The organism is Pantoea sp. 18069 (assembly GCF_902706035.1).
Classification (GTDB): domain Bacteria; phylum Pseudomonadota; class Gammaproteobacteria; order Burkholderiales; family Burkholderiaceae_C; genus Comamonas.
Genome location: NZ_CACSJA010000031.1, coordinates 1 through 56359 on the forward strand (window position 1 = coordinate 1; position 56359 = coordinate 56359).

General features: G+C 64.7%; 49 protein-coding genes, 4 pseudogenes and 1 riboswitch (1 of these 54 cut by a window edge). Of the genes and pseudogenes, 24 read left to right on the plus strand and 29 right to left on the minus strand.

All coding sequences use genetic code 11. The features are described from left to right. Positions 1-174 precede the first annotated feature (174 nt). A complete protein-coding gene (locus GVL12_RS19875; RefSeq protein ID WP_159917298.1) occupies positions 175-1554 on the minus strand; it encodes a DUF2235 domain-containing protein in 1380 nt (459 codons plus the stop codon). Between the two features lie 319 nt (positions 1555-1873). Beyond that, positions 1874-2761, minus strand: a pseudogene (locus GVL12_RS19880) (transposase); the annotation flags it as partial. A gap of 443 nt (positions 2762-3204) precedes the next feature. On the opposite strand from GVL12_RS19880, the gene GVL12_RS27060 reads away from it, so the two are divergent. The 3 genes and pseudogenes from GVL12_RS27060 to GVL12_RS19895 all read left to right on the plus strand — a co-directional run. Beyond that, positions 3205-3396 carry a type II toxin-antitoxin system RelE/ParE family toxin gene (locus tag GVL12_RS27060; RefSeq protein WP_200843940.1) on the plus strand — a complete coding sequence of 64 codons (192 nt, stop codon included), beginning with the start codon at positions 3205-3207 and terminating at the stop codon, positions 3394-3396. A gap of 108 nt (positions 3397-3504) precedes the next feature. After that, positions 3505-3825: an addiction module antidote protein gene (locus GVL12_RS19890; protein WP_159917300.1), complete on the plus strand. Its 321-nt coding sequence runs from the start codon at positions 3505-3507 to the stop codon at positions 3823-3825. A 190-nt stretch (positions 3826-4015) separates the two neighbouring features. Continuing rightward, positions 4016-4126, plus strand: a pseudogene (locus GVL12_RS19895) (IS5/IS1182 family transposase); the annotation flags it as partial. Between the two features lie 56 nt (positions 4127-4182). On the opposite strand, the gene GVL12_RS19900 reads toward GVL12_RS19895, so the two are convergent. Continuing rightward, a complete protein-coding gene (locus tag GVL12_RS19900) occupies positions 4183-4911 on the minus strand; it encodes a FadR/GntR family transcriptional regulator (protein ID WP_159917301.1) in 729 nt (242 codons plus the stop codon). A gap of 148 nt (positions 4912-5059) precedes the next feature. On the opposite strand from GVL12_RS19900, the gene GVL12_RS19905 reads away from it, so the two are divergent. The 11 genes from GVL12_RS19905 to GVL12_RS19955 all read left to right on the plus strand — a co-directional run bounded on the left by GVL12_RS19905 (position 5060) and on the right by GVL12_RS19955 (position 16742). Then, the gene (locus tag GVL12_RS19905; protein WP_235033921.1) at positions 5060-6223 is read left to right on the plus strand and encodes a mandelate racemase/muconate lactonizing enzyme family protein; all 1164 of its coding nucleotides are present in this window, start codon (positions 5060-5062) and stop codon (positions 6221-6223) included. A 29-nt stretch (positions 6224-6252) separates the two neighbouring features. Further along, on the plus strand, positions 6253-7212 hold the full coding sequence (locus GVL12_RS19910; RefSeq protein WP_159917303.1) for a 2-hydroxyacid dehydrogenase: 960 nt from the start codon (positions 6253-6255) through the stop codon (positions 7210-7212). Positions 7213-7262: 50 nt separating this feature from the next. Beyond that, on the plus strand, positions 7263-8282 hold the full coding sequence (locus GVL12_RS19915; protein WP_159917304.1) for a tripartite tricarboxylate transporter substrate binding protein: 1020 nt from the start codon (positions 7263-7265) through the stop codon (positions 8280-8282). Positions 8283-8341: 59 nt separating this feature from the next. Next, a riboswitch (TPP riboswitch) is annotated at positions 8342-8433 on the plus strand. A 71-nt stretch (positions 8434-8504) separates the two neighbouring features. Then, positions 8505-9587 (plus strand): long-chain fatty acid--CoA ligase, encoded by a 1083-nt coding sequence (locus GVL12_RS19920; RefSeq protein ID WP_159917305.1) that lies wholly within the window; start codon positions 8505-8507, stop codon positions 9585-9587. After that, positions 9584-11074, plus strand: coding sequence for an acyl-CoA reductase (locus tag GVL12_RS19925; RefSeq protein ID WP_159917306.1), 1491 nt, complete (start codon positions 9584-9586; stop codon positions 11072-11074). Before GVL12_RS19920 ends, GVL12_RS19925 begins: the two co-directional genes overlap by 4 nt. A 1-nt stretch (position 11075) precedes the next feature. Then, positions 11076-11822 (plus strand): ABC transporter ATP-binding protein, encoded by a 747-nt coding sequence (locus GVL12_RS19930; RefSeq protein WP_159917307.1) that lies wholly within the window; start codon positions 11076-11078, stop codon positions 11820-11822. Beyond that, entirely contained in the window at positions 11819-12625 is an 807-nt protein-coding gene (locus GVL12_RS19935; RefSeq protein ID WP_159917308.1) for an ABC transporter permease, read from the plus strand. The genes GVL12_RS19930 and GVL12_RS19935 overlap by 4 nt, the downstream gene beginning before the upstream one ends. A 5-nt stretch (positions 12626-12630) precedes the next feature. Next, entirely contained in the window at positions 12631-13650 is a 1020-nt protein-coding gene (locus tag GVL12_RS19940; RefSeq protein ID WP_235033922.1) for an ABC transporter substrate-binding protein, read from the plus strand. Positions 13651-13823: 173 nt separating this feature from the next. Continuing rightward, complete coding sequence (locus GVL12_RS19945) at positions 13824-14609, plus strand: SDR family oxidoreductase (protein ID WP_159917310.1); 786 nt, start codon at positions 13824-13826, stop codon at positions 14607-14609. 142 nt (positions 14610-14751) lie between these two features. Beyond that, a complete protein-coding gene (locus GVL12_RS19950; protein ID WP_159917311.1) occupies positions 14752-14931 on the plus strand; it encodes a CsbD family protein in 180 nt (59 codons plus the stop codon). A gap of 743 nt (positions 14932-15674) precedes the next feature. Continuing rightward, positions 15675-16742, plus strand: a complete 1068-nt coding sequence (locus GVL12_RS19955) for a YcjF family protein (RefSeq protein ID WP_159917312.1) — start codon at positions 15675-15677, stop codon at positions 16740-16742. A gap of 109 nt (positions 16743-16851) precedes the next feature. On the opposite strand, the gene GVL12_RS19960 is transcribed toward GVL12_RS19955, so the two are convergent. The 4 genes from GVL12_RS19960 to GVL12_RS19975 form a co-directional block, all read right to left on the minus strand. Next, a complete protein-coding gene (locus tag GVL12_RS19960) occupies positions 16852-17004 on the minus strand; it encodes a DUF3309 family protein (RefSeq protein ID WP_200843948.1) in 153 nt (50 codons plus the stop codon). 417 nt (positions 17005-17421) lie between these two features. Continuing rightward, positions 17422-18411, minus strand: a complete 990-nt coding sequence (locus GVL12_RS19965; RefSeq protein ID WP_159917314.1) for a tripartite tricarboxylate transporter substrate binding protein — start codon at positions 18409-18411, stop codon at positions 17422-17424. Positions 18412-18468: 57 nt separating this feature from the next. After that, positions 18469-19218, minus strand: coding sequence for a 3-oxoacyl-ACP reductase (locus GVL12_RS19970; RefSeq protein WP_235033926.1), 750 nt, complete (start codon positions 19216-19218; stop codon positions 18469-18471). A gap of 14 nt (positions 19219-19232) precedes the next feature. Continuing rightward, the gene (locus GVL12_RS19975) at positions 19233-20963 is read right to left on the minus strand and encodes an acetolactate synthase catalytic subunit (protein ID WP_159917316.1); all 1731 of its coding nucleotides are present in this window, start codon (positions 20961-20963) and stop codon (positions 19233-19235) included. 115 nt (positions 20964-21078) lie between these two features. On the opposite strand from GVL12_RS19975, the gene GVL12_RS19980 reads away from it, so the two are divergent. Continuing rightward, complete coding sequence (locus tag GVL12_RS19980; protein WP_159917317.1) at positions 21079-21828, plus strand: GntR family transcriptional regulator; 750 nt, start codon at positions 21079-21081, stop codon at positions 21826-21828. A gap of 156 nt (positions 21829-21984) precedes the next feature. After that, a complete protein-coding gene (locus GVL12_RS19985; RefSeq protein ID WP_159917318.1) occupies positions 21985-22293 on the plus strand; it encodes a hypothetical protein in 309 nt (102 codons plus the stop codon). Between the two features lie 205 nt (positions 22294-22498). On the opposite strand, the gene GVL12_RS19990 is transcribed toward GVL12_RS19985, so the two are convergent. Further along, positions 22499-23035, minus strand: a complete 537-nt coding sequence (locus GVL12_RS19990) for a hypothetical protein (protein ID WP_159917319.1) — start codon at positions 23033-23035, stop codon at positions 22499-22501. An 85-nt stretch (positions 23036-23120) separates the two neighbouring features. On the opposite strand from GVL12_RS19990, the gene GVL12_RS19995 reads away from it, so the two are divergent. The 4 genes from GVL12_RS19995 to GVL12_RS20010 all read left to right on the plus strand — a co-directional run bounded on the left by GVL12_RS19995 (position 23121) and on the right by GVL12_RS20010 (position 25896). Further along, positions 23121-23600, plus strand: coding sequence for a DUF411 domain-containing protein (locus GVL12_RS19995; protein WP_159917320.1), 480 nt, complete (start codon positions 23121-23123; stop codon positions 23598-23600). Between the two features lie 140 nt (positions 23601-23740). Next, positions 23741-24250 (plus strand): DUF1993 family protein, encoded by a 510-nt coding sequence (locus GVL12_RS20000; RefSeq protein ID WP_159917321.1) that lies wholly within the window; start codon positions 23741-23743, stop codon positions 24248-24250. A 118-nt stretch (positions 24251-24368) separates the two neighbouring features. Next, positions 24369-25592 (plus strand): GGDEF domain-containing protein, encoded by a 1224-nt coding sequence (locus GVL12_RS20005; protein WP_159917322.1) that lies wholly within the window; start codon positions 24369-24371, stop codon positions 25590-25592. Positions 25593-25692: 100 nt separating this feature from the next. Then, entirely contained in the window at positions 25693-25896 is a 204-nt protein-coding gene (locus GVL12_RS20010) for a hypothetical protein (RefSeq protein ID WP_159917323.1), read from the plus strand. A gap of 100 nt (positions 25897-25996) precedes the next feature. Here GVL12_RS20010 and GVL12_RS20015 read toward each other — a convergent pair whose 3' ends face one another. After that, positions 25997-26872 carry an alpha/beta fold hydrolase gene (locus GVL12_RS20015; protein ID WP_159917324.1) on the minus strand — a complete coding sequence of 292 codons (876 nt, stop codon included), beginning with the start codon at positions 26870-26872 and terminating at the stop codon, positions 25997-25999. 63 nt (positions 26873-26935) lie between these two features. On the opposite strand from GVL12_RS20015, the pseudogene GVL12_RS20020 reads away from it, so the two are divergent. Next, positions 26936-27085, plus strand: a pseudogene (locus tag GVL12_RS20020) (integrase core domain-containing protein); the annotation flags it as partial. 64 nt (positions 27086-27149) lie between these two features. On the opposite strand, the gene GVL12_RS20025 reads toward GVL12_RS20020, so the two are convergent. The 5 genes and pseudogenes from GVL12_RS20025 to putA form a co-directional block, all read right to left on the minus strand. Further along, positions 27150-28130, minus strand: a complete 981-nt coding sequence (locus GVL12_RS20025) for a helix-turn-helix transcriptional regulator (protein ID WP_159917325.1) — start codon at positions 28128-28130, stop codon at positions 27150-27152. A gap of 344 nt (positions 28131-28474) precedes the next feature. After that, a complete protein-coding gene (cobA, locus tag GVL12_RS20030) occupies positions 28475-29296 on the minus strand; it encodes a uroporphyrinogen-III C-methyltransferase (protein ID WP_200843942.1) in 822 nt (273 codons plus the stop codon). A gap of 10 nt (positions 29297-29306) precedes the next feature. Beyond that, complete coding sequence (locus GVL12_RS20035; protein ID WP_159917327.1) at positions 29307-32153, minus strand: nitrate reductase; 2847 nt, start codon at positions 32151-32153, stop codon at positions 29307-29309. 45 nt (positions 32154-32198) lie between these two features. After that, entirely contained in the window at positions 32199-33461 is a 1263-nt protein-coding gene (locus tag GVL12_RS20040; protein ID WP_200843943.1) for an NAD(P)/FAD-dependent oxidoreductase, read from the minus strand. A 293-nt stretch (positions 33462-33754) separates the two neighbouring features. Further along, a pseudogene (putA, locus tag GVL12_RS20045) lies at positions 33755-37441 on the minus strand (trifunctional transcriptional regulator/proline dehydrogenase/L-glutamate gamma-semialdehyde dehydrogenase); the annotation flags it as partial. Positions 37442-37606: 165 nt separating this feature from the next. Here putA and GVL12_RS20050 point away from each other — a divergent pair. After that, the gene (locus GVL12_RS20050; protein WP_159917329.1) at positions 37607-38095 is read left to right on the plus strand and encodes an Lrp/AsnC ligand binding domain-containing protein; all 489 of its coding nucleotides are present in this window, start codon (positions 37607-37609) and stop codon (positions 38093-38095) included. A 391-nt stretch (positions 38096-38486) separates the two neighbouring features. Here GVL12_RS20050 and GVL12_RS26935 read toward each other — a convergent pair whose 3' ends face one another. The 8 genes from GVL12_RS26935 to GVL12_RS20090 all read right to left on the minus strand — a co-directional run bounded on the left by GVL12_RS26935 (position 38487) and on the right by GVL12_RS20090 (position 47338). Next, on the minus strand, positions 38487-38867 hold the full coding sequence (locus GVL12_RS26935; protein ID WP_200843944.1) for a DUF202 domain-containing protein: 381 nt from the start codon (positions 38865-38867) through the stop codon (positions 38487-38489). Next, positions 38786-39202: a YidH family protein gene (locus tag GVL12_RS20060; RefSeq protein WP_235033924.1), complete on the minus strand. Its 417-nt coding sequence runs from the start codon at positions 39200-39202 to the stop codon at positions 38786-38788. The genes GVL12_RS26935 and GVL12_RS20060 overlap by 82 nt, the downstream gene beginning before the upstream one ends. Before the next feature lie 9 nt (positions 39203-39211). After that, entirely contained in the window at positions 39212-40807 is a 1596-nt protein-coding gene (locus tag GVL12_RS20065; RefSeq protein WP_159917332.1) for a GMC family oxidoreductase, read from the minus strand. Positions 40808-40993: 186 nt separating this feature from the next. After that, a complete protein-coding gene (locus GVL12_RS20070; protein WP_159917333.1) occupies positions 40994-41806 on the minus strand; it encodes a shikimate dehydrogenase in 813 nt (270 codons plus the stop codon). Positions 41807-41810: 4 nt separating this feature from the next. Further along, positions 41811-43256, minus strand: a complete 1446-nt coding sequence (locus tag GVL12_RS20075) for an aldehyde dehydrogenase family protein (protein ID WP_159917334.1) — start codon at positions 43254-43256, stop codon at positions 41811-41813. Positions 43257-43282: 26 nt separating this feature from the next. Beyond that, positions 43283-44065 carry an SDR family NAD(P)-dependent oxidoreductase gene (locus GVL12_RS20080; RefSeq protein WP_159917335.1) on the minus strand — a complete coding sequence of 261 codons (783 nt, stop codon included), beginning with the start codon at positions 44063-44065 and terminating at the stop codon, positions 43283-43285. 5 nt (positions 44066-44070) lie between these two features. Continuing rightward, positions 44071-45048, minus strand: a complete 978-nt coding sequence (locus GVL12_RS20085) for a tripartite tricarboxylate transporter substrate binding protein (protein WP_159917336.1) — start codon at positions 45046-45048, stop codon at positions 44071-44073. Positions 45049-45079: 31 nt separating this feature from the next. Continuing rightward, the gene (locus GVL12_RS20090) at positions 45080-47338 is read right to left on the minus strand and encodes an arylsulfatase (RefSeq protein WP_159917337.1); all 2259 of its coding nucleotides are present in this window, start codon (positions 47336-47338) and stop codon (positions 45080-45082) included. Positions 47339-47443: 105 nt separating this feature from the next. On the opposite strand from GVL12_RS20090, the gene GVL12_RS20095 reads away from it, so the two are divergent. Then, the gene (locus GVL12_RS20095; protein ID WP_159917338.1) at positions 47444-48826 is read left to right on the plus strand and encodes a PLP-dependent aminotransferase family protein; all 1383 of its coding nucleotides are present in this window, start codon (positions 47444-47446) and stop codon (positions 48824-48826) included. 19 nt (positions 48827-48845) lie between these two features. Here GVL12_RS20095 and GVL12_RS20100 read toward each other — a convergent pair whose 3' ends face one another. The 4 genes from GVL12_RS20100 to GVL12_RS20115 all read right to left on the minus strand — a co-directional run bounded on the left by GVL12_RS20100 (position 48846) and on the right by GVL12_RS20115 (position 53935). Continuing rightward, positions 48846-50231 (minus strand): anaerobic sulfatase maturase, encoded by a 1386-nt coding sequence (locus GVL12_RS20100; RefSeq protein WP_200843945.1) that lies wholly within the window; start codon positions 50229-50231, stop codon positions 48846-48848. 330 nt (positions 50232-50561) lie between these two features. Then, a complete protein-coding gene (locus GVL12_RS20105) occupies positions 50562-51101 on the minus strand; it encodes a GAF domain-containing protein (RefSeq protein ID WP_159917339.1) in 540 nt (179 codons plus the stop codon). Further along, entirely contained in the window at positions 51094-52062 is a 969-nt protein-coding gene (locus tag GVL12_RS20110) for a tripartite tricarboxylate transporter substrate binding protein (RefSeq protein ID WP_159917340.1), read from the minus strand. The genes GVL12_RS20105 and GVL12_RS20110 overlap by 8 nt, the downstream gene beginning before the upstream one ends. Before the next feature lie 34 nt (positions 52063-52096). Then, on the minus strand, positions 52097-53935 hold the full coding sequence (locus GVL12_RS20115; protein WP_159917341.1) for a gamma-glutamyltransferase family protein: 1839 nt from the start codon (positions 53933-53935) through the stop codon (positions 52097-52099). A 105-nt stretch (positions 53936-54040) separates the two neighbouring features. Here GVL12_RS20115 and GVL12_RS20120 point away from each other — a divergent pair, with 105 nt between their 5' ends. Further along, the gene (locus GVL12_RS20120) at positions 54041-54991 is read left to right on the plus strand and encodes a LysR family transcriptional regulator (protein WP_159917342.1); all 951 of its coding nucleotides are present in this window, start codon (positions 54041-54043) and stop codon (positions 54989-54991) included. 7 nt (positions 54992-54998) lie between these two features. On the opposite strand, the gene GVL12_RS20125 is transcribed toward GVL12_RS20120, so the two are convergent. The 3 genes from GVL12_RS20125 to ntrB form a co-directional block, all read right to left on the minus strand. Beyond that, complete coding sequence (locus GVL12_RS20125) at positions 54999-55208, minus strand: hypothetical protein (RefSeq protein ID WP_159917343.1); 210 nt, start codon at positions 55206-55208, stop codon at positions 54999-55001. A gap of 96 nt (positions 55209-55304) precedes the next feature. Continuing rightward, positions 55305-56105, minus strand: coding sequence for an ABC transporter ATP-binding protein (locus GVL12_RS20130; protein ID WP_159917344.1), 801 nt, complete (start codon positions 56103-56105; stop codon positions 55305-55307). Further along, positions 56102-56359, minus strand: the 3' portion of a protein-coding gene (gene ntrB, locus GVL12_RS20135) for a nitrate ABC transporter permease (RefSeq protein ID WP_200843946.1). The gene runs 702 nt beyond the window's last position; 258 of the gene's 960 nt are visible here — the last part of the coding sequence; its start codon lies off the right edge, out of view — the gene reads right to left on this strand; its stop codon occupies positions 56102-56104. Before ntrB ends, GVL12_RS20130 begins: the two co-directional genes overlap by 4 nt.

Consider the following 56359-nt stretch of genomic DNA (forward strand, 5'->3'; position numbering starts at 1 on the left):
GCCTGATCCAACGCCAGGTGCGCCATCACGGCACCCGGTGCCTGCTGCTCGAACCGCTCAATGACTTCTTGCCAGATTTTCTTCTCCTGAACGCCCGCAAACCTCGGGCGCTCAGTAGGTTACATGACCACGATCGAAACACCTTGAAAGGGATGGTGCTAAGACCGAGAAAACTCATAACAGACTATAGTGGGGAATATCTGGAAGACAGCCATCGACAAACCACCAAGGACCATTGGGCTTCGTCATGTTTAGCTCAACTTCGATAGGAGCCTCATAGCGTGAGATATTCTGTAAAACTTTTTTCGGGATATTCAGTTTAACGCCACGATTTTTGGGATCCGTAAGTTGGAGAATCGCTTCATCGTCTTTATAGGTGATCAGTGCGTTGTATCCCGCGAAGTCCTCGTACTTCGGATATATCAAGGGCCATACGGCCGATGCCAAAGAAGCACTAAACACAAAGTTGCTGGTGCCAACGGTGCGAATGCTTGAACCTGCGGAGATGAATGGTGGATCAGAGGAAAGCCAGTCATTGATACGTTGCGCGAGGATAGTGGCTTCACCGTTTGTTATTGGTGCCTTCTTCACTCTGCCGACGCGTCCTTGAAAGTCACATGAGTAGGGCGAGCCCACACCCAGCAAGCGATCGAACAGCCCTCTCGAATCGTGAACTCCTTCATTCCAAGTTCGACACTCAATAGCATGTTCACCAGACTCGTTCACATGAGGACATAGGTCTGCACGTAGAGGAGGGCCCAAGCCCATGTTCCCCAGAATGGATTTCGCGTGTGCTGTCACGTAGGGACCAACTCCCTGAAGATAGGAGTCTCCAAGATCGGAATGAGCCCCCGGAACGTACGTGGTATAGATCCTTTGCAAATACGGGTACCTTTTCGCATTCACGAACGTTTCGTAGATGCTGTCATCATCAACCACTGGCAAGAATAATGGCCGTGCCTCATGCAGCGCTACATAGTGAACAGCGAATTCCAGATTAGAAGGCAAGGCCAGTTCAAGAGTTCCGGCATCTCCTGTGGCGACGGTATCAAACAAGATGGCAAACGAATGTGTTGCCATCTGTGCCTTGCTCAAAAATCCATCTTTTGAATCACGCTGCACTAAGTTTAAAAAGTGCCTTGCTGTTGCGGCTCCGCGACTAAAGCCGATTGCAACTACATTTAACTCCGATCCATGCGGTCGATTTGCGATGAATTTCTTAAGCGCGCTTATAGCTTTGCGAGCAGTGCCTTCACTGCTGTAACCGAAGGCCGCGTCAAACCAGCAAAGAATGCCAAATTGACAGCCAGGCCCCTTGTAATACTGACGGACGACACGTGCCTGGTCTGCGGCTATCGTCCCGAACTCTGGCGCTATGACATAGTCATAAATTTTTGACACAACGGTTTCGTCTTCTCCTAGAGGCACATTGTCTTTATCATTCAAGGTGCCATCAAATGCGACAACGAATGTGATTGCATCATCCGATTGCGAGTTTAGGTGGCGCACTGGGCCCACAAGGAAAGCTTCTTGCCTCAGTTGCTGCTTGGCCATTTCCGAAATCGGAAATTCACTTCCACCAGAGAAAACACTGCATCCAGTCGTGCTAAGTAAGAGCATAAGAGTCAATAGGTATCGACAGAAAACAGTCATAAAGATTTAGGTTTTTCGTGGATAGGCAAGAGGTAATGTCAACTCCGAGTGCAGAAACGCTTTAACAGATATTTCGGATCCTGAATCGGCCATTTTTTCTTCGACAGCTTTAAGGTCGAATGCAGGCAAGTGAAGAAGCAATAGTGCAATGACTGCCATTTAGTTCTGCTTTGCAGCGGTTGCTGACCGGAACGTGTCAATGACTTTGCTGTACCCGTTGTCATGAATTTACTGTGCGGGCTGATTCGTTTTTTGGGGCGTTGGCCTCCGGTGGTGGTGGGTTGATCCAGGCTGCCGAAGGCAGCGCATGAGGCTCAGGGCGGCGGCCTTTGAACCGTCTCGGTGTCGCCAGGAATGCGGCATCCAACGCAGCCTGACGGGCCTCGCACAAGGCCTGCGCCTGACCGTAGTGGACCGCCTGCGGCGTCATGTAGCCGATGCCCGAGTGCCTGTGCTCGGTGTTGTACCAAGCGAAGAAGGCTTGGCAGTGAGCACGAGCGTCCGCTATGCAGCCGAACCGCGCGGGGAAGTCCGGCCGGTACTTCATCGTCTTGAACTGCGATTCTGAGTACGGGTTGTCGTCCGAGACGTGCGGCCTGCTATGGCTCTTGGCGATGTCCAGGTCCGCCAACAGGGCCGCCACCGGCTTGGAGCGCATGGCTGCACCACGGTCCGCGTGCAAGGTGAGCATGCCGCGCTGCACGTCGTGGCGGGACACGCTATCGGCGATCAACTGCTCGGCCAAGTCGGCGCTCTCGCGCTCGGCGATCAACCAGCCCACGACGTGGCGGCTGAAGATGTCCAGGATCACGTACAGATGGAAGCACGTCCACTTGGCCGGCCCCTTGAGCTTGGTGATGTCCCAGGACCAGGCCTGGTTCGGAGCCACCGCCAACAGTTCGGGCTTGACGTAGGGCGGGTGGGTGAACTGGCGGCGCCGCTCACGCGAACTGCCCTGGGTGTTAAGCAATCGGTACATGGTGCGCACCGAGCCCAGGTAGCGGCCTTCGTCGAGCAGCATGGCGTGCATCGCCGCAGGGGCGGCGTCGGCGAAGCGTTCGCTGTACAGGGTATCGAGCAGCAGCGCGTTCTCCTGGGCATCCAGGGCCAACGGAGGCCGCACCCGGCTACGGTGTGCCGATCAGGCCCAAGCGATGCGCTTGGGCCCGTTGGCGGGCCGGCACCCCGCGCGGTAGGCCCAGTGCCCGACAGGCGCCACCGGTGCCCAGCAGCGGCGTCAACTCTTGCACGGCGGCGATCACGGCAAGTCGTGCAGTTGTCGGCAGCCTGCAGAATGCGGCGCTTGTCGGCGTTGGAGAACGTACGGCGGCGCGCTCGCGGGACTACCTCGGAGTCGGCGGTCGGTTGGGCCGCTGCAGATGCGCCCGGATCGGACAAATTCTTCACTGCGTGCATCGGGACCTTGGGTTGCTGGTTGTTCGTCATGCTTACCTCGTTACTCACTGAATTGTCAGAGGGAGGTGCAGTAGCTCATATTGGCATGGGGGGGCGATGGTTGCATCTGTGTGAACTGTGGTTTACAGTGTGCCCATGTACCAGCTCCAGCGAACCAATGAATTCGATGCTTGGATTTCGAACCTGCGGGACAAGGTGGGGCAGAAGCAAGTGCTGGTCAGGCTGGCACGTCTATCCCTAGGGCACTGGGGTGACTGCAAGCTGGTGGGTGGCGAAGTGACGGAACTGCGAATCCATTCAGGGCCCGGGTATCGGGTCTATTGCTAGCAGGATGGCGCGACCGTGGTGGTGGCCTTGGGCGGTGGTGACAAGTCGACCCAGGACCGTGACATCAGCCGGGCCCAGAACATGGTTCGAGAATTGAAGGAGTGAACGATGAACCTCAACGCCGCTGAAAAGCTGGGCATCAAGCCCTTCGACGCCGCAGGCTACCTGCAGTCCGATGAAGACTGCGCGCAGTACCTGCAGGCATGTCTGGAAGATGCACCAGGTGATACGGCGTTGTTCGCCAAGGCTCTGGGTGATGTGGCCCGCGCTCGCGGCATGATGCAGTTGGCCAGGGACACAGGCATGAGCCGGGAAGGGCTGTACAAGGCCCTGGGCGAAAACGGCAACCCTAGTTTTGCCACCGTCATGAAGGTGTTGAGCGCACTGGGCCTGAAGCTTCACGTAGAGCCCCAAACGGCGCACGTTTGAACGTCCCCAGGGCTCAGTTTTGGCTTCTCACGCTGGCTTCACACGAACAGACGCAACCCCGCGCTGTCATTGGCGCGGTTACGGGCTCAATTCCAGTTGTCAGCCACCACCATAAACAACGCCACACAATGGGATCCAGCGCGGCCGGGCATGATCGACGTGCTCTTGTAAGGATCGCTTGTACTCGTCGCGTTTGCTTGCCCACGACTTCGACCGGCAGGTCACGGAGTTGCCAGTCTGTGCCTCCATACTCAACAGATTCACCTGCCTGGGCGTGCCTGCGCCAGTGAGGGTGGCATAACTCCGCCAGGGATCAGGGGAAACTCGAACTCAGGCCGGGAGCGCCGTACTTCATGCTCATACAGCATGTCCAAAAAGCCGATCGATGCCAGCGCGCAAATGCAAGGCCATCGCTTGGCGCGCAGCGTCCGCATCGCCCCTTTCAATGGCGAGCTCCACAGCCGAGTGCTCATGGCATACGCTGTCCCGCCGTTCGCCTTGTGGCCGTCCAGCCAGACTGCGCGAGAGCCCGATGCTGAAGCGCGTTTGTGGTGCCAGCGCTGTCATCGTCATGCTGAAGAAGCGATTGCCGCAGGCCTGGGCGACGGCGTTGTGGAAGGCCACGTCTTCCTCTACCGCATCACTGCCCTCGGCAAGCGCTTGATCAAAGCGTTCTCTGCAGCGCCTGATGTGGTGCATCTCTTCTGCAGTTCGTTTGCGCGCTGCCCGGGCAGCGGCCTCGCCTTCGATGAACAGGCGGAACTCCAGGAAGTCACGGATGTCCGCGATGTTCTTCAAGGTGTCCACCGAGACCGGGCGTGCCTGCGGCATGGCGTCGGTGACGAATGTGCCCGAACCCTTGCGGGCGTAAATGCGGCCTTCATCCCGTAGGCGGGCCAGTGCCTGCCTCAGCACAGGACGCGAAACACCCAGGCGTTGCGACAGCGCAGTCTCTGCGGGCATGCGTGCGCGTGGCTCGAAACCTGGCGTGCCCAGCAGTTGCAAGAGGTCCTCATAGACCTTGTCTCCCAACAGCCGGTCTTTGGCCTTGTCGGTGTGCTCTGAAGAGAAAGAGGGTTTTGGCATGTGACAGCTATTGACAGGGTATGCAGGCGAAGACGGGCGATATTTTCTAAATCAGAATTCGCCATCCCTTGCATTGGGCGCGATTTTCCATTGAATCTATAAAAAGCTGTAAATTATGTCAATCATACGATCCCTTCGTACCTACCGTGTGCCCGACCGACCCAGCTTGATCTGGCTGGAGCTGGAAACGAGCGACGGCCTGGTCGGCCTGGGGGAAACCTTCCGGGGGGCCGTGTCGGTGGAGACCTGCCTGCACGAAGAACTCGCGCCCTGGCTGCTGGGGCGTGATTCCCGGCAGATCGAAGGTATCTCCCGCCATCTGCTCACGCCTTATGTGGGCTACAACAGTTCCGGCATGGAGGTGCGCTCGGCCAGTGCCGTCGATATCGCGCTGTGGGATCTGGCCGGCCAGCGTCAGGGCGTGCCCATACACGAGGCCCTGGGGGGCGCGGCACGCCCCAGCGTTCCCGTCTACAACACTTGCGCCGGATACAGCTTCAACACGAATGGCAAGCGCCGAGACATAGGCACGGACGATGAGTCGCAAGGCCCTTATGACGACCAGGTGGCCTTCATGCGCGACGCAGGGGCGCTGGCGCGCAGCCTGCTCGACGAGGGCTACAAGGCCATGAAGATCTGGCCGTTCGACATCTATGCCCCTGCCAGTCAGGGGCAGCTCATCAGCTTGCCCGATCTGGAGAAAGGGCTGGAACCTTTCAGAAAAATCCGGGAGGCCGTGGGCAATCGCATCGAGGTGATGTGCGAATTGCACAGCCTGTTTGGCAATCACTCGGCGTTGCGCATCTGCCAGGCACTGGAGGAGTACCAGGTCTTCTGGGTCGAAGATCCGCTGTGCAAGATGGACGACGCTGCCAGCCTGTCCGATTTGCGCCGCCGAACACGGGTGCAAATTTGCGGCAGCGAAACATTGGGTGGCCTGCGGCCGTTCCGTGACCTGCTGGCAGCGGATGCGCTGGATGTCGTGATGCTGGATCTGGCCTGGTGCGGTGGGTTTACCGAGGGGCGCAAGATCGCAGCGCTTGCGCAGGCCTACAACCGGCCGCTGGCGCCGCATGACTGCACAGGCCCAGTCACCCTGATGGCGGGCCTGCAAATGGCCTTGCATGCCCCCACGGCCATCTACCAGGAAGTGGTCCGTGCCACCTTGGCTACCTGGTACCGCGACATCGTCACGGATTTGCCTGTGATCGAGGCAGGCATGGCCCAGCCCACGACGACTGCTGGATTGGGAACGCGCCTGAAAGACGGCTTCAAGCAGCGCGCCGATCTCATCGTTCGTGAAACCCGCTGATCGCAACCCCCATTTTTTAGAGAACTGCCATGCATATCAAGATTGTCGGGCTGCACGCGCCCAATGCCCCGCGCCTGCGCGCGCTCCTGGGGCCCACGCACGAAGTGGAGGCCTTGGACGCCTTCCCGAAAGATGGTCCCATCTGCGCGGATGTGGTTGTCAGCAACAGCGTCAGCGACTATGAGGCCGCGCGCATCCAGTGTCGGCTGCTGCAGGTCCCTGGCGCAGGTTGGGAGCAGGTGGCCTGCGAAGCACTGCCAGGTGCGACCGCCGTTTGCAATGTCCACGGCCATGAGGTGCCGATCGCGGAGTTCACCATTCATGCGCTCCTGGAGCATTTTGTACAGCTGTGGCAATACCCGGCGCAGCTTGATGCCCAGGCCTGGGCGCAGGCCTATGCCAACCGCGCCCAGCATGATGAGGCGTATGGCAAGACGCTGGCGATCGTGGGATTCGGTCATATCGGGCAGGAGATTGCGCGGCGTGCCAAGGCTTTGGGCATGCATGTCGTGGCAGTCACTCGCAGCGGAAAGCCGACTGCGCCCGCTTTGGCGGATGAGTTTGCTGCGGTATCCGAGTTGGATGCAGTGCTGGCGCATGCGCGCGCCCTGGTGCTGTGCTGTCCTTTGGACGAGAACACCCGCGGCCTGATCGGCGCACGCCAACTGGCCTTGCTGCCCCCGCAGGCCCTGCTGGTCAACGTGGCCCGCGCGGAAGTGGTGGATGAGCAGGCGCTGTACGAAGCCCTGCGCGACCATCGCTTGGGCAGGGCGGTGCTGGACGTCTGGTTCCAGTATCCAAAGAAAGGGCAGCCACCGGTGCCCCCGTCGCGCTGGCCCTTGCATGCGCTGCCCAATGTGCGCGCCACGCCCCATATCTCGGCGATGACTCCTGCCTTGCTGGAGCGACGCTACAGCTTCATGGCCAGCAACATCCTGCGCCTGCATGCCGGCCAGCCGCTGCGCAACGTGATTCGCCCGCCGCAATGAGAACGGCACGGCATCACGCTTGAATGGATTCAATAAACAGGAGACAAAAAATGCACAAACCGACCTCTTTCCCAGCCCTGACCTTCTGCAAAGCCAGGCGCACCGCGCTGGGCCTGGCTGCCTCCACCCTGCTGGGTGTTGTGGCATTGCCAGCCTTTGCCCAGGACCCTGCGGCCAGCTATCCCTCCAAGCCCATACGCATCGTCGTGCCCAACCCGCCGGGCGGCACTTCCGACATATTGGCCCGGTCGCTGGCCAAGGACCTGGGCGAGATGTTCAAGCAGACCATCATTGTCGAGAACAAGGCCGGTGGTAATAGCCATATCGGAGCCGCCTTCGTTGCCAAGTCGGCGCCAGATGGCTACAACTTGCTCCTGCTGGATATGAGTGTGCTGACCATCGGGCCCAGCGTGGTGCCGAAACTCAGCTACAACCCGCAAAAGGAATTGACGCCTATTGCGATACCGGCGTATTCACCCCACCTTTTGGTGGTGCGCAACGACTTGCCGGCCAAGAATCTCGATGAACTGGTGGCCTATGCCAGGAAAAGCGGCACGCCCATGAGCTTTGGCACGCCCTTGGCTTCCATCAGCCAGCTCGCCGGCATTCTGATTGCCCAGGACCGGGGATTTGAATTGAATGTGATTGGCTACAAGGGCGGAGCGCAGGCCTTGGCCGACCTGGCCGGTGGCCAGATCGACAGCGCCATGGCCAGCGTCGTCGCGACCAAGACCTTGGTGCAGGGCGGGAGGATCAAAGCCGTTGCGGTCACCAGTGCCAAGCCGTTTGCGGCCACACCCGGCGTGCCCACGGTCGCATCGCAGATTCCCAACTTTGTCACGGGCTCCTGGCAGGGCTTGCTGGCGCCGGCCAACACGCCGGCTCCGATATTGGACAAATTGCAGGATGCGGTCCAGCGCATCGTGGCCAAGCCCGAGTTTGCCAAACATCTTCAAGACCTGGGTTCCGAGCCTTCGGCGATGACCCGCCAGCAGATCACGGAATGGATGCACACCGAAACCCAGCTGTGGGGCAAGGTCGTCAAGGACAACAACATCAAGGCAGACTGAGCGGGGCAGGGGAGCAGAGCACTTGCGCGCCACCCGCCGTGCATGGCTGCGGTAAGATAGCCCTCGCTCCGGGGTGCACGCCAGTGCTGAGATCTACACCCGAGAACTTGAACCGGGTCATTCCGGCGGAAGAAGAGCTTGCACCCTGACGTGGCCGCGCTTTCATGCGTGCATGGGCGAGGGGCCTTCGGAGCATTCGTTTTACGCTCTCGAAGGATTTCCATGGACAAGGCCGTTTCGCTGGTCGCAGACCTGCTTGCATTCATCGCGATGGATGGCTGCACCGACGACCAGTTCGATCAACTCGCGCTGCGCCTGTTCGCCTACCAGTACGAATCGAATCTGCCGTTTCGCAGCTTCTGCCAGCGGCGCGGCGCGACGCTGCGCAATGTCAGGACCTGGAGCGACATTCCGGCCGTGCCCATTGATGCGTTCAAGGCCATGGAGCTGCGCAGCGCGCCGGCTTCGCCGGGCGAGCGCGTGTTCATGACCAGCGGCACCACGGGCCGCGCGGCGCGCGGGCGGCACTTTCATCCGCAGCTCGATGTCTACGACCTGTCGATGGCGCGCAACTTCGCCCAGCGCTTCATGCTCGGCGCCGAGCGCCTGCCCATGGGCATTCTGTTTCCCGACGAGCAGGCCATGCCCAATTCATCGCTCGCGCATTACCTTGCGCTGGCCAAGTCCGAATTCGGCACGCCCGACAGCCGCTACTTTCTGACGCCCGAGGGCCTCGACATGGCTGGCCTGTGCGCGGCGCTCGAAGACTCCGAGCGCAGCGGACTGCCCTATGCGCTGCTGGGCGCAAGCTTCAGCCTGGTGCATGTGATGGACGCGCTGCGCGCCCAGGGCCGCAGCTTTCGTCTGCCCGCGGGCAGCCGCATTCTCGACACCGGCGGCTACAAGGGCCAGTCGCGCGAGCTGCCGCTCGAAGACTTCTATGCCGAGCTGTCGCAGCTGCTGGGCGTGCCGCGCACGCAGTGCATCAACATGTATGGCATGACCGAGCTGAGCACGCAGTTCTATGACGCCGGCAATGCGACGCTGCCTTCGGTCAAGTCGGGGCCGCATTGGATTCGTTCGCGCCTGGTCGAGCCCGTCACGGGCCGCAGCGTCGCGCCGGGCGAGCGCGGCATTCTGGTGCATTGCGATCTGGCCAATTACAACGCGGTCACTACCATACTGACCGAAGACGTGGGCCTGTGGGCCGAGGGCGGCTTTCTGCTGCTGGGGCGCGCCGAAGGTGCGGCGGCCAAGGGCTGCTCGCTGGCCGTCGAAGAGTTCGTGAAGGCCGCTGCGGCATGAGCACGGCGCGGATCACCGCGGGCTATCTGCCCGGCCTGGGCGACGACGAAGTGCAGTGGCACCCGTTGCCGTTCGCGCAGGGCGGCTTGCGGCTTGAAGTGTCGGTGCCGGTGCTGACCGGCGCGCAGATGCAGGCGCTGGCGCAGCGCGTGCGCGCGGCTGCCGACCGCCATCTGCGGGGCATGCCCGTGGCCGAGATCATCGATGCCATCGACCGCGCGATCGCGCGCTTGCTGGACCGCAATGACCCGTATCGGCGCGAGGCCGAGACCTGGCTGCCCGTGGTCAGCGGCTATGACGCCGACATGGTGCGGCTGGGCCTCACGGGATTCTTCAAGACGTTTCGCGCCGCGCAGCTGCGCCGCTTTGTGGCCGAAGATTTTGCCAACCCCGGCGTGCTTGACGGCTTCGAGCCCGCGCCCAAGGGCGGCGCGGTGCGCGCTTTCGGGCCCGATCTGCTGGTGCACAGCTGGGCCGGCAATGTGCCCGCGCTGTCTTTGTGGAGCATGGTCTGCGGCCTGCTGGTCAAGGCGCCCAGCATCGGCAAGCTCGCGAGCGCCGAGCCGCTGTTCGCGGGCTGGTTCGCGCGGCTGCTGGCCGAAGTGCATCCGCCGCTGGCCGACTGCCTGGCCGTGGTCTGGTGGAGCGGCGCGGGCGGCGAGACCGGCCTGGGCGCCGAAGGCGCGGCCGCGCTCTATGCCCAGGCCGATACGGTGCTGGCCTATGGCGGCAATGCGTCGCTCGATGCGCTGCGCCGGCGCCTGCCCGTGACTACGCGCTTTGTGCCCCATGGCCACAAGCTGGGCTTCGGCCTGGTGGGCGCGCAGGCGTTGGATGCGCTCAAGGCGCCCGCCGTGGCCCGGCTCGCGGCCTGGGATGTGATGCGCTACGACCAGCAGGGCTGCTACTCGCCCCATGTGTTCTATGTGGAGCGCGGCGCGCCGGTGTCGCCGCGCGCCTTTGCCGACTATCTCGCGGCCGAGCTTGGCAATCTGCAGCGGCGCTTTGCGCGCCGGCCGCTGGCGCTGGAGGAGGGCGCGGCCGTCGCCAAATGGCAGCAGGCCGTGGAGTGGCGCGCGCCTTCGGGTGATGCCGGCGATGGCGAAGACCTGCTGATAGGCCCGGCCGACGCGCCCTGGAGCGTGGCCTACAGCGACAGCCTGCAGCCGCTCGCGCCGACGGCGCTGTACCGCACGATTGCCGTGCTCGGTGTGGACCAGCTCGACGCCGTGGTGCCCGTGGTCGCGGCGCAGCGTGCATTCCTGCAGACCGCGGGCATCGCGGCCGGGCCCGAGGAACTGTACCGGCTCGCCGGCCTGCTGGGCGCGGCGGGCGTGACGCGCATCAGCGCCATCGGTGCGATGAGCATGCCCGAGGCCGGCTGGCACCACGACGGGCGCTTCAATCTGCTCGACCTGGTGCGCATGACCGAGATCGAGCAGTCGGCCGAGATCGCGGCACAGCCGTTCGCTTCGTATGCAGATTGACATGGCGTTTCTTGATATCCAGCAGGTGGTGTTCACCTACCCGGGCCGTGGGCCCGTGGTGGATGGCGTCGACTGGCGCATGCCGGCCGGCGCGTTCCACTGCCTGCTGGGGCGCAGCGGCTGCGGCAAGACCACGCTGCTCCAGCTGGCCGCGGGCCTGCTGCGCCCGCAGTCGGGGCGCATTGTGCTGCGCGGTGGCGAACTGGCCGCGCCCGGCCCGCAACTGGGCTTCATGTTCCAGGCGCCCACGCTGCTCGACTGGCACAAGGTGCTGGGCAATGTGCTGCTGCCCGTGTCGCTGCAGCGCAAGCCCACGCCGCAGGACGAGGCGCGCGCGCTGCAGCTGCTGCAGCAACTGGGCCTTGCAGACCATGCGCAGGACTATCCGCGCCAGCTTTCGGGCGGCCAGCAAAGCCGCGTGGCGCTGGCACGCGCGCTGATGCTGGAACCCCCGCTGCTGCTGCTCGACGAGCCGTTTGCGGCGCTCGACGCCATCACGCGCGCCGAGCTGCAGGATGACTTGCTGCGCACCTGCCGCGCGCTGGGCACCACGGTGCTGTTCGTGACCCATGACATCAACGAGGCCGTGTATCTGGGCGACCGCATCGCGCTAATGCACGGCGGGCGCATTGTCGACGACATCGCGATCACGCTGCCCGCGCCGCGCACCCAGGCCATGCGCCACGGCGCGGCTTTCAACGAACACTGCGCGCGTGTGCGCGCCGCCATGGACAGGACCGCCGCATGAACCCCACGCCATTGCAGGCGCGGCTCATGGCCGCTGCGCTGCTGCTGATTCTGCTGGGCCTTTGGGAGCTCGTGGTGCGCCAGTCGGGCCTGTCGGCGCTGGTGCTGCCCGCGCCGTCGGCCGTGGCCGCAGCGCTGTGGACGGGTCTGGCCTCGGGGTATTTCTGGCCGCATATCGCCGCCACGCTGCAGGCCCTGGTGCTCGGCCTGGCAGCGGGCGGTCTGGTCGGTTTGTTCGCCGGCATGGCGCTGGCCGAGTCGGCGCTGCTCGAGCGCGTGCTCAAGCCCTATGTGGTGGTCAGCCAGGTCGTTCCCAAGCTCGCGCTCGCGCCGCTGTTCGTGTTGTGGTTCGGCTTCGGGCTGCTGCCCACGGTGCTGATCACCGCGCTGATCTGCTTTTTCCCGCTGATGGAGAACACGCTGACCGGCCTGCGCCAGGTCGATGCCCAGCGGCTGCAGCTGTTTCGCATGCTGGGCGCGACGCGCCTGCAGACGCTGCTGCGCCTCAAACTCCCCACGGGCCTGCCGGCCATTCTTGCGGGCCTGCGCGTGGCCGCGGTGCTGGCGCTGGTGGGCGTCGTGGTCGCCGAATTCATGGGCGCGAGCCGCGGCCTGGGCGCCGTGGTCATCGCGGCCCAGGGAATGATGGACACCACCTTGATGTTCGCGGCGCTGGTACTGATCGCGGCCATGGGCCTGCTGCTGTACCAGGGCTGCATGCTGCTCGAGCGCCGGCTGCTGCGCTCCCACGCCTTTCCTCTTTCGCCTATCCCGCCTCTCTCGCGCTCGCGCGACAACCCTTGATCGCCATGACTGCAATGCACCACCCATCTTCGTTCATCTCCCGCCGCAGCCTGCTGGGAGGCCTGGCCGGTCTGACCCTGGCGGGCACCGCCGGCGCCGCCAATATCCAGGGCAGGATACGCCTTGCGGGCTGGAGCAAGCCCATCAGCGAGATCACCAACATTCTCGCCGAACCCGACAAGGGCTTCTTCAAGGCCCTGGGCGTGGAGCTGACCTATCTGCCGGGTGCGGGCGGCGGCGATGCCATCCGCAACATCCTCAGCGGCCAGGGCGATGTCGCCTTCACCGATCCCGGCTCGTTCTTCATGGCGCTGGACAAGGGCGAAAAGCTGGTCGCTATCTACGACATCTATCCGCAGAACGTGTTCAACGTGGTGTCGCTCAAATCCTCGGGCATACAGAAGCCGGCCGACCTCAAGGGCAAGAAGATAGGTGTCTACAGCCTGTCCAGCGGCACGCGCCAGAACCTGCTGGTCATGCTGCACCAGGCCGGCCTCAAGGAGTCGGACGTGACCATTGTCGTCACCGGCCTGCTCAACTTCGCGCCGCTGATGCAGGGCCAGGTCGATGCCACGGCCGCGACCGACACCGGGCTGGCTGTGGGCCTGCGCAAGGGCATTGGCGAAGTCAACATCATGCAGGTGCGCGACCACCTCAACATCTCCAGCGACATGTTCGTGGTGCGCGAGCAGGTGCTGCGCGAGAAGAAGGACCTGCTCAAGGCTTTCCTGCAGGGCTACCGCGACAGCGCGGCCTGGATGATCGCCAACCCCGAGGAAGCCGCGCAGTTGGCCGGCAAGCATGCGATCGACGGTACGAACCGCGAGATCAATCTCGACGTGATCCGCCTGCGCAATGCGTCCTCGCTGCCCACGGCGCAGGCCAAGGGCGCGGCGCCGCGCCTGGGCAGCTTCGATCTCGCGGCGCTGCAAAAAGGTGCCGACGCCTACCGCGCGCTGGGGCTGATTCAGCGCCAGATCAAGGTGTCGGATGTCGTTGACACCAGCCTGTTGCCGGTGGGCTGAAATGAAACATCAAGCAGCGCCAACCTCCCAACCGTTCGCCCTGAGCTTGTCGAAGGGCCGCGCCGGGCAGGGCTTCGACAAGCTCAGCCTGAACGGGAGAGGCGCAGTGCCCCAGGGCTGGGACGCGCCAATTTCATGGGCAGTGGATGGCGCAAGCGCAATGGATAACTGAAATGACGCAATCTTCTGCAATGGATCTGCGCGGCAAGGTGGTGCTGGTCACGGGCGCGAGCCGCGGCATTGGCGCGGCCATCGCCATCGCCTTTGCGCGCCAGGGCGCGACCGTGGCCATCAACCACCTGTCCAACGATGCGGCCGCGGCCCAGACGGTGGCCGCTTGCGAGGCTGCGGGTGGCGATGCCTGGGCCGTGAAGGCCGATGTGGGTTCTAAGCCCGCGGTGCAGGCCATGGTCGAGGGCATCGTGCGCGAAGCCGGGGCCATCGACATCGTGGTCAACAATGCTTTCAGGCCCTATGCGTTCGATCCCGAGCGCCGCCGCCACTTCGACGATCTCGAATGGAGCGATTACCAGGCCCAGTTCGACGGCGCCGTCGGCGCGGCCTTCAACGTCTGCAGCGCCGTGCTGCCGCAGATGCGCCAGCGCGCGCGCGGCTCCATCGTCAACATCGTGAGCAACCTGGTCGAGCACCCGGTCGTGCCCTACCACGACTACACGACGGCCAAGGCTTCGCTCGTGGCCTTCAGCCGCAATCTGGCAAGCGAACTCGGGCCCGTGGGCATACGCGTCAACTGCGTGGCGCCTGGCCTGGTCTATCCCACGCAGGGCACGCAGCACACCAAGGAATCGTTTCGCGAATCGCTGATGGCGGCCACGCCGCTGCGCCGTCTGGCCAGCCCCGAAGACGTGGCCGGGCCGGTGCTGTTCCTGGCCTCGGCGCTCAGCGGCTTCATGACGGGGCAGGTGCTGTTTGTCGACGGTGGGCTGGTGATGCGGTGAGTGCTGCAGCGTCTGGCGCCAAGGACCGGGGTGTAAGCCCAAGCCCACGCCCCATCCTCGTCTGCTCCTACCGTCAGCCTCCGTCATGCAGCGCATCCTTCATGGGTATTTCAACCCAGGCTCACGCGACAAAGGAAACAGCATGAACAAAGATCAAGTCTCAGGCGCTCTGAAGGATGCAGCTGGCAAGGTGCAGCAAAAGGCGGGTGAAGTGTTCAACAGCCCCGAGCAGCAGGCCAAGGGTGTCGCCAAGCAGGTCGAAGGCAAGACCCAGAAGGCCGTGGGCGATGTGAAGGACGTCGCGAAAAAAGCGATGAAGTAACGACTGCTGCGTCCGGTTGATCCGGGCAGGCCCAAGCCCTGGTTGCTCACGCTGCCGGGGCTTTTTCGTTGGCCGCAGTCAACAGGCTGCAGCAGGGCGGCACCTGGAGTTCAACTCGGCGAATCAGGCACCAATTGCCGGTAGGCAGCCCCTCCCGCGCGCGCAGATCAGGCCCATGGGGAGCCTGGTTGCGGCATGGCCTTTCGCTGCGGGCGGCAATGATGCGGTGGTGTAGAGCTGGGTGCCTGCGGCCAATGGGCGGTACAGCGCAACATGCGTGACCGCTGAGCTGCCAGGCACCAAGGCGTGTATTTTGTACACACAGGCCACGGGCTCGGGCCCCTCGGACGGCGCGCCGCAGGCGGCTTGCCAGGCAGCCCAAGTCCAGGCGGCGAGAATGCCGTCGTATTCGTCCGGCCGTGAAGGGATTCGATCCAGCGGAGCTGCTGGGTGATTTTCAGCCACCCACGCTTCGAACTTTGCGCGTCTCCTGTCCTGATCTGTCATTGCCTTTGCCTCCGCAACGGTACAAGCGAGAGAGGTGTTGGCGCCAGGCCTTGACCGCTTGGCGCATCCTCTCACATGGGGATTTCGTCACGCGGCCGTGCATTCGGTTCCATTGCAGCCCACCAGATTTTCCTGCACCGAGATGCACAGGGCGCGCGCTCTCCCTCATGGGACACGGAACCCATAGCCCGTTTTGGGCTCCAAGCTTTTGTTATTTATCCAGGATCTGAAGCACCATGACACACGACGAAATCCGCGCGACCTTGACCCTGTGCCTGCTGGCCTCGTTTGCCGATGGAGAAAAGCATGACCGCGAACGCGAGCAGATTCGCCAGGTGGCGCAAGGGCTTGCGGGTGATCAGGCCATCAACCTGCCTGGCCTGTACCAGGACGTACTGCTGCGCCGGGTGCAGTTGCAGGACGTGCTCGCGCGTCTGACCGGCACCGAATCGCGTCAGCTCGCGTATGAGATGGCGGTGTGCGTGTGCGACGCCGACGGCCGGACCAGTGCCAAGGAAGAAGCGTTCCTGGCGCAGGTGCGCCAGGCCTGGGGCATGGGTGGCGCGGCTGCTGCGCCGCAGGCGGCGGTCGCCGCCGCCAGCGCCGTTTCCGGCATGGCCTGGGGGCATGCCGATGGCAGCTTCGATGCGCAGGCCCGCGCCGTGGCCGATGCACCGTTGCAGACTGCGGCAGCCGAAGCCGCCTTGCCCCCAGGCGTGGCGGTGCCGCACCCGGCGGCCGTGGATGCCTTGCCGTCGACGGCGGCGCAGCGCCGCCCGGGCAATCTGTCGGCCGCGGAGATGGACAGCAAGATCCTCAGGTCTTCGATCATGAACGGCGCGATAGAGCTGCTGCCCGAGAATCTCTCCACGCTGGCCATCATTCCGTTGCAGATGCGCCTGGTCTATCAAGTCGGACAGAGCTACGGCTATGAACTCGATCGCGGGCACATCAAGGACTTGCTCGCGGCGCTGGGCGTGGGCCTGACTTCGCAATACATCGAGGAAGCCGGGCGCAAGCTGCTCAGCGGTTTGCTGGGCAAGGCCGGCAAGGGCCTGTTCGGCGGCGTGGGACGCCAGGCGGTGAGCAGCGGCATGAGCTTCGCATCGACCTACGCGCTGGGTCATGTGGCCAATCAGTACTACGCGGGCGGGCGCACGCTGTCCACGGACACGCTGAAGGACGCTTACCAGCATGTGATGAAGGATGGCCGAGAACTGCAGGCGCGCTACCTGCCGCAGATGCAGGAAACCGCGCGCGGGCTGAGCACCGCCAAGATCATGGCGATGGTGCGCGGCGCTTGAGGCACGGTGCCTTCTGGCGCCCGCCTACCGGCCGAGACCGCGCCCGCTGATGCTCTTCTTGCCAAGTTCGTGGCGGCTGCAAGGCAGCAATCGTGCCATGGGGCAGGCGCTATATGCGGCCCATGAGCAGCAGGACGATCAGCACGACCACGATCAGGCCAACCACGCCGCTGGGCGCATAGCCCCAACTGCGGCTGTGCGGCCAGGAAGGCAGTGCTCCGACAAGCAGCAGAATAAGAATGATCAACAAGATGGTGCTAATGGCCATGGTCAGCTCTTTTCTGTGTGGTTAATAAGCGATTGCTTCGAATGCGCATCTCATCTGCAGAAACTGGATAAAGCGTTGCGACTCCTCTCCTGCCATCGGGATGCGACCCTGATTTCGACCATACTCGCCGGGTAGGCACGCAAGGGTAGGATGCGGCCGCGTTGACGCGCATGTCTGCAGGCCGCCATGCCCATCACTGTCCGCCAAAGCACATGTACTTGAAACAGCGCGCCCGCGTCGCCGGGCTGGCCGCCACAGGCGAGCGCATCGTCGGTGTGCCGGCGCACTTTCTGCACGGCCTCGCGGTGGTTCCGCGGGCCCTGGTTGACGCCGGCCTGCAAGCCGTTGCCGGGCTGCAGCGCCAGCGCCAACGGGTTCGGTGCAAACGGACGATGAAGCGCGTATGCCCGTTCAGTTCATGCGCGGCAGGTTGGCGGCCTTGATGGCAATGGCCATTGCGTCACGCCCTTCGATGAGCTTGCTGCGGTACTCGGCGCCGGTGAGCGCGGCGGGGTCCACGCCCGCGGTTTCGAGAATCGGCGCGAGCTGGGCGCTGGCGGCGGCGGTCATGGCGACCTTTTCCATGCGCTCGCGAATCGCCGCGGGTGTGCCCTTGGGGAAGGCCAGGCCGATCCAGGAGTCGATTTCGACATCGAAACCCTGCTCCTTGAGCGTGGGCACATCGGGCAGTTCCTTCCAGCGCATGGGGCTGGCGCTGGCGAGCAGGCGCATCTTGCCGGCCTTGACGTGGGGCACGATGTCGGACGGGTTCTGCACGATCACGTCGACATGGCCGCCGAGCAGCGCCGACACGGTTTCGGCGCCCGACTTGTAGCTGACCTGCTCGAACTTGCCGCCGCTCTTGCGGCCGAGCTCGAACATCGCGATGTTGTTGGGCGCCGAGGGCGCGCCGAAGAACACGCCCTTGTCCTTCCTGGCCGCGTCGATCAGGTCCTGCACGGTCTTGTAGGGCGAGTCGGCGCGCACCGCGACACCGTAGCGGTAGCGTGCCACGCCGGCGATGAAGTCGAAGTTGTCGACGGTGTAGTCGACGTTCATCAGATGGGGCGTGATGGCGATGGTCGAGAAGGTCACGATGCCAAGGGTGTAGCCGTCGGCCCTTTGCTTGGCGAGGCTGGACACGCCCAGCGTGCCTTGCGCACCGCTGCGGTTGTTGGGCACCACGGGCTTGTTCAGCAGGCCTTCCATCGCATTGCCGATGGCGCGCGCGGCCACGTCGGTGTTGCCGCCGGCGCCGTAGTTGATGATCATCGTGACCTCGCGCTCGGGGTACTTCGATGCATCCTGGGCTGCGGCGGGCAGGCACAAGCTGGCCGCGCATACCGAGGCCGCGCAGGCCGCGAGAAAGCTGCGCTTGGTGGTGATTCTGGATTGGCTCATCTTTGTCTCCGTCTTGTTTGCGCCATCTGTGTGGCAGTGGGGGGGAAATCCGTTGGTTCAGGCCATGAGGAAGCCACCGTTGACGTCGATCACGGCGCCATTGGTGAAGCCCGCGGCTTCGCTGCACAGGTAGGTGATGGCGGCGCCAACTTCCTGCGGCTCGCCTATGCGCCGCACCGGAATCTGCGCGGCGTAGCGCCGGTTGACTTCCTCGCCGGCCTGCAGCGCCATCTGGGTCAGGATGCGGCCCGGCGCCACGCAGTTGGTGGTGATGCCGAATTCGCCCATCTCGGAAGCGATCGAGCGGCTCAGGCCCAGCACCGCCGACTTGGTCAGCATGTAGGCCGGGCCGGCAACGATCGATTTGCCGCGGCCGGCCAGCGACGACACGTTGACGATGCGGCCCCAGCGCCTGGCCTGCATGCCCGGCAGCGCGAGCTGGCACAACCGCAGCATGGCCAGCACATTGACGTCGAGCATGGTCTGGACTTCGGCGGTGCTGACGTCGAGGATGCCGTTGGACTGGCCCGCGGCATTCTTGAGGCTCACGCCGGCGTTGTTGACCAGGATGTCGACGCCGCCCAGCGCGGCGTCGAGCTCGGCGATCAGCGCGCGGCAGGCGGCGTCGTCGGACACATCAAGTGCATGGGCCAGGGCATTGGCGCGCAGATCTTCGGGAATCGCCTGCAGGTCGGGCGCGCGCAGGTCGGTCAGCACGACCTTGCGGCCGTCCTTGAGCAGTTCAATGGCCGTGGCCAGGCCGATGCCCTGGGCCGCTCCGGTCACCAGGGCCAGGCGCACAGGCATGTTGTTCACGCTATTCATCCGTTGCTTTCCGGGGTGTAGAAGGTGATGGGGGGGAAGGCGTTCTCGGTGCACATGACTTCGATCAGCGTCGAGTCCTCGGCGGCCATCGCGGTCTGCAGCGCCGCGGCGATCTGCGCCGGGTCGCTGACGCGCTGGCCGTTGATGCCGCAGGCACGCGCGATGGCCGCGTGGTCCACGCCGGAAAAATGCACGGCCGAGGTGTGCTCGCCGAACTTCACGTTTTCCGCATGCTTCTGGTAGCCCAGGATGCCGTTGTTGATCAGCAGCGTGATGACCTTGATGCCCATGCGCTTGCAGGTTTCCATTTCGGACCAGACATGGGCGAAGCCGCCGTCGCCCACCAGCGCGAACACATGGCCCTCGGCCTTGGCCAGGCGCGCGCCCATGGCCATGGGCATGCCCCAGCCCAGGCCGGCGAGGCCGCGCGGCGTGAGAAAGCGCTGGCCGGGCTTGCGGCAGGTCAGGTAGTTGGTGACCCACAGCGTGGAGTAGCTCGCGTCGGTGACCACGGTGTCGTCGCTCGTGAGCAGCGCGTTGAGCTCGTGCATCAGGCGCTCGGGGCGTATCGGCGTCTCGTTGCTGGTGCGCACGGCCTGCGATTCCTCGAGGTGCTGCGTCTTGCCCGCGGCAATGCGCGCGGCCAGTTCTTGCTTGCGGGCGCTGCGCGCGCCCAGGTCCAGGCCCTTGGCGATTTCCGTCATGGCCGCGAGCGCGAGCCTGGCATCGCCGACCAGGCGCATGGCATCGTAGTTGCGGCCGATTTCGGTGCCGTCGATGTCGAGGTGGATGAACTGCGCGTTCTTCGGGTACAGCGACCAGCTGTCGGTGCCGTTCTGGTTGGTGCGGTTGCCCACCAGTAGCACCACGTCCGCGCCGGTGACGAAGTCCTTGAGGTAGCGGCCCGAGCCATTCGGGCCCATGCAGTTGGCCATCACGCCCAGCGACAGCGGCGCGGTTTCATCCACCGCGCCCTTGCCCATGTTGGTCGTGCCCACGGGCAGGGACATGGTCTGCGCGAACGCGACGAGTTCGTTGTGCGCGCCCGAGCCATGCACGCCGCCGCCGGCGATGATCACCGGGTTGCGCGCCGTGCGCAGCGCTTCCACGGCCTGGCGCAGCAGCGCGGCGTCGGGCGTGGCGCGGTCCAGCGGAAAGCGGCCCAGCGACGAGGTACGGGGCACGGAGGACAGAACGCCGGGTTCATTGAGCAGGTCGGCGGGCAGCATCAGCGCGACCGGGCCGGGGCGGCCGCTGCAGGCGGCAATGATGGCCTGCTCGACATAGTCCTCTACGCGCGAGGCCTGGTCGACCCGGCGCACCCACTTGGTCACGGGCTTGAACAGGCCCATGTGGTCCAGGTCCTGGAACGCATTCTTGTCGGTCTGGTCGCGGGCCACGTCCTGCACCAGTGCGATCACCGGAATCGAGACCTTGAGCGCTTCTGCCAGCGGCGCGACCAGCAAGGTGGCGGCCGGGCCGTTCTGCGCGGTGATCACGGCGGGCGTATTGCTCATGCGGGCATAGGCGTCGGCCATGTAGCCGCCGGCGTTCTCGGTGCGATAGGCAATCTGGCGGATGCCCATCTCTTCGGCCGCGAGCACAAACATGCTGGGCAGGCTCTGGCCGAAGAATTGCGTGATACCGTGCTTTTTGAGGGTTCTGGCGACAATATGGCCCACAGTTTCCTGTGTGTTGAGGCCGGGGTTCGAGAGAGGTTTCAGCATTCAGCAAGCTCCGTACGTTGATCTCATGCATTGTTTTATAAAATAATGCAGTTGCAGACGCAGTAGAGCAGTTTCAGAAGACCGGAAAAAGAGGGTAAATACCTATGAGTGCGCTATGGCTGAGTTGAATCACACCGATGTGGTGCGTGAGCGGATACTCGAAAAGCTGATCTATGCCGAGTACATGCCCGGGCATACGTTCAAGCTGCGGGAGATGACCGAGGACGAGGAATTCCAGGGCATGAGCCAGACGCCGATCCGCGAAGCGCTGCTGCAACTGGTGGCCCAGGACATCCTCATGGGCCAGCGCGGTTTCAGCGTGCGCGTGCCTATTCCTTCGGTCGAGCATCTGGCCGAAGTGCGCGCCATCCGCACCAAGCTCGAAATCATGGCCGCGACCAACGCCATGCACGAGTGGACGCCAGGCGGCATTGCCGAACTGGAGCGAATCCATGCCGAACTGCAGGCGGCGAAGGCTGCGGGCGACGTGACGCGCATCCTGCGCGCCAATGTGCAGTTCCACTTCGCGCTGTATGGCGCGCAGCGCCGCTCCTACCTGATGACCATGATCCGCTCGCTATGGGCGATCACCGGGCCCAGCATCCGCTTTCTTTACGAGGAAGGCCGCCCGCTCGACACCAGCGGCCGCCATCCGCATGCCGATGTGATCGAGGCGCTGCGCCGGCAGGACCGCGCAATGCTGGAAAAAGCCATAGCGGATGACATGTCGGAAACGGGCAGGAAGATCCTCCAGGTGCTGCGCGAGAAAGTCAGCCCCGAAGCGCTCGCGGTCCAGCCTTTCGGCAAGATGGAGCTGCTGCGCACGCGCGCCAAGCAAGGGCGCAGGATACGGCAGGAGGAATAGGCGGTCCTGTCATGCGCCAGCGGTTTTTGCGCCGCCAATGACAAAGGGCCCGAAGGCCCTGATAAGGATAGTTGCCGCACGGGCCGCTATCCGTTGCATCCGTTCAGATGCTTATTGGGGAGAGCGTTGCTGGCCGGGGTTGCTCGGACTGCCCGGTTGCTGCTGCTGGCCGGGATTGTTTTGCTGCTGCTGGCCCGGGTGGGTGGGGCTGCCGGGTTGCTGCTGACCGGGGTTGGTCTGTTGCTGCTGGCCGGGGTTCTGGGGGCTGCCAGGCTGCTGCTGACCCGGGTTGGTCTGCTGTTGCTGACCGGGGTTGCCTGGTTGTTGCTGGTTGGGATTGTTCTGCTGTTGCTGCTGATCCTGCCCCGGTCGGTTGGGATTGCTCTGCTGCTGCTGGCCTGGATTGTTCTGGTTATTGTTGGGGTTCTGGCTCTGGTCTTGCTGTGTCATTTCCATACTCCTTGAGGTGTCGGTGACGGTAATCAGTGATCGGCTACCACTGAACCCTTACTGTGCACCGCTGCGGATTCGCAGGGTGTAGGACAGGTCGGCCATTACCTTTTGTTGCGCCCTTGTCAATGGATGGATCGGTTGAAAATGTGATTTTGATGGGAAAGCAACAATCCTTGACATTCGCGGCGCTGGAGGCGCATGCGCATACGTGTGCTGGTCAGCACTTGAGGCGCGCCTGCTGGTCGCGCGCGGCCTTGCGTTCACGGCGCACCCAATCGAGGTCGTAGTACTGGCTGCCGGCCCGCCCCATGCTGTCCAGCGTTTGCACTCGGTGCTCGAGTTGTGCGCAAAGCGGATTTTTTGCGTTGGGCGCGTGCGCAGCGGCCAGGCCCGGACGGTGCGGTGCAGGCCGGGTCAGTGCCCGGGCGTTGTCCCATTGCGCCTGCGCCTGCGCGACCTGCTGCTCCCAACGCATCGGCGCGGGTACGGCTTCGGTGCGCTCGAGAAAAGCCTGCTGCTGCTGACAGGGGTGCGACGACCAGAACAGACCGCCGCCATGGCTTTTGCAAAGATAGATCAGCCGCTGACCAGGCCCTGCGTTGCTGGACGGGGCGATGCTGGTTTTGTCCTCGACCAGCCTGCCGCCCTTGCAGGGCGTGGCGGAATAACTGTTGCCACATCGGTAAACCGGCTCCTGGGCGTGCGTGGAAAATGGCGCAAGACTGGCCAGGAACAAAACGAGGGTCAGGAACATCCGATTAGTTTCATTTGGAAACGTTTATCGCGCAAGCCATTCGGAAGACGCTGGCCCCCTGGCCTCATATTGAAAAGGAAAAGCAATGAACCTGCATCCCACCCGCCGCCACTGCCTGGGGCTGCTGGCCACGCTGGCCGTCACTGCCTGCCTGCCCGCGTTGGGCACGACAGCTCCCGCCAAGACCACCATGGACGTCTGGAAAGACCCGAGCTGCGGCTGCTGCAAGGACTGGGTGGCGCTGATGGAGAAGGCCGGCTTCGCCGTCACCGTGCACGACACGGGCAACAACGCCGTGCGCGCCAAGCTGGGCCTGCCCCAGCGCCTGGGCTCTTGCCACACGGCGCTGGTCGGCGGCTATCTGCTCGAAGGCCATGTGCCCGCGGCCGACGTGCACCGCCTGCTCAAGGAAAAGCCCAAGGCCCTGGGGCTGGCCGTTCCCGGCATGCCCGTGGGCAGCCCGGGCATGGACGGCCCCGAGTACGGCGGCCGCAAGGACCCATACGACGTGCTGCTCGTCACCAGGAACCTGGTGGGCAGCGATGTGAGCACCAAGGTGTTCTAGCCGCCACCGGACGTGAACTGACAGCGAAGAACGCGCCTCTGTCTTCGATGGCCGGCTTTTGCTGTTAGCCTGCCATGGCTGGCACGGTCCAGGCCATGCCAGCGCCGACCATCGTCTCCCCATCGAAAAGTGAATCCACCATGACCAGCCCGTTGTACAACGCTTCCGTTCCCGTCCTGCAGCAGATGCTGCGCGCCCTGGCCGATGTGCTGAAAAAGGCCGAAGACCACGCGGCGCAAAAGAACATTGATCCCGATGCGCTGCTGCAGGCGCGGCTGTTTCCCGACATGTTCCCGCTGGCCCGCCAGGTGCAGATTGCCGCCGACTTCTCCAAGGGCATTACCTCCCGCCTGGCGGGTGCCGAAGTGCCATCCTGGCCCGACACCGAGGCCGGCTTCGCCGATCTGCAGGCGCTGATCGCCAAGGCGCTGGCCCATGTCGAATCCTTCAAGCCCGGGCAATTCGATCAGAGCGAAGGCCGCGAAATCGTGCTGCGCCCCGGCACGCCCAAGGAAAAGAAGCTCACGGCCAGCGCCTATCTTCTGCACTATGGCCTGCCGCAGTTCTTCTTCCACGTGACCACCGCCTATGCCATCCTGCGCCACAACGGCGTGGAGATCGGCAAGCGCGACTATATGGGCGCCTACTGACCGCAGGCTTCAGTCACCCGGGCCGCTGCGGCCCGACAATCAGAAGTGACGTTGCTGGCTGCTCCCTGGCAGCCACTCGTATCTGCGCAGACCCCTGTCATCTCGTTTCAACGTCAACATGGTCGCATCCATTCTCGTCGGCATGCTGTGTGCACACCTGCTGTGCTTCTCGGTGATGTTCCTGCTCATCAGCAAACGCCTGCACGGCAACAAGATGGGAATGGATTTCTTTGCCCTGGGCAACTTCCTGCTGGGCTTGGCCTATGTGCTGCAACTGGCCGAAGGTGGACCCGCCTGGAGTGTGATGAGTGTGGTCAACCACACCCTCACACTGGCTTCGCCCATCGCCTATTGGCTCGGTGCCATGCGGTTCTTTGGGCATGCCGTCCCCTTGTGGCGTCCGTTGATGGCGTTTGCCGTGGCCTACGGCGCTTTGCAGGTACTGGTGCAATGGGGCTTGGGGCCGGTGGCGCGCTATGCCATGCTCGCAGGCATGTCGGCGCTGTTGTTCCTGGTCATGACCGTCACAGTGATCTATGGCGTGCGCACTTTTGCCAAGGACTTGTATCGGGAGATGTTCTTCTTTGCACTCCTGATAGGCGGCATCTGCGTGCTCAACGCCCTCAAGTTCTTGAAGATTGTCGATGGCGGTCTGGAAGCACTGCACATGGACAGCCGCTTTCAGCTGGTGTTCTACATCTACATGTCTTCCCTGGCCACCGTGCTGCCGCCATCGATCGTCTGGCTGGTACTGCGCCGCCTGACCGACGATCTGCGCAATATGGCGGCACGCGACCCCATGACGCAGTTGCTCAATCGCCGAGGTCTTTCAGACGCGCTCGAACTGCATTTCAATGCGCGCAATGCAGCACCTGCCTGCTTGCTGCTGATGGATGTCGATCATTTCAAGCGCATCAACGATACCCATGGCCACCAGGTCGGAGATACCGTGCTATGCCGTGTGGCAGATGTGTTGCGCACCACGGTGCGTCGTGGCGACCTGACAGGCCGCATTGGCGGAGAGGAGTTCGTTGCCATCTGCCTGGACGTCGACAGTGCCGGCATCATGCGCCTGGCAGAACGTCTGCGTGCTGGTATTGAAGATCAAGCCATTGAAGTGCCTGGCTGCGACCATCTGCTGCGCATGACAGTCACGGTCGGCGTTTCCCACCACTTCGCCAGCACACACGCTTTGGAGGCCGCCATGCAGGAAGCGGATGCGGCCCTTTACCGTGGCAAGGCTGCTGGACGCAATCGGATTGAAGTATCCCCAAGCCCTCGCCTGCACCCGACTCAAGGTGCTGGAACGTCAATGATGCAACAGCTTGAGACAGCGGGTTAGGCCAAGCCAGAAATCTTGTTCAGGCTGCAATCAGGGGCGCAATCATCCTGAGGGCGCCCGATGGCGCGAAAATGGCGGCTTTTGAGAAATCGAGGCGTGCATGAACAATCCGGCCCATGGTGATCTGTTGAACCGTTACCGCAAGGCGGCGGCCGAGGCCCAGCAAAAAGAGCAACTGGTGCGCGTGGTCGCGGCCAAGGGGCCGCGGGCGATCCAGCTCGCAAGCGAAACCGCGGCCAAGGCCGTGCGCCGGCGCAAGGTGCTGGAGGCGCAGCTGGAGCAATTGGGGATTGTGGAGCGGTAGGGGCTGGAGCAGACCTGCCGCTGGAGAAGACCGGACTGGTGGAGCGCGTGGCAGATGGCGAGGGCAGAAGCCGCGCCACGTCTGATGACGGAAATGCCGTCTATGCCGCGTGCGCGCGCAGCCAGGCCACGATATCGGCGGTCACCTCATCACGATGGGTCTCGTTCAGGATTTCGTGGCGAGCGGCCGGGTACAGCTTGACAGCCACATCCGCCATGCCCGCATCGCGGTAGCGCTTGCCCAGGAGCTGAATCAGTGCACCGCCACCGGCGAGCGGGTCGGCGTCGCCAGAAGCGATCAGGATTGGCAGGTCGCTGCGTATGCCCGCCAGCAGCGCCGGATCCGCCAGCCGGGACGCGGGCGCGAACAGCGAAGCAATCACCTCGTCCGGCACATCCCAGCCGCACCAGGGATCGGCGACATAGGCGTCCACCTCGGCGTTGTCCCGCGAAAGCCATTCGTATCCCGTGCGGTATTCAAAGCCCGCGTTGAAGGCCTCCAGCCCGGCCGGCGCGTCCGCAGGTGCATCGGCCATGCCGGCGGCGAGCATGTCGAGCGCGGTCGACCCGGACAGAACCACTCCCGACCATGTCGATGCGTGATCGATGATCGCCGCCTGCGCTGCAAACGACCCCATCGAGTGTGCGAAAAGAAACAGCGCAAGGCCGCCATGCTGCGCACGCAACGCGGCCCCGAACTGGGCCACATCGGCAATCAAGCCGCCAAAACCCGCCGTGCCGAAGTCACCCAGCCGCCCGTCGGCGCTGCGCCCGTGCCCACGATGGTCGACCGCGTGGACCACAAACCCGGCGGCATTGAGCGCCTTCGCAAACCGGTCATAGCGTTCGCCATGCTCGGCGAGTCCGTGCGCGATCTGCACCACACCAGCGGGTGTGCCGGCAACGTCGGCCCAGGTGTAGGTCGCGACCTGGGTGCCGTCTGCGTTGGAGAGAAAGGAGGAGGTCGAAGTGCTCATCATTTGATTCTTGCACGTTGGCTGGTCAACCTGATCTGGGGTAGATGCCAGGGTGTTCGGCTCGTACCCTTCGCAAGGCGGGACGCGCGCACGGCCATTGCGAACCTGGGGCTCGCGTTCGAGCATTACAACGAACACCATCCGCATAGTGCCTTGAAATACCGCTCGCCTCGCGAGTTCAGGCAGTTGAAAAATTCCCTAAACGAAGGGTGACATCGTGTCCTGAGATACGGGGGGCATTCCCGCATCAGCGCACTACATAGGTGCGGCCATTGGATTACTCCACCAGCCCGTCGCGCACTGCGGCCGCACGATTGCTATCCTCGAGCATGTGCGTGGGCATGGTCAGGTATTCGAGCGAGTTGAAGTTAATCATTACTGAATGGTGATAGCCACCGGCATTACCGCACCATAGGTGCAACATTTCGTTGTCATCGACGCTTCCCAGCTCCAGAACGAATACTCCGTCGCTCAAATCGGCGTCGTCGCTGCAAGGCATCCCGCGGCGCTTTGCGTTTTCGACTTGCCAGAACATGTGTGTGGCAAGCAGTTCGTAGGTGCGTGCGTCATCAGAACCCAGCGCACTCTCGACTGCGGCGCGAATGTCGGCCGGCGTATCGTCGTCGAATGGCTGATTGCTCAGGGCTCGCCAGAACTCCCTGGGAAAGCACAAGGGCTGGCCGGCTAAGGCATCCACCGGGTCGCCGTCATCATCGCCTTCCGGATCGGCAAACCCATGGACGTCGGTGGAAGCAATGCCGCGAACTGCCTCACCATAGTGGGCGTGTTCTGGCCCGAAGGCGCCCACGGCTTCGCCCGAGAAGTGCAGATCGGAGATTGCTGATTTGCGCACATACACCGTGCGGTTGTCGAGCGTCTCGAATGCCAGAGTGGACATGCTTCGCTCAGCAAACTGCGCGTAGATGCGCGAGCGAGCGGCCTCGTCGATCGACACCATCAAGGGCCGCCCACCACTTTTGAAATGAACGGCAACCTCACCGAAGTGGTGGTGGTCGTCCTTCGTCTCTCGCTCCTCTTGCTGCGGCGACTTCGGTGCGACCGGCGCACTCCGTGACTCCGCGGTGCTGATCGGAACGCCAAGCATCGCAGACAGGAGCGAGGCTTTCTCATCCGGGATTGTGGCTTTGCCCGTCTCCCAGCGAGCGAGCGTCGCTTGGTTGACACCAACCTGCTCGGCTAGTTGGACTTGAGTGAGCTTGTGCGCCTTTCGGGCGCGGCGAAGGATCGAGTCTGTCATTAGGGCGCTCTTTTGTTAATTATGCGCATTTTATGCGCATAATTAATATCTTGGTAGATCGTAATTGACTGACTGACCAGTTTAGGGACGACAGCACGCCCGCCATTTCAGCGACGCGTACCGGCCGACGCCCCAATTGCTCCGAGGGCTACTGCAGCCCACCGTCCCCGCATCGAAAGCCCGCTTCTGGCTGACTCGTACAGGGAGTCCAATCGAGCCCATTGCAGAACCAGGCTCTTTCAACAGGTGCTCAAAAACAGCGGGTGCTTTTTTATCGTGCATGGTTCGGCGGGGTGCCGAGCCATGCGCATCATGAACGGCTGGGTCAACTCAGGGCAAACGAATCAAGCCGCCCTGGCCTGGTGCCGCGCCGCATCCAGGTCCGCGCTGTCCATCCATTGCGCAAAGCTCTGAGCGCAGCGCACGACTTCACCGACGACCAGCACGCTGGGGCTGCCCAGGCGTTCCTGTGCGACGACCTGCACCAGTTCGGCCAGGCGCGCAATCGCATGGCGCTGGTGGGGCAGGGATGCGTTCTGGATCACGGCCACGGGCGTGTCGCTAGGCAGGCCTTGCAGCAGGCCCTGGGCGATATCGGCCACGCCTTTCATTCCCATGTAGATCACCAGCGTGAGCCGGGCTGCGTGCGCGGTCGCGGCGAGCTGTTGCCAGGCGATGGGCGCTGCACCGGGGCGCGTATGGCCGGTGATGAAGAGCACGCCGTGCGCATGGTCACGGTGGGTCAAGGGCGCGCCGATCTGCGTCATTCCCGCAAGGCCCGCGGTGATGCCGTTGACGATGTCGACCTGCACGCCCGCGGCGCGCAGGTGCTCGGCTTCCTCGCCGCCGCGGCCGAAGATGAACGGGTCACCGCCCTTGAGGCGCACCACGTTCTCGCCTTCGAGCACGCTGGTCAGTATCAGCTTTTCAATGAAGGCCTGGGGCGTGCTCTGGCAGCCGCCGCGCTTGCCTACGGCGATCAGGCGTGCCGTGGGCGGCGCGAGCGCGACGATGGCGTCGCTGACCAGGTCGTCGACCAGCAGGACCGTGGCGGCCTGGATGGCCTTGAGGGCCTTGAGGGTCAGCAGGTCCGGGTCGCCGGGCCCGGCGCCGACCAGCGTGCAGCGGCCCATGGGGGCGGATGGGTAGCCATGGAGAATGGGCATGGTGGGGTCCTCAAGCGTTCGAAGTTTGGGGGAAGCGGACCACGGCCGTGGTCTGCACATGGCGTTTGAGTTCGGGAATGCAGGAGCCGCACTGCGTGCCGCAGCCCAGGCGTTGCTGCAGCTGGACCAGGCGTTCGTCGTCGCTGCCCGCGCATTGCGCGAGCGTCTGCACGATGCTGTCGAGGGTCACGTTCATGCAACTGCAGACCTGGGGGCTGCGCGCCTGGGTGCCCGACGGCGGCGTCGCGCCCTGGGTCAGCATCAGGTGCGAGGGCTGGGGCGGGTCCAGTTCCTGGGCCAGCAACTGCGCGAGCCAGGCGCCGGCGCTGGTGTCGCCCGTGAGCAGCATGGCTTCAAGGCGCAGCGCACCCTGGTCGCCGCGCACTACCTGCAAGGCGCGGGTCTGCTGGCGGCGTCTGTCGTTGTAGCGGATCACCTGGTCGCCCGACAGCCCCAGCAATTGTTCGATCTGCTGCAGCACTTCGGCGGCGGGCGGCGTGTGCGCCGAGGCGCGCAGCAGCACGCCGCTGCGCGTTTGCGCGGCCGCGCTCAGCGGCACCTGGTTGCTGAACGGCACGCAGGTCGCGAATTCGAAATGCCCCATCAGCGCCGACAGCGCCTGGCGCACTGCGAGCACGCGCTCGGCGGGCAGCCAGGCCATGGCCAGCAGCGACCAGGGCAGGGCGACCTTGCTCACTGTCACGGCCGTGTGCTTGAGTTCGGGCTGCTTGGACACGGGGCAGAACACGGGCTGGGTGAGTGCGTTGATGCCCTGCAGGCGCTGGCCATCGGCGGCGCGGCCGCTCAGAAATTCGCTGCCCCAGTGCATGCCCATGAACATGCGCGTCGGTGCCAGCTGGGCGTCGGACTGCAGCGCGACCATGAGCGTGCCGCGGCGGCTGGTGAGCTGCACCAGTTCGCCTTCGCCCAAGCCTTGCTGCGCCATGTCCTGCGGGTGCATGTGCAGCCGGGGCTCGGCCGCGTGGCTGAACAGCCGGCCCAGCGTGCCCGTACGGCTCATGCCATGCCACTGGTCGCGCAGCCGGCCCGTGGTGAGGCTGAATGGAAACTGGGCGTCGACGGGCTCGGCCAGCGGCTGGTAGGGCGCGGCATGAAAGCGCGCCTTGCCATCGGCCGTGGGAAATACGCCGTCTTCGTAGAGCCGCGCCTGGCCCTGGGCCGCGCCCGCGGGCATGGGCCATTGCTGCGGGCCCTGTTCGAGCCGCGCCCAGGAGAGGCCGGTGATGTCGAGATCGCGCCCCGCGGTGCTGGCGCGGTGTTCTTCCCACAGTGCCTGCGCGCCCGCGCTGGCCGGCTCCACGGGGTAGGGAAACAGCGTGGGCTGGCCGGGGCGCAGCCGGGCTTCGAGCCGCTGCGCGAGCTGCACCGCGATCTGCCAGTCGTGGCGCGCTTCGCCTGCCGCGGGCACGGCGGCGCGCACGCGCGAAATGCGCCGCTCGCTGTTGGTGACCGTGCCCATCTTCTCGCCCCAGGTGGTGGCGGGCAGCAGCAGGTGGGCATGGCGCGCGGTTTCGGTGGTGGTGAAGGCCTCCTGCACCACGACCAGCTCGGCGCGTTCGAGCGCGCGCTGCACGGTGCGCTGGTCGGGCATGCTTTGCGCGGGGTTGGTGCAGGCAATCCACAGCGCCTTGATTTCGCCGTCGGCCGCGGCTTCGAACATTTCGACCGCGGTCTTGCCGGGCCGGGCGGGCACTTGCCTCACGCCCCACAGCGCGGCGACTTCGGCGCGGTGCGCGGCATTGCCCAGGTCGCGGTGGCCGCTGAGCAGATTGGCCATGCCGCCGACTTCGCGCCCGCCCATGGCGTTGGGTTGGCCCGTGAGCGACAGCGGCCCCGCGCCGGGCTTGCCGATCTGGCCCGTGGCCAGGTGCAGGTTGATCAGCGCGGCGTTCTTGGCCGTGCCGCTGCTGCTCTGGTTCAGGCCCTGGCAGTAGAGGCTCAGCGTGGCGGGCGACTGTGCAAACCAGCGCGCGGCCTGCAGCAGGTCTTGCTCGGCAATGCCGCATTCCTGGGCGATGCGCGCGGGCGTGGCCGTTGCTACCAGGCTTTCGAGCGCGTCAAAGCCCGTGGTGCGGGCGGCGATATAGGCCCGGTCGATCCAGCCTTGCGCGAGCATCAGGTGCAGCATGCCCTGGAACAGCAGCACATCGGTGCCCGGGGCGATCGGCAGGAACAGGTCGGCCAGGCTGGCGGTATCGGTGCGGCGCGGGTCGGCGACGATGATCCTGAGCGCGGGGTTCGCGGCCTTGGCGGCTTCGAGGCGGCGAAACAGGATGGGGTGGGCCCAGGCCGCGTTGCTGCCGACCAGGAACACGCAGTGCGCTTTCTCGAGGTCTTCATAGCAGGCCGGCGGCGCGTCTGCGCCCAGCGTGGCCTTGTAGCCCGCGACGGCGCTGCTCATGCACAGGCGTGAATTGGTGTCGAGGTTGTTGCTGCCGATCAGGCCTTTGACCAGCTTGTTGAACGCGTAATAGTCTTCAGTCAGCAGCTGGCCGCTGAGGTAGAAGCCCACGGCGTCGGGGCCGTGTGCTGTGATGATGCGCACGAGCTGGTCGCTGGCGGTATCGAGCGCAGCATCCCAGGCCACGGGCAGGGCGGGGCCGCCGCGCTGCAGGCGTTGCAGCGGCTGCAGCAGCCGCGTCTGGCGCATGACCGCGGCCGACGCCGTGAGGTGCAGCGTGCTGCCCTTGGTGCACAGCTTGCCGAAATTCGCCGGATGCAGCGGATCACCCTGGACTGCGGTGATCTGGCCGTCCTGTGCTTCGATGATCACTCCACAGCCGACACCGCAGTAGGGGCAGGTGGAGCGCGTTTGCGTGACAGGGGAGGCGGTCATGGGGAGCTTTGAGTGGGGGTGGCGGAATACGGGTCGGTGCGCGCTTCAGGCGAGCTTGTTCTGGTCTTCGGCGGCGCTGTCGCCCAGCGGGATTTCGCCGAACATCAGCCGGTCGCGAATTTCGGCGATGCTGCAGCCTTCGCGCAGCAGCTTGAAGTACCAGCTGCCGTCGACGGTGTCGCCGTAGAGGCAGGCGCCGACGAGCTTGTCATCGGCGATCACCAGCTTCTTGTAGACGCCGCTGACCGGGTCGCTGAGCACGATTTCCTCGGTGCTGTCCGTGCCCTGGAAGTCGCCGGCCGAGAACAGGTTGATACCCGTGACCTTGAGCTTGGTCGAGGTGACCGAGCCCTGGTAGCGGCTGATGCCCAGTTCGGCCAGGTGGTTGGCCAGCACCTTGCCCTGCTCGAACAGCGGCGCGACCAGGCCGTAGGCAATGCCGCGGTGGGCCGCGCATTCGCCCACGGCGTAGATGCGCGGGTCGGTCGTGGTCTGCAGCGTGTCGTGCACCACGATGCCGCGGTTGACCTGCAGGTAGGCGGCTTCGGCGAGCGCGGTGTTGGGGCGTATGCCTACGGCCATGACGACCAGGTCGGCAGGCACTTCGCTGCCGTCCTTGAAGCGCACGGCGCGCACGCGGCCAGCGTCGTTCGCGAGCAGCTCCTGCGTTTGCGCGCCCATCAGGAACTGCATGCCGCGCTCATTGAGCGATTGGCGCAGCAGCTGGGACGCGGCCTCGTCGAGCTGGCGCTCGAGCAGCCAGTCGTTGACGTGCACCACGGTGACCTGCATGCCGCGCTTGATCAGGCCGTTGGCGGCTTCAAGGCCCAGCAGGCCGCCGCCTATGACCACCGCATGCCGGTACTGCGTGGCGGCATCGATCATGGCCTGGGTGTCGGCGATGTCGCGGTAGCCGAGCACGCCTTCGAGCTGGCTGCCGGGAACGGGCAGGATGAAGGCATGCGAGCCCGTGGCCATGATCAGCCGGTCGTAGGGTGCGCTCAGTGCCTCGCCCGCGGCGTTGACCGCATGCACGGTGCGCGACTGGCGGTCTATGGAGGTGACGGTATAGCCCGCGTGCAGCGTGATGCCGTTGTCGGTGTACCAGCTCCAGTCGTTGAGAACGATCTGCTCGAGCGTCTGTTCGCCCGCGAGCAGCGGCGACAGCATGATGCGGTTGTAGTTGGGGTGGGGCTCGCTGCCGAACACCGTGATGTCGTACAGATCGGGCGCCAGCTTGAGCAACTCCTCCAGAGAGCGCACGCCCGCCATTCCGTTGCCTATCATCACCAATCTGGATTTCTTCATCTGGGTCTTTCGTTGGCAGTTCTGAAAGCGCAAAAGCGTCTGTCCCTGTACAGCCCGGCTGCAGGGAAAGACGCCTTTGTCATAGGTTCGGGCCCATCGTTGGTGCCAAACTTCTGTGACCTTCAGTGGCCACGACAGGGTTCAAGCAATTCTCGGGCCAGCCTGGTATCGCGGAGCCGTTGGCCGCTTGGGGCAGGGCCATGCACTGAGATGGTGAGCCGGATGCTGCATTCGGGTGCAGGCCCCCGGCCGTTGGGCAAATGCGGTGCGACGGCCCGGCCGCGGCCGGGCTTTCAGGCGATGGTCATCAGGCTGGCATTGCCGCCAGCCGCTGCCGTGTTCACGCTCAGCGCGCGCTCTATGACCAGCCGCTCCAGCGGCACGGCGGTGGAGCCGCTGGCGGCGTGGCCTATGCTGACGATGGGGCCGGGCCGCACGGCGAGCGCCTGGCTGGCCTGGGTGAGCGACGCCGCGTCGCCATGGTGGAGCACGGCATCGAATTGCACGCTGGGCGCGCTCCAGTCGGGCACCAGGTCTATGGCCTGGCGCACGGCCAGGGGCAGGCGGGCGAACAGCGCCTGCCCCTCGGCGGGCCAGACCGCGCGGCTGCCTACGGCCAGAACGGCCGCGAGCTGGGTCAGCCTATCGCCGTCGGTGTTCGCGAGGCACAGCACGGCGTCGCGCGGCGCGAGCGTGTAGACGTTGCGCTCGCCTGTGGGGCCAGGGAGTTCGCAAGCGGGCGCGTGCGGCGTGAGCGCCTCGAAGCGCGCGCAAGCCGCCTGCAGCCGCGGCTGGCCGGCGTGCGCGGCCCAGCGTTGCAGTTGCGCGAAGGCCGAGGCTTCATGCCCGCTGGCGGCGGTTTGCGTGCCCTTGCCCGGCTGCGGCAGCGCGCGCTGCAGCACGTCGTCCGGGCGCTGCGACAGCAGCCGGTAGAGATACAGCGGGCCGCCGGCCTTGGGGCCCGTGCCCGACAGGCCTTCGCCGCCAAAGGGCTGCACGCCCACGACGGCGCCGACCATGTTGCGGTTCACATAGACATTGCCCGCGTGCGCCGCGCCCACGACCTGGGCAATGGTTTCGTCTATGCGCGTGTGTAGCCCCAGCGTGAGGCCGTAGCCGGTGGCGTTGATCTGCGCGAGCAACTGGCCCAGGCCCGCGCGCCGATAGCGCACGATGTGCAGTACCGGCCCGAAGATCTCGCGCTGCAGTTCGCCGAGGGTGTCGAGTTCGATCAGCGTCGGCAGCACGAAGGTGCCCTGGGCCAGCGCCGCGTCGCCCGGGTTCCAGGCCGTGCGCACGACCTTGCGGCCCCTGGCGCGCATCTGGTCGATATGCGCTTCTATGCCGCCGCGCGCCTGCGCGTCGATGACCGGGCCTATGTCCACGGCCAGCTGCGCCGGGTTGCCTATGCGGCATTGCGCGATCGCGCCTTCGAGCATGGCGATGATGCGCTCGGCGCAGTCTTCCTGCAGACACAGCACGCGCAGCGCCGAGCAGCGCTGGCCCGCGCTGTCGAAGGCCGAGGCGACGACATCGGCGACCACCTGCTCGGCCAGCGCCGACGAGTCGACGATCATCGCGTTCTGGCCGCCGGTTTCGGCGACCAGAGGAACCGGCTGGCCGTCGCTTGCGAGGCGCTGCGCGAGCGCGCGCTGCAAAATGCGCGCGACATCGGTCGAGCCCGTGAACAGCACGCCTTGCACGCGCGCATCGCCGACCAGCGCCGCACCCACGGTTTCGCCCTGGCCGGGCAGCAGTTGCACCACGGCCCGCGGCACGCCGGCCTGCCACAGGCGGCGCACCGCGTGGGCCGCGACCAGCGGCGTCTGTTCGGCGGGCTTGGCCAGCACCGGGTTGCCCGCGGCAAGCGCGGCGCTGACCTGGCCGATGAAGATCGCCAGCGGGAAATTCCAGGGGCTGATGCAGACCACAGGGCCCAGCGGGCGGTGGGTGCCGACGGCCCAATCCGCGCGCGCCTGCGCCGCATAAAAGCGCAGGAAGTCCACGGCTTCGCGCACTTCGGCAATGGCGTTGGCGGCGGTCTTGCCGGCTTCGCGTGCGAGCAGGCCCATGAGCTGCGGCAGATCGGCTTCGAGCAGATTCGCCGCCTGATCGAGGGCATCGGCGCGCACCGCAGGCGGCGTGTTGCCCCAACTGTCGGCTGCGAGGGCGGCGGCGTTGAGCGCGGATTCCACGTCCTGCGACGAGGCTTCGCGCACCCGGCCCACAAGGTCCTGCAGATTCGCCGGGTTGCGGATCTCGACTTCGGCGCCGTCGAATGCGGTCGGCGATGTCGTCGCACTGTGGCCCGGCGCCAGCATCGGGCCCGCCGACCAGTCGGCCGTGGCCTGCATGGCTTGGGCGATGGCCTGCAGCGTGTGTTCGTTGGACAGGTCCAGGCCCAGCGAATTCGCGCGCGCCGTGCCATAGAGCGCGATGGGCAGTGCAATCGCGGGGTGAGGCAGGCCGTATTCGCCTTCGTCGCGCGCCATGCGTTCCACGGTCTGCACAGGGTCTTCGACCAGGGTTTCGAGCGCGATGCCCGGATCGGCAATGCGGTTGACAAACGAGGTGTTGGCGCCGTTTTCAAGCAACCGGCGCACCAGGTAGGCGAGCAGCGTTTCGTGCGTGCCCACGGGTGCATAGATGCGGCAGGGCCGGCCCAGCGTGGACACGACCTGCTCGTACAGCGGCTCGCCCATGCCGTGCAGGCACTGGAATTCGTACTGGCCGGGCGTGTAGCGCGCCGGGTCGGCCATCTGGTGGATGGCGGCGACCGTATGGGCATTGTGGGTGGCGAACTGCGGGAACACCGCGTCCGGGGCGTCGAGCAGCTTGCGCGCGCAGGCCAGGTAGGCGACGTCGGTATGGGGCTTGCGCGTGTAGACCGGGTAGCCGTCCTGGCCATCGACCTGGGCGCGCTTGATTTCGCTGTCCCAGTACGCGCCCTTGACCAGGCGCACCATCAGCCGGTGGCCGCTGCGGCGCGCGAGGTCGACCAGGAAGTCGATGACCGCAGGGCAGCGCTTCTGGTAGGCTTGGATGACAAAGCCGATTCCGTTCCAGCCGGCAAGCGCGGGCTCCAAGCACAGGCGCTCGAGCAGGTCCAGCGACAGCTCGAGCCGGTCGGCCTCCTCGGCATCGATGTTCAGGCCGATGTCGTGGCCCTTGGCCTGCACTGCAAGCTGAAGTACGCGCGGGTAGAGTTCGGCCATCACCCGCGCGAACTGCGCGCGGCTGTAGCGCGGGTGCAGGGCCGACAGCTTGATCGAGATGCCCGGGCCGGCTTCGATGCCCGCGCCGCCCGCGGCACGGCCGATGGCGTCGATCGCCTGCTGGTAGTCGGCAAGGTAGCGCTGCGCATCGCTTTCGGTCAGCGCCGCTTCGCCCAGCATGTCGTAGGAATAGCGAAAGCCCTGGGCTTCGAGGGCCTTGGCATGCTGCAAGGCCTCGGCAATGGTCTCGCCTGCGACGAACTGCTCGCCCATCATGCGCATCGCCATGTCTACGCCCTTGCGAATCAGCGGCTTGCCGCCCTTGCCGATGATGCGCCCCAGCATGGTCGACAGCCCGGTCTCGCTGTGCGTGGCGACCAGCCGGCCCGTGAGCAGCAGGCCCCAGGTCGCGGCGTTGACGAACAGCGACGGGCTGCGGCCCAGGTGCTGGCGCCAGTCGCCATCGGCGATCTTGTCACGTATCAGCGCGTCGCGCGTCGCGGCGTCGGGAATGCGCAGCAGCGCCTCGGCCAGGCACATCAGCGCCACGCCCTCATGCGACGACAGCGAATACTCCTGCAACAGACCTTGGACGATGCCCGCGCGGCCGCTGGCACTCTTGCGCTCGCGCAGCGCGCGTGCCAGCTGCAGCGCGAGCGCATTGGCGGCCTGTGCATCGTCAGCGCGCGCACGTGCGAGCGCCAGCAGGCCCGCCACGGCCTGGGGTTCAGGCAGCCGCGTCGCGGCCGTGATGGCGTCGCGCAGCGCGCCGCGGTGTTGCGTGGGGCCGTCGACAAACGTGGGGTGGGAGGCCGGGGCAGCAGAGATGGACATGGGCAGCGAGGGATTAGTTGATGTGGCAATGGTGCATCCACATTGATAGAATATTTATTCAAAATATTCAGATATCACAGAATAAAAAACTACTTTATGAACACGGACCACGCACAAGCGCTTGACCGCATGGACCTGCGCATTCTTGCGCTGCTGCAGACCGACGGCCGCCTTGCCAACCTCAAGCTCGCCGATGCCATCGGCCTGTCGCCCACGGCCACGCTGGCGCGCGTGCAGCGGCTCACGCGCGAGGGCTTCATCCTGGGCTATGAAGCCCGGCTCAATCCGATCAAGCTCGATGCGGGCATGCTGGTGTTCGTCGAGGTACTGCTGGACCGCACCACGCCCAATGTCTTCGAGGCGTTCAAGGTGGCGGTGCAGCTGCAGCCCGAAATCATGGAATGCCACATGGTGGCCGGCGGCTTCGACTACCTGCTGAAAACCCGCAGCGCCGACATGAATGCCTACCGGGTGTTTGCCGGCAACGTGCTGTGGCAGTTGCCGGGCGTGCGCGAGACGCGCACCTATGCGGTGATGGAAGAGGTGAAGAACTCCTCGCATCTGCATTTGCGGGGGCTGGGGTAGGGCCTGCCTGCGTGCCCGGAGTGCAGGGCGTTCATCCTTCGATACTTCGGCGGGCTCGGGACTCTCAAGAAACAGCTTTTTTGTCAAATAAATCAATGACTTAGAAAGCACTCGATTTGAGCAAACAGCGGCGATGAGTGGCGTACTCTCAAAAGACCGACCCTTCGACAAGCTCAGGGTGAACGGGATTTTGAAGTCATGCCTCACCCTGTTTCTTGATAACGCCTGGCGAGACTTCGTCTCGCTTACCGCGCTCAGGGCGAACGGATGGGAGATTGAGTTCGCCAGAAAGAGTTCGGATGAACCGCGAGCAAGCTGCCAGATTCACGCTTGGAACGGTCCGAACACGAGGGGGATTTCAAATTCGGTCCGATCCACACCACGATTTGTGTCATTTTCCCAGGCTTGCCATCGCAACCCCGGCACAAGCGCCTGCCCCCAAGGCCAGCGCAGCGAGCAAGTGGCCGGACGGTGTCATGACCGCGGTCACGCGCAATAGCGCATTGCGACGCATCATGCCGATAACCCATGCAAAAACTGCCCCTGAAAGCAGGAATGCGCCGGTGATGACGATCTCCAATCGATGAGATTCTGTTCCGATTTTCAGCCATGCGGCAGCGACCACCAACATACTCAAAGCCGTTCTATTCCAGGCCAACGCTGTGCGCTCTGGTTGCAGCCCCGGGTCTCTCATATATTTCCCGTAAAGACCATGGCCACCGTGATAGCCGCGATCATGAAGCCAACCGCGATACATGAGATGAACCAGCATGCCGGCAATGGCCGATCATGGCGCATTGCAATTTCGTTCGATTTCCAGCGCAAAAATGCCAGCAAGAACATCGCGGCGGCCGCCACGCTGGAAAATATAGCCAGGTACGAAACATAGACATGCCCCGGAAATTTGACGGACACCTGGTCAAGCAGGACGGCTCCCGCCAAGAGTGCCAGTGCCGTTCTGACCCAGGCAAGAAAGGTTCTTTCATTGGCGAGTGAAAACCTGTAGTCAGGCTCTTTGCCTTGTAGTTGCCAAGCTGGACGGTGCATGTTTGCAGAGATATTTAGGGTGATGAGCGAAGGGAATTGGCGTCGGGCCGCAAGTGCCATAAAGCTACATCAACACACCCTATCCTCCAGGATCAAGTCCGCACCTTTCTCCGCCACCATCATTACCGCCCCCTGGATATTTCCGGACACCATCTTGGGCATGACCGAGGCATCGACTACGCGCAGACCGGATATACCGTGCAACCTGAGCCGTGAATCGACGACTGCCCCTTCGTCCTCTCCCATGCGACAGGTTCCCAATGGGTGGTAAATCGTCTGTCCGTTCGCACGTGCAAACTCCAACCAGTCGGCATCTGTCTGCACCTGCGGGCCAGGGCCCATCTCGCGTTCAATGAACTGCGCCATGGCGGGCTGGGCGACGATCTGGCGAGCCAGCTGCATGCTGCGCACGATGCACTGCTGGTCCACCTCGCTGCTGAGGAAGTTGGGCCTTATGGACGGCCCCTGCATGGGGTCGGCGGACCTGGCGTGGATGCTGCCTATGGATTCCGGGCGCATTTGGGTCACTCCTATCGTCATGCCAGGCGCGTGATCGAGAATGCGTTCGGCCGCATTGGCATAGCTGGCATGCACGAAGAAGTACTGCGCATCCGGCGTCGGCAGTTCCGCGCGGGTCTTGACGAAGCCATGGACCAGGCCCGTGCCCAGGGTGAGGATTCCCTTGCGCTGCGTCACATACCGGGAAACGGCGGCCGCCAGGCGCCAGCCACGTGACATTTCGTTGAGCGTTATGGTGTTCTTCACGCGCCAGTTCATGCGCGTGGCGAAGTGGTCGATATAGTTCTCGCCCACGCCCGGCAGGGCATGCCGCACCGCAATGCCCAGCGACTGCAGCAATGCCGGCTGGCCTATGCCCGACAGCTCCAGGAGCTGCGGGGTCTGAATGGCGCCTGCTGCCAGGATCACTTCGGTATGTGCCCGTACGCTGACCTCCTGACCATGGCGGCGGTAGGTGATGCCCACACAGCGTTGGCCGGCCAGATCCACGCGCAATACATGCGCTTCGGTCACTATCGTCAGATTGGGGCGCTGCAGCACTGGTTTGAGGTAGGCGTCGTACGCGCTCCAGCGGCGCCCGCCGCGCTGGTTCACCTGGTAGTAGCCGAATCCTTCCTGGTCAGGGGCGTTGTAGTCGTCGCTGAGTCGCTGGCCATTCTGAACGGCCGCCTGCATGAAGGCATCCGCTATCGGAAAGCGCTCATTGACCTGCTCCAGGTGCAGTGGGCCGTCCTTCCCCCGGGTGTCCCCGCCCTGCGGATAGCACTCGAGCTTGCGGAAGTAGGGCGCGACATCCTGGGCGCCCCAGCCCCTGGCACCGGCGTCACGCCAGGCGTCATAGTCCTGCGGCTGTCCACGCACGTAGATCATGCCGTTGATCAGCGTCGAGCCGCCGAGGCCCTTGCCGCGCGGCACGGAAATGACCCGGCCCTTCGTGTTCTCTTCGGCTTCGGTCTTGAAGAGCCAGTTGTACTTGCGGTTGGTCAGCAGCTTGCTGAAGCCCGCAGGGATGGGTATCCAGGGGCTGCGCGGCTGCCCACCTGCTTCAATGAGCAGCACGCGGTGCTTGCCCGAGGCCGTCAGCCGGTTCGCGAGCACGCAACCGGCCGTGCCGCCGCCAACGATCACGTAGTCATAGGTATCCATGGTGTTTCTCAAGCATTCAGATGAAGGGGACGGACCTTGCCGGGAGGCGAGGGAGCGCTGGATGCGCTGGCGGCTCGGCGATGGCACGGCAGCGCGCCGGCGCGCTCACACGGTGCTGGCCTGTGCCGTGTTCCGCCGAGCTGCTGGCCCTGCACAGCTTCTCCCGGAGTTCAGGCTGCATTGGGTTCATGTGCCTTCCGCTGGCGTCGCGCCGCGCATGAACGCCGCCATCAGCGCGATCTGGCTGGACAGCATGGGTGCGCCGAAGTGGACGCGGCAGCCCTTGGCCTGGGCAGCCCGAAGCAGCGGCGTCTCGGCGGGTTGCATGATGATCTCCGCGACGATCTGCTGCGGCTCCAGGCAGTCCACATTCAAGGGCAAGGCATCGCCGGGATGCAGGCCTAGCGAGGTGCCGTTGACGACCAGCTCATGGCCGGCAGGGTCCTCGCTGCCTACGGCCAGGCTCAGCGCAGGAAAATGGCTCGCAATGCGATCAATCAGTTGCTGCGCCTTGTCGGCCGTGCGATTGGCGATGGTCAGCCGGCGCACACCGGCGCCCGCGAGCGCAAAGGCGATGGCCGAGGCGGCGCCACCGGCGCCTGCCAGATAGACGCTGCGTCCCGCCGGCTCCAGGCCCTGGCTGCGCAGCCCGCTCACAAAGCCTTCGCCGTCCAGCATCCCCCCGACCAAACGGCCGTCTGCAGTGCGGCGCACGACGTTCACGGCCCCAATCAGGCGGGCCTCGGGCGTCATTTCGTCGCACAGGGCGACGATGGCCGTCTTGTGCGGCACGGTGACGACGAAGCCGCCCAGGTTCTGCAGCGTCCGCAGACCTTGGACTGCCTGGGCCAGGCCTTCGGGCTTGACATGCACAGGTACCATGACGCCGTCGATCTGGCGCTCGGCGAACAGCTGGTTGATACGCTGCGGTGTCTTGACGTGGTGGATGGGGTCGGCCAGGATGCCGAAAATCTGTGTGCTGCCGTTGATCTCTCGCATGGTGTCAGGCCTGGATATAGGAGGTTTTGGTGGCGGTGTAGAACTCGCGCGCGTAGCTGCCTTGCTCGCGCGCGCCGTAGCTGGAGGCCTTGCGGCCACCGAAGGGGGCGTGGTAGTCGACGCCGGCCGTGGCCACGTTCACCATCACCATGCCGGCCGTCGAGTGCCGCTTGAAGTCCGTGGCGTGCTTCAGCGACGTGGTGCAAATGCCGGAGGACAGGCCGAACGGGGTGTCGTTGGCCGTCGCCAGCGCCTCCTCGTACTCCTTGACCCGGATGACGGTTGCCACCGGGCCGAAGATTTCCTCGCGGTTCACGCGCATGGCGTTGTGCGTTTCGGTGATCAGGGCTGGCGACAGGTAGTAGCCCGGCGTGGCGCGTTGCAACAGCTCCCCGCCCGCCAGCAGCCGCCCGCCTTCCTGCTGGGCCAGGTCGATGTAGAAACGGTCCTGGTCCAGTTGGTCTTGCGATACCACGGGGCCTATGTCCGTGCCGGCTTCCAGCGCGTGTCCGACCTGAAGCGCTGCCATGCGCTCGGCCAGGGCCGCGACAAAACGGTCGTGAATGCCTTGCTGCACGATCAGGCGGCTGGACGCCGTGCAGCGCTGGCCGCTGGAGTAGAAGCTGCCCTGCAGGGCCACGTTGACGGCGAGATCCAGGTCCGCGTCATCGAGCACGACCAGCGGGTTCTTGCCGCCCATCTCGAGCTGCACCTTGGCGCCACGCTCCATGCAGGCCAGGCCCACGCTGCGGCCGGTGCCGGTCGATCCCGTGAAGCTGAGCGCACGCACCTTGGGCGAGTTCGCCAGAGCTTGACCGACCTTGGAGCCTGCTCCCATGACCAGGTTGAAGGTGCCGGGCGGCAATTGGCCGGCCCGCACAATGATTTCCGACAGCGCCCAGGCGCTGCCAGGCACCAGATCGGCGGGCTTGAAGACCACGGCGTTGCCATAGGCCAGTGCCGGGGCGATCTTCCAGGCAGGGATGGCGATAGGGAAATTCCAGGGCGCGATGATGCCTACGACCCCTTCGGGCTCGCGTGTCACTTCCACTTCGACGCCGGGCCGAATCGACGGCAACTTCTCGCCCCCCAGTCGCAGGGCCTCGGCCGCAAAGAATTTGAAGACGCGTCCGGCGCGCATGACTTCCCCTATGCCCTCGGCCAGCGTCTTGCCCTGCTCGCGCGAGAGCAGTCGGCCCAGTTCGTCACTGCGCGCCAGGATTTCCGCGCCGATGCGATCCAGCGCATCGGAGCGCTGTTCCGCGGTCCGGCCGGCCCAGGCCCGCTGCGCGTCGAACGCCGCATCGATGGCGGCCTGGGCCTGTTGCGCATCGGCGCGGACGTATTCACCCACGATATCGCGCGTATCCGAAGGGTTGATGTTGAGTGCTACCGATGTGCCGGAGGTCCATTCGCCAGCGATGTAGTTGAGGTGCGGTGTCGTTTGCATGGGGCAGGTAGGTTGTCTTGGTGGAGTCAGGTCATGAGCCAGCCGCCAGCCACGTCGATGACCTGGCCGGTGATGAAGCCGGCCTGGTCCGAAGTGAGGAACAGGCAGGCGTCGGCGACTTCGTTGGGCGTTCCCAGGCGGCGCAGCGGCGTGACGGCAGTGACCGCGTCATTGGCGGCCTGGGGTGCTCCGGCCACCATGGGGGTGTCTATGCGCCCTGGCGCCAGCGCATTCACGGTGATGCCATGCGGCCCCAGCTCGCCCGCAAGGTGCCGGGTCAGGCCGATGAGCGCGGCCTTGGTGGTGCTGTAATGCGCGGCAACGATGTCGAGGTAGGCCTTGCCGGCGACGGAAGACATGGAAACGATGCGCCCGTATCGGCGCTCGACCATGCCAGGGGCCAGCAGGCGCGTGAAGTGGAAGACACTGTTCAGGTTGACATCGACCACCTGGCGCCACTCGGCGGGTTCCATCTGCCAGATCGGCACCGGCAGGCCCTGGCGCTTGGGCGAGATACCGGCGTTGTTGATGACGGTATCCACCGGCCCCAGTGTGGATTGCGCGGTGTCGCATGCCGCCTGGCACTGTTCAAAATTACCCACGTCGGCCTGGGCGAAGTGCACCTGGCCCCCCTCCTGGCGAAGACGCGCCGCCAAGGCCTCACCGGCTGCCGCGTCGCGATCCACCAGGCAGACAGCGGCACCCGCCTGGACATAGCGCCTGGCGATCGCCGCACCGATACCGCCGCAGGCGCCCGTGACCAGCACCACCCGACCGGCATGGGTGGGTGTGTTTGGACTTGTTTCCATGGTGCTCAGAACTTGAGGTTGGCCTGCTTGACCAAAGTCGGCCAGCGCTCGCGCTCGTACTCGATCAGGGCCTTGAGCTCGGCTTCGCCGGTCAGATTCGGCGTTGCACCCAGCTTGCGTATCGATTCCTTGAACGCCTCGTTCGACGCCAGGCCGGCAATCGCTTTATCGATCTTCTCGCGCGCGCCTTTTTCCAGACCGGCGGGTGCCACCAAGGCAAACCAGGCATCGACCACGAAGTCCTTCAGGCCCACGTCCTGCAGCGTAGGCACTTCGGCCAGCACCGGCACGCGGGCCGCACTGGTCACCGCGATGGCCCGGACCTTGCCACTTTGGATGAAGGGCAGCACGGACGGCAGGTTGTCGAACAGCATGTCCACCTCGCCACCCAGGACAGCGGTGATGGCCGGCCCGGCGCCCTGATACGGTACATGGGACAGATTCAGACCGGTGCGCGCCTTGAAGAACTCGCCTGTCAGGTGCGGGCCGTTGCCCGTCCCCGTGGAGGCAAAGAAGCTGCCTTTCTTGTCCTTGCGCTTGAGGTGGGCGATCAGCTCGGCATAGTTCTTGACGGGAATTTTGCTGTTGACCACCAGCACATTGGGCATGGTCGCCAGCACGCTCAAGGCGCTGAAGTCCTTGCGCGAGTCATAGGGAATCTTGGGGTACGAGACGTAGTTGAGCGCCAGATTGCCCGCAGTCCCCAGGCCCAGCGTGTAGCCGTCGGGCGCGGCCTTGCTCACCAAGTCGGCGCCAATGCCGCCGCCGGCGCCTGGCTTGTTCTCGATCACAAAGGGCTGTTTCAGGGCCTCCTGCAATTGCAGACCCACGAGCCGCGCCATCAGGTCGGTAGTGCCTCCGGGTGGATAGCCCACGATGATCTTCACGGGTTTGGCCGGGTAGTCCGCCGCTTGAGCGGCGGACAGTGGCAGGGCGCATGCGAGCGCAGCAGATCCTGCGATCAGAAAATTTCGCTTGTTCATGGGGCTTGTCTCCTTCATTGTTTTCACTTCTTCACTGCTGCTTGAACACCGTCCACAGCTTGCCGACACCGTCATCGGATGGGCCCTCGCCCAACTCGACGACCATGCGCTGCAGGGTGGCATTGAAGCGGAACGGCGGCTTGAATGCCTCGCTGATGGGCACCCCGGCGAGACCGCAGGTCAGGCCAGCGGTGGTGCTATAGGTCCACCACATCTTGGGGAGCTCCAGCGTGGCTCTTTGCTGGCCATCGACGCACAAGGCCAGTTGTCCAGCGTTGCTGCCCGTGCGCTTGAAATTCAGCTCCACGACGGCGGACCCGGTGGGCATGGGGATGCTGAGGCGATGGCCTTGGACTTCGGAGTAGAGGTACTCGTAGACCAGCTCTCCAGCCTGGCAGTACAGGACAAAGCCGGCGAATCGACTTCCCCAGGAGAAGATCACGCCTTCTGTCTCAGGTGTCAGCGCAGACAGCTCGGCACGGATCGCGTAGTCGCGGTCACTGATTTCGGGAACCATGAAGCGGTCGATCCGGGCCATGTCCGGCTGGAACTCATAGCGCGAGCGCTTGGTCGCCATCAGGAAATCGCGCGCGCGTTCCGCCTCGCGGTCGTCCAGCGGCAGCACGCCGAAGCGATCCGCCTGCTGCCACCAGATATCGACCAGCGAAGCGAGCTTGTCTGGATGCTGTGCGGCCAGATCCCTGACCTCGGTGAAGTCCTCATTGAGCTTGTACAGCTCCCAGCGGTCGTCGACGGCATAGTCGGCGCCCTTCGCATGCTTGACGACGGCCTTCCAGCCTTCATGCCACACGGCGCGATCGCCCAACAGCTCGAAGTACTGCGTGACCTTGGTCGTCGGTGCGGCGGCATCGGCGAAGGTGTAGCGCATGCTCTGACCGTGCATGGCCAGCTGGTCCATGCCTCGATAGGTGCGCGGCGCCTCGACACCGATGCAGTCGAGCACCGTGGGCGTGACATCGGTGACGTGGTGGAACTGCGTTCTCACCTCGCCACGGCTGGCAATGCCGGCGGGCCAGTGCATGATCAGCGGCGCGCGGATGCCTCCGCCATGCGTGTCCTTCTTGTACCACTTGAGGGGCGTGTTCGACACTTGCGCCCAGCCCATGGGATAGTGGCTGAAGGAATACTCGCTGCCTATGGTGTCCAGGCGCGGCAGCATGGCATCGATGGTCTCCTGCTCATGCGTCATGTGCTTGCGCATGTTGATGGCGCCCAGCGCGCCGCCTTCGGGACTCGCGCCGTTGTCCGAGATCAGCACGATCATCGTGTTGTCCAGTTGGCCAATCGAGCGCAGGTAGTCGACCAGGCGACCGATCTCGGCATCGGTGTGTTCGAGGAAGGCCGCAAAGGTTTCCTGCAGGCGGCAGCCCACGCGGCGCTGATCCTCGGGAACGTCCTCCCAAGCGACCACGCCCGGATTGTGCGCTGCCATTTCGGCATCCGCGGGCACAATGCCCAGCGCTTTTTGCCGCGCAAATCGCTGCTCGCGAATCTGATCCCAGCCCCCGTCATAGCGCCCGCGGTACTTGCCGATGTAGCTGTCCGGCACCTGGTGGGGCCAATGGCAGGCGCCCAGGGCCAGGTAGTTGAAGAACGGCTTGTCGTGCGTGGACGTGACGTGATCGCGAATCTGTCCTATCGTGCGATCCACCAGATCGCTGGACAGGTGGTAGTCCTTGCGCGGCTCGAAGTGGAAAGGGTGGTTGTCCTCGTACAGTTCGGGGTTCCACTGGTCGATCAGCGCGCCGTGAAATCCGTACCAGCGCGAGAAGCCTCGTCCCAGCGGCCAGTCGTTGTGAGGGCCGGCTGCTCCGTAGTCGGCCAGATTGGTCAGGTGCCATTTGCCGCTGGCATAGCAGCCGTAGGCATGCTCGCCCAGAACCTCGGCCAGCGTCGCCGCCTTGGGTGAAATGCGCCCCTGGTACGCAGGAAAGCCGTTAGCCCATTCGGAGATGATGCCTACGCCGACGGAATGCGCGTTGCGCCCGGTCAGCAGGCAGGCCCGCGTGGGCGAGCACATGGCCGTGACGTTGAAATTGCTGTAGCGCAGGCCGCCGCCGGCCAATGCGTCGATGTTGGGCGTGTTGATCTCGGACCCGTAGCATCCAAGGTCGGAAAACCCCACGTCGTCCAGCACGATGTACAGCACGTTCGGCGCATCCGACGGTGCTTTCGGCTGCACGGGCCAGTGCGGCACCGAGTCCTTGTAGGTCTGACCAATCTTGCCCGCGAACTGTTCGTTCAGGCTTTGCTGCTGAGGTGTTTCCATGGGTGATCTCCTGAGTCCTGTGACGTTGATGCAAGTCTATTGATCCGTACCAAAACAGCTGCGGTACAGTTGATCGCAACAGTCGCGCTTGCCTCACAAAAAGATATGAACAACCACCTTCCGCTGGCCGAGCGCATCGCCGCCGACATCAGACGCCAGATCACGCTGGGCCAGCTGGCGCCCGGCAGCAATCTGCCATCGCTGCGCGATCAGGCCCAGGCCTGCGGCGCGGCCAAGAACACCGTCGTCAAGGCCTATGAGATCCTGGTGGCCGAAGGGTTCATCGAGCCTCGCCGTGGAGCCGGTTTCTATGTGGCGGGCCGGGAGCCCCACCTGCGCGCCACGGACGGATGGGCGCCCGCACTGGATCTGGCGCTCAGTGCCGTGGGTATCGATCGCCAGATGACGGACGCAGCCCACGGCCCGCTGTCCCTGGGCGAAGGACTGCCGCCTTCGGCCTGGCTCGAAGGTTGCCGGCTGGACCGTTACATGCAGAAAATCGGCCGCAGCGGCCTGGGCACGGTTTTCCGTTATGGCGACCCCGCCGGCTACCTGCCGCTGCGCAGGCACATCGCCGCCCGTCTGCAAGGCTTCGGCATGGCCGTGGACCCGGCGCAGATCGTGCTCACCCAGGGCGCCTACCAGGCGGTTGACCTGGTCATCCGCCACCTGGTCCGCCCCGGCGACCATGTCCTGGTCGACGACCCCGGCTTCTATCCGACCTTCAACAAACTGCGGCTGCAGGGCGCGCAGATCCACAGCGTGCCCCGCACACCGGAAGGGCCCGATATCGGCATGCTCTCCCAATTGTTGCGGCAGTACAAGCCACGCCTGTTCTTCACGCAGTCCTGCGGACACAACCCTACGGGCAGCGACATGACGGGGACGGTCATGCAGGCGCTGACGGAGCTGGCGCAGTTGCACGGCCTGGTCATCGTGGATGACGATGCATTGGCCGATTTTTCTGCGGTGCGCGCAGCGCGCATCGGCAAGGGCGACCAGCTCACGCAATCCATCTATGTCGGCAGCTTCTCCAAGTCGCTGTCCAGCGTGGTGCGGGTCGGCTTCCTGGCATGCGGGGCCGATCTTGCGCGTGAGCTGACCCAGGTCAAAACCATCGTCAGTCTCAACAGTTCCCTATACGCCGAGCGTACGGTGGATGCGGTGATCACCGAAGGGCGTTTTCGCAAGCACGCACTGGCGTTGCGCGCCAAGACGCGCAACGCCACGCGCGCCGCGCTGGCGCTGTTCGACGAACATGGTGTCGAAGTCTTTGCCCGGCCGGAACAAAGCCTGTACCTCTGGGCACGCCTGCCTGGCGTGGACGATTCGCTGGCGTTCGCCCGCCAGATGTTCGCGCGCGGCATTGCGATGGCTCCGGGGGCCATCTTCAGTCCTGATGCCACGGCCCTCTCGCCCTGGTTCCGGTTCAACGTCGGATTCCTGGGGCCGGATTCTGCGATCAAGGAGGTGCTCTCCTCGATTTGATGCCCCCGTTTTTTCGTGATCAGGCCAGACCCATGATTTCATCGACGTAGCGCCCGCTGCGCAACAGCGCAACCATGGCCTTCATCGGTGTATCGATGTGCGTGAAGAACGCCTTGTAGCCCGCGCAGAGGTAGTTCAGGCCGGGCTCGCCGTCAGGGGTCTCGATGAACCGGTTGCGCGGGCATTCCCCGTAGCAGGCGAAAAGCGCCGGACACTGCTTGCAGTACTTCGGCAGCGTGTCGAACTTCGCATTGCCGAAGCGGCGCTGCTTCTCCGAGGCCACCAAGGTGGCCAGCGGTGTGTCCTTGATGTTGCCCAACTGGTGCTCAGGCTCCACAAAGTGGTCGCAGGAATACACATCGCCATTGTGTTCCAGCGCCAGCGAGGCGCCGCAGGTCGGCGCAACAACGCAGCTGTTGTGCTGGCCCAGCCAGCTTCCCAGCGCCACATCGAACGTGGTCACGTACACCTTTCCCACGTCGCGCTTTACCCACTCATCGAAGATGCCGATCAGGAAGCTGCCAAATTTTTCGGCCGGCACCGACCTGGCGGTCGCGCGCGTGCCCTCCTGCCGGTACAGCGGCCTGTCCTTGCCCTTGAGGCCGCCCCAGCCCTGGTTGGCGAGCATGATCGTCTGCTCGGTCGCGCGCTCGACGATAGGGATCAGCTGGATGTACTGCGCTTTCAGTTCATCGCGGAAAAAGCGATAGACCTCGAGGGGGTGGTCGGCATTGCCCGCATGGACCGTGCACAAGATATTGGTTTCCACCCCGTGCCGCTGCAGGCAGTTCCAGCCCCGCAGCACCTGGTCGAAGGTGCCCCGTCCTTTGCGGTCCACGCGGTAGATGTCATGCATTGCTGCAGGTCCGTCGACACTGACACCGACGAGAAAATTGTGTTCTCGGAAAAAGCGGGCCCATTCGTCGTCTACCAGCGTCGCATTGGTCTGGATGGTGTGCTGGATATGCTGATCGCTGCGGCGGTGCCTCTCGGCCAACTCCACCGCTCGCCGGTAGAAATCGAGGCCACGCAGCATGGGCTCGCCACCTTGCCAGGAGATTTCGACCTGCGGGCCTGGCGAGGAGGTCAGCAACTGCCGTATGTAGGTCTCCAGCGTGGCCTCGTTCATGAAGTAGCTGTCGTCGGGGTACAGGTTCTCCTTGGACAGGAAGAAGCAGTAGGTGCAACCCAGATTGCACGCCGCCCCAGCTGGTTTCGCGAGAAGGTGATAGTGCTGCTGTGGTGATTGCATTGGTGACTCTGGATGGTTGATGCTGTTCTCGCTCGGAGAGACTGTTTGCCGGCGAATGAAAACGTAGCCGCCTTCAATGAGAAGAGTGCGGCGCAAGCGTTGATGAATCGGCGGTGCAGTTGCTCCGGTTGCTCGCAGTGCGAAGCTGGCCACTGCAGATGGAAATTCTATGAACGCGTCTCGAAAGGCCGCGGTACAGTTCCGCCCAACAGTGCTGGTTTGTGCATTCCGGCGCGGCGCGCAGCGGCGTTTGCTGGCGCCGGGTCGAAGGCCGGCGTTCGCCTGCGAGGCGGCGCCCGGGTGCAGGCCTTGGCATCAGTCTTTCATCCAGCGCTCATCAAGGGCCTGGCGGCCGCGGCAACTCGCGTCCACGATGCAGGGGGGGGCGGCGGTGCCAGCGGCCGACCCATGGGCTGTGCGTGCCGCCAGGCGCGCAGGTGCAGCCGGCACCTGGGACAGCCCTCCAAGGGCTTCAAGCGGCGCTTAGGACCCGGGGTGAGCCGAGTGCCCCGCCACCCATGGCAGTGCCAGCGCCGCCAGCAGCTCGATCTGCTGCCTTTCCAGCGCGCTCCACTGCGCGCGCGTGCCCAGCACGTTGAAGGTCGCAAAGCAGCCGTCGGCGCGCACCAGCGGCACGTTCATCACCGACTGCAGCCCCATGGACAGGATCAGCCGGTGGTCGTCGAACACCTGCTGCAGCGCCGCCTGGCCTTCGCCTATGAAGATTTCGCTGGACAGCAGCAACTGCCGCGTCCAGGGCGTGAGGCCCTTGCGCTTGCGGCCCGCGAGCGGGTACTCGGCGGGGCGCGATGACCAGATGCGTTGCAGGTCTATGGCTTCGGCCGTGTCCCCGTGGGCGGGCCACTGCACGTGGTTCACCGTGAGCAGGCCGTCGCCCAGCAGGTCCTGGCGCACGCGCTCGATGATCTGCAGCGCGGCGGCGAAATCGGGCGCGCGCGGCAGTTCACGGCACAGCGCCAGGCCGGCGGATGACGGCAGTGTCAGGGGACAGTCTTCACTCACCCTTGATGCCCAGCTCGCGGATGATCTTGCCGTAACGCTCGGCGTCGGACTTGAGCACCGTGGCGAACTGCGCCGGCGTGGCCTTGACGACTTCGACGCCCAGGCTGTCCATGCGCGCCTTGACGGCCGGATCGGCCATTGCGGCGTTGGCGGCAGCGTTCAGTTGGTCGACCAGTTCCTTGGGCATGTTGGCCGGGCCGAACAGGCCATACCAGACGCCCAGTTCATAGCCGGGCAGCGTTTCGCCTACCGTGGGCACGCCTTCGGGCATCAGCGCGGAGCGCTTGGCCTCGGTCACGGCCAGCAGCTTGAGCTTGCCGCTCTTGACGTGCGGCAGCGTCTGCGTGCCGGCCGAGAACAGCACCTGGGTCTGGTCGGCGACCGTATCGACCACGGCGGGCGCGCCGCCCTTGTAGGGCACATGCACCATCGTGATGCCGGCGGCCTTTTCGAACAGCACCGCGCTCAGATGGTTGGTCGAGCCCTGGCCTGCGGTCGCGTAGTTCAGCTTGCCGGGATTGGCCTTGGCATAGGCAATGAACTCCTTGAGGTTGTTGACCGGCACCGAGTTGCTCACGACCATGGTGTTGATCACGTTGGCCAGTTGCGCAATGGGCGTGAAGTCCTCGACGCCCTTGAAGGGCATGCTGGCCATCAGTGCGGGATTCATCGCATGCGTGCTCATCGAGCCCACGAGCAGCGTGTAGCCGTCGGGCCGTGCCTTGGCAACGATGTTCGAGCCGATGTTGCCCGATGCGCCCGCGCGGTTGTCGACGATCACCGTCTGGCCCAGTGACTTCGACATGCGCTCGCCCAGCGCGCGCGCAAGGATGTCGGTCGAGCCTCCGGGCGCCCAGGGAACGATCAGCGTGATGGGCTTGTCCGGGTAGGCCGCCGACGCGGCGCCCGCAACTGCCAGCAGGGCGGTGGCGCACAGGGCGCGGATACGGTGAGAAATCATGGAAGCTCCAGTGGTTGAAAGGGGGAAGGGGGCGTCAGCGGCCGACGGCGTAGCCCTGCATGCCGCGCGGATTGGCCGCGGCGCGCAGCAGCAGCCGGCCTTGTGCGTCGCGCTCGCGGGTGCAGGCCGACATGCGGCTTTCCGACCAGGCATCGCCGACCTTGACCTGGTGGCCCGCGGCGCGCAGGGCTTCGATCTCCTCGGGCGCGAAGCGCGATTCGACGGTCAGCTGGTTGAGCCTGGTCTGGCGCGGCCAGAACGATGCGGGGAAATGGTCTACATGCCAGGCGGGCGCGTCGATCGCCTCCTGCAGGTTCATGCCGTGCACCGCGTGGCGCAGGAAAAAGGCCGGCGACCATTGGTCCTGCTGGTCGCCGCCGGGCGTGCCGAACACCATGTAGGGCTCGCCGTCGCGCAGCGCGAGCGAAGGCGACAAGGTGGTGCAGGGCACGACGCGCGGCGTGACGGTGTTGGCCAGGCCTTCGTCGAGCCAGGTCATCTGCAGGCGGGTGTTGATCGCAAAGCCCAGCGCGGGCACGACCGGGCTCGACGACAGCCAGCCGCCCGAGGGCGTGGCCGCGACCATGTTGCCGTGCCTGTCGATGACGTCGATATGGCAGGTGTCGCCGACAAAAATTTCGCGCTCAGCCCATTCGGCTACGGGCGGCAGCGCGGCAAATGTGGGCTCGCCTATGCCAAAGCGCGTGTCGGCAGTGAGAAGCGTGCGCTCGGCCGCGCCCAGGTCGGGCAGTCGCGGCGCTATGCCCGCGGGCGCGCCGGCGCGCAGTTCGGCCGAGGCGCGGTCGCTGGTTTCGAGCCAGCGCGCGCGCAGGTAGTCGTCGGACAGCAGCGCCATCTGCGCTTCGCGCTGCGCGCCGGGCGCGTCGCCGTACCAGGCCAGGCGGTCGGCCATGGCCAGCTTCGCGGCCTCGGCAATGCGGTGCACAAAGCCTGCCGTGTGTGGCTGGTGGTGCGCCAGATCGGCGTGGCGCAGCATGCCTATCTGCTGCAGGAAGGCCGGGCCCTGGCTCCAGAAGCCGCACTTGGCCAGCGTGTAGCGCCCGAAGTCCAGCGTCAGCGGCGTTTCCACCGTGGCCTGCCAGTTCGCCATGTCGTCGTAGCGCAGCAGGCCGCCATGGCGTTCGCCACTGGTGTCCTGCACTTTTTCCGTGCGGTAGTAGAGATCGATTTCCTGGGCGACAAAGCCGCGGTACCAGATGTCGAGCGCGGCATCGATCTGCTCGGTGCGGCCGCTGGCACGGGTCTGCGCTTCCTGCAGCAGGCGCTCGAAGGTGGCCGCGAGCTGGGGCAACCGGAACAGTGCACCGGGCTGTGGCACGCGGCCTTCAGGCAGCCAGACCTGGGCCGAAGTGGGCCATTGTTCACGGAACAGGTCCTGCACCGCGTAGATCGCCTGCACGGCGCGGGGAATCAATGGAAAGCCGTCGCGCGCATAGCCAATCGCCGGCGCGAGCACATCGGCCAGCGACCAGGTGCCATGTTCGCGCAGCATGGTCATCCAGGCACCGAAAGCGCCGGGCACCGTGGCCGGCAGCATGCCTATGCCCGGCACCTGCTCCAAGCCCATCCGGCGAAAGGTTTCGGCATCGGCTTCGGCCGGGGCCACGCCCTGGCCCTTGATCGCCTGCGTCCGGCCCAGCCGCTCGCTCCACAGCAGGATGGGCACTTCGCCGCCCGGTCCGTTGAGGTGGGGTTCGACCACCTGCAGCACAAAGCCGCCGGCCACGGCCGCGTCGAAGGCATTGCCGCCGCGTTCGAGCACGCCCATGGCGGTCTGCGACACCAGCCAATGGGTAGAGGAGACCACGCCGAAGGTTCCGGTGATCTCGGGACGGGTAGTGAAGGCGCTCATGAATGCTTTTGGTGCAGTGGATGGTGGACCCAACTATAGAAGCACGGAATAGGCCAGGGTGAATGTATTCGTATCGATCCATGCATTGCAGGCTATAGTTCGGCGATGAGCCATTCCCAGCAAACCGTGGGGCGCGCAATCGATGCGCGCCTGAAGCTGCGCCACTACCGGCTGGTGGTGGCGCTGGACCGCTACCGCTCGATCACGCGCGTCGCCGAAATCCTGGGCAGCAGCCAGCCCACGGTCACGCGCGCGCTGGCCGACATTGAAGACATCTTCAACGCCGTGCTGTTCGACCGAACCGGGCGCGGCCTCGAGCCCACGGCTGCGGGCCGGGTGGTGATCGCGCGCGCGGCGTATGCGATTGCCGAGAACGACGAACTGCTGATCGAGCTCGATGGCGTGCGCGCCGGGCGCCAGGGCCGGCTGCGCGTGGGCGTGCTGCCCTATGCGTCGACCCGTGTGCTCGACAGCACCTGGTCGTACCTGTTCTCGCTGCGGCCCAGGATCGCCACGGTGTCTATGGAAGATGTCACGGGCAATCTGTTCGCGGCGCTGCGCGCGCGCACGCTCGACTGCGCGATCTGCCGCTTTTCACAGAACGAACAGGGTGACGATGCGATCGAGCAGGTGCTGCTCTACCACCAGCAGCCGCGGCTGGTCGTGGCCAAGCCCAGCGCGGCGCTGCTCACGCGCTTTCCCGAAGTGGATATCGCCAAGCTGTCGGAGATGGACTGGATCTTCCCGCCCGCCGATACGCCGAGCCGGGGCATGATAGACGCGATCTTCTCGGCGGCCGGGCGGCGCGTGCCGATTCCCACGCTCGAGGCCTATGCGGTGCGCACCATCGCGTCCGCGCTGCGCAATCTGCCGCGCGGCATCACGGTGCTGCCCGATGACATCGCCCAGGCGGTGTGCGTGGGCGGCGCGGCCGAAGTGCTGGAGCAGGCGCTGCCCTGGAGCCTGCCGCCGGTGGGGCTCGCGTGGCTGCGCAATTCGCCCAAGGCCGATCTGATCGATGGGCTGAGGCAGGCCATTTTGGCGCGGCCGGTCTGAATCGGGATTACAGCCCCAGTGCGTCCAGCGCCGGCGGGCGCAGCAGATCCTGGTCTATGCCCATGACTTCGCTCGCGCGTTCCATGGCCGTCCACAGTTGCGCGGGCATCTTGAGGATTTGCTCGGGCGAGTCGGCCTGGGCGATCCAGGCGCCGATCTCGTGGTGCTGTTCGGGCGTGAGCAGATCCAGGTGCAGCATTTCGTCAATGGTTTTCATGGGATCAGCGGTTCTTCGTATTGCGAAAATGCCTGGTCAGCATGCGCTGCGCGGCCTGAGCTCCAATATACCGCCGTCCGTCATGGACCCGGGGCTTCAGGCGGCTTTTTCGACATGCGCCTGGCGCGTGTAGAGAAAATCCATCACCGCCTTGCGGCAGCGCAGGTACTCGGGGTCGTTGGCAAGTTCCACGCGCTTGCGCGGCCGCGCGATGTCCACGCTCAGGATCTCGCCTATGCGCGCGGCCGGGCCGTTGGTCATCATCACGATCTTGTCGGACAGCAGCACGGCTTCATCGACATCGTGGGTCACCATCACCACGGTGCTGCGCGTGCGTGCGACGATCTCGAGCAGTTCGTCCTGCAGCTTGGCGCGCGTGAGCGCGTCGAGCGCGCCGAACGGCTCGTCCATCAGCAGCACCTGGGGCTCCATCGACAGCGCACGCGCAATGCCCACGCGCTGCTTCATGCCGCCCGAAATTTCACCCGGGCGCTTGTCGCGCGCATGGCTCAGGCCCACCAGGGCCAGCGCCGCGTCGGTGCGCTCCTTGAGCTGGGCCTTGCTTTCGGCTTGCGAGAACACGCGCTCCACGGCCAGATGCACGTTTTCGTAGCAGGTCAGCCAGGGCAGCAGCGAATGGTTCTGGAACACCACGGCGCGCTCGGGCGACGGGCCCTGGATTTCGCGGTTGGCGCACAGCAGCACGCCGTTGCTGGGCGTGGTGAGCCCGGCGATCAGGTTGAGCAGCGTCGACTTGCCGCAGCCCGAATGCCCGATCAGCGCGACGAAGTCGCCCTTGGCAATGCGCAGATCGATGTTCTCCAGCGCCAGGAACAGGCCCTTGGCCGTTTTGAAACTCTGCGAGATGCCTTGCAGTTCAATGAATCTGTCGTTCATGACTTCACCTCTTCATAAGTAAAAGCTTTGGCGATCTGCACCAGCAGCAGTTCGAGCGCCAGACCCACGATGCCGATCACGCCTATGGCGATGATGATGTTCATCACGTTGAGGTTGTTCCACTCGTCCCAGACCCAGAAGCCTATGCCCACGCCGCCGGTCAGCATTTCGGCCGCGACGATCACCAGCCAGGCCGTGCCCACGGCCAGGCGCACGCCGGTGAGCATGTAGGGCAGAACCGAGGGCAGCAGGAT

Excerpts from the sequence above, each read along its gene's own strand:
- GVL12_RS19875 (WP_159917298.1), bottom strand. The coding sequence starts at position 1,554 with ATGGCCAAGCAGCAACTGAGGCAAGAAGCTTTCCTTGTGGGCCCAGTG.
- GVL12_RS27060 (WP_200843940.1), top strand. The coding sequence starts at position 3,205 with ATGTACCAGCTCCAGCGAACCAATGAATTCGATGCTTGGATTTCGAAC.
- GVL12_RS19890 (WP_159917300.1), top strand. The coding sequence starts at position 3,505 with ATGAACCTCAACGCCGCTGAAAAGCTGGGCATCAAGCCCTTCGACGCC.
- GVL12_RS19900 (WP_159917301.1), bottom strand. The coding sequence starts at position 4,911 with ATGCCAAAACCCTCTTTCTCTTCAGAGCACACCGACAAGGCCAAAGAC.
- GVL12_RS19910 (WP_159917303.1), top strand. The coding sequence starts at position 6,253 with ATGCATATCAAGATTGTCGGGCTGCACGCGCCCAATGCCCCGCGCCTG.
- GVL12_RS19915 (WP_159917304.1), top strand. The coding sequence starts at position 7,263 with ATGCACAAACCGACCTCTTTCCCAGCCCTGACCTTCTGCAAAGCCAGG.
- GVL12_RS19920 (WP_159917305.1), top strand. The coding sequence starts at position 8,505 with ATGGACAAGGCCGTTTCGCTGGTCGCAGACCTGCTTGCATTCATCGCG.
- GVL12_RS19925 (WP_159917306.1), top strand. The coding sequence starts at position 9,584 with ATGAGCACGGCGCGGATCACCGCGGGCTATCTGCCCGGCCTGGGCGAC.
- GVL12_RS19930 (WP_159917307.1), top strand. The coding sequence starts at position 11,076 with ATGGCGTTTCTTGATATCCAGCAGGTGGTGTTCACCTACCCGGGCCGT.
- GVL12_RS19935 (WP_159917308.1), top strand. The coding sequence starts at position 11,819 with ATGAACCCCACGCCATTGCAGGCGCGGCTCATGGCCGCTGCGCTGCTG.
- GVL12_RS19940 (WP_235033922.1), top strand. The coding sequence starts at position 12,631 with ATGACTGCAATGCACCACCCATCTTCGTTCATCTCCCGCCGCAGCCTG.
- GVL12_RS19945 (WP_159917310.1), top strand. The coding sequence starts at position 13,824 with ATGACGCAATCTTCTGCAATGGATCTGCGCGGCAAGGTGGTGCTGGTC.
- GVL12_RS19950 (WP_159917311.1), top strand. The coding sequence starts at position 14,752 with ATGAACAAAGATCAAGTCTCAGGCGCTCTGAAGGATGCAGCTGGCAAG.
- GVL12_RS19955 (WP_159917312.1), top strand. The coding sequence starts at position 15,675 with ATGACACACGACGAAATCCGCGCGACCTTGACCCTGTGCCTGCTGGCC.
- GVL12_RS19965 (WP_159917314.1), bottom strand. The coding sequence starts at position 18,411 with ATGAGCCAATCCAGAATCACCACCAAGCGCAGCTTTCTCGCGGCCTGC.
- GVL12_RS19970 (WP_235033926.1), bottom strand. The coding sequence starts at position 19,218 with ATGCCTGTGCGCCTGGCCCTGGTGACCGGAGCGGCCCAGGGCATCGGC.
- GVL12_RS19975 (WP_159917316.1), bottom strand. The coding sequence starts at position 20,963 with ATGCTGAAACCTCTCTCGAACCCCGGCCTCAACACACAGGAAACTGTG.
- GVL12_RS19980 (WP_159917317.1), top strand. The coding sequence starts at position 21,079 with ATGGCTGAGTTGAATCACACCGATGTGGTGCGTGAGCGGATACTCGAA.
- GVL12_RS19990 (WP_159917319.1), bottom strand. The coding sequence starts at position 23,035 with ATGTTCCTGACCCTCGTTTTGTTCCTGGCCAGTCTTGCGCCATTTTCC.
- GVL12_RS19995 (WP_159917320.1), top strand. The coding sequence starts at position 23,121 with ATGAACCTGCATCCCACCCGCCGCCACTGCCTGGGGCTGCTGGCCACG.
- GVL12_RS20000 (WP_159917321.1), top strand. The coding sequence starts at position 23,741 with ATGACCAGCCCGTTGTACAACGCTTCCGTTCCCGTCCTGCAGCAGATG.
- GVL12_RS20005 (WP_159917322.1), top strand. The coding sequence starts at position 24,369 with ATGGTCGCATCCATTCTCGTCGGCATGCTGTGTGCACACCTGCTGTGC.
- GVL12_RS20010 (WP_159917323.1), top strand. The coding sequence starts at position 25,693 with ATGAACAATCCGGCCCATGGTGATCTGTTGAACCGTTACCGCAAGGCG.
- GVL12_RS20015 (WP_159917324.1), bottom strand. The coding sequence starts at position 26,872 with ATGAGCACTTCGACCTCCTCCTTTCTCTCCAACGCAGACGGCACCCAG.
- GVL12_RS20025 (WP_159917325.1), bottom strand. The coding sequence starts at position 28,130 with ATGACAGACTCGATCCTTCGCCGCGCCCGAAAGGCGCACAAGCTCACT.
- cobA (WP_200843942.1), bottom strand. The coding sequence starts at position 29,296 with ATGCCCATTCTCCATGGCTACCCATCCGCCCCCATGGGCCGCTGCACG.
- GVL12_RS20035 (WP_159917327.1), bottom strand. The coding sequence starts at position 32,153 with ATGACCGCCTCCCCTGTCACGCAAACGCGCTCCACCTGCCCCTACTGC.
- GVL12_RS20040 (WP_200843943.1), bottom strand. The coding sequence starts at position 33,461 with ATGAAGAAATCCAGATTGGTGATGATAGGCAACGGAATGGCGGGCGTG.
- GVL12_RS20050 (WP_159917329.1), top strand. The coding sequence starts at position 37,607 with ATGAACACGGACCACGCACAAGCGCTTGACCGCATGGACCTGCGCATT.
- GVL12_RS26935 (WP_200843944.1), bottom strand. The coding sequence starts at position 38,867 with ATGCTGGTTCATCTCATGTATCGCGGTTGGCTTCATGATCGCGGCTAT.
- GVL12_RS20060 (WP_235033924.1), bottom strand. The coding sequence starts at position 39,202 with ATGGCACTTGCGGCCCGACGCCAATTCCCTTCGCTCATCACCCTAAAT.
- GVL12_RS20065 (WP_159917332.1), bottom strand. The coding sequence starts at position 40,807 with ATGGATACCTATGACTACGTGATCGTTGGCGGCGGCACGGCCGGTTGC.
- GVL12_RS20070 (WP_159917333.1), bottom strand. The coding sequence starts at position 41,806 with ATGCGAGAGATCAACGGCAGCACACAGATTTTCGGCATCCTGGCCGAC.
- GVL12_RS20075 (WP_159917334.1), bottom strand. The coding sequence starts at position 43,256 with ATGCAAACGACACCGCACCTCAACTACATCGCTGGCGAATGGACCTCC.
- GVL12_RS20080 (WP_159917335.1), bottom strand. The coding sequence starts at position 44,065 with ATGGAAACAAGTCCAAACACACCCACCCATGCCGGTCGGGTGGTGCTG.
- GVL12_RS20085 (WP_159917336.1), bottom strand. The coding sequence starts at position 45,048 with ATGAACAAGCGAAATTTTCTGATCGCAGGATCTGCTGCGCTCGCATGC.
- GVL12_RS20090 (WP_159917337.1), bottom strand. The coding sequence starts at position 47,338 with ATGGAAACACCTCAGCAGCAAAGCCTGAACGAACAGTTCGCGGGCAAG.
- GVL12_RS20095 (WP_159917338.1), top strand. The coding sequence starts at position 47,444 with ATGAACAACCACCTTCCGCTGGCCGAGCGCATCGCCGCCGACATCAGA.
- GVL12_RS20110 (WP_159917340.1), bottom strand. The coding sequence starts at position 52,062 with ATGATTTCTCACCGTATCCGCGCCCTGTGCGCCACCGCCCTGCTGGCA.
- GVL12_RS20115 (WP_159917341.1), bottom strand. The coding sequence starts at position 53,935 with ATGAGCGCCTTCACTACCCGTCCCGAGATCACCGGAACCTTCGGCGTG.
- GVL12_RS20120 (WP_159917342.1), top strand. The coding sequence starts at position 54,041 with ATGAGCCATTCCCAGCAAACCGTGGGGCGCGCAATCGATGCGCGCCTG.
- GVL12_RS20125 (WP_159917343.1), bottom strand. The coding sequence starts at position 55,208 with ATGAAAACCATTGACGAAATGCTGCACCTGGATCTGCTCACGCCCGAA.
- GVL12_RS20130 (WP_159917344.1), bottom strand. The coding sequence starts at position 56,105 with ATGAACGACAGATTCATTGAACTGCAAGGCATCTCGCAGAGTTTCAAA.